Source organism: Streptomyces sp. NPDC039609 (genome assembly GCF_055596705.1).
Map to the genome: position 1 here is coordinate 115,344 of NZ_JBVIUJ010000003.1, position 53,346 is coordinate 168,689.

General features: G+C 72.0%; 60 protein-coding genes (2 of these 60 running past the window's edge). 27 read left to right on the forward strand and 33 right to left on the reverse strand.

All coding sequences use genetic code 11. From position 1 onward, the window contains the following. The 3 genes from ACZ561_RS09630 to ACZ561_RS09640 all read left to right on the forward strand — a co-directional run. Positions 1-79, forward strand: partial view of a cellulase family glycosylhydrolase gene (locus ACZ561_RS09630; protein WP_470991615.1) — the 3' portion only. Its footprint begins 1,451 nt before the window's first position; 79 of the gene's 1,530 nt are visible here — the last part of the coding sequence; the start codon falls outside the window, past its left edge; it ends in the stop codon at positions 77-79. A 12-nt stretch (positions 80-91) separates the two neighbouring features. Further along, a complete protein-coding gene (locus ACZ561_RS09635) occupies positions 92-1,819 on the forward strand; it encodes a glycoside hydrolase family 6 protein (RefSeq protein ID WP_470991617.1) in 1,728 nt (575 codons plus the stop codon). Between the two features lie 138 nt (positions 1,820-1,957). Then, complete coding sequence (locus tag ACZ561_RS09640; protein WP_470991620.1) at positions 1,958-3,787, forward strand: hypothetical protein; 1,830 nt, start codon at positions 1,958-1,960, stop codon at positions 3,785-3,787. On the opposite strand, the gene ACZ561_RS09645 is transcribed toward ACZ561_RS09640, so the two are convergent. Next, entirely contained in the window at positions 3,784-4,050 is a 267-nt protein-coding gene (locus ACZ561_RS09645; RefSeq protein WP_329112541.1) for a hypothetical protein, read from the reverse strand. The two genes, ACZ561_RS09640 and ACZ561_RS09645, sit on opposite strands and share 4 nt — an antisense overlap. A gap of 52 nt (positions 4,051-4,102) precedes the next feature. Further along, positions 4,103-5,509 (reverse strand): FAD-binding oxidoreductase, encoded by a 1,407-nt coding sequence (locus ACZ561_RS09650; RefSeq protein ID WP_470991623.1) that lies wholly within the window; start codon positions 5,507-5,509, stop codon positions 4,103-4,105. A gap of 169 nt (positions 5,510-5,678) precedes the next feature. On the opposite strand from ACZ561_RS09650, the gene ACZ561_RS09655 reads away from it, so the two are divergent. Beyond that, entirely contained in the window at positions 5,679-5,813 is a 135-nt protein-coding gene (locus ACZ561_RS09655; protein WP_470991625.1) for a hypothetical protein, read from the forward strand. Positions 5,814-5,952: 139 nt separating this feature from the next. Here the strand turns inward: ACZ561_RS09655 and ACZ561_RS09660 are convergent, their stop codons facing one another. The 3 genes from ACZ561_RS09660 to ACZ561_RS09670 form a co-directional block, all read right to left on the reverse strand. Beyond that, entirely contained in the window at positions 5,953-6,462 is a 510-nt protein-coding gene (locus tag ACZ561_RS09660) for a DinB family protein (RefSeq protein WP_470991628.1), read from the reverse strand. Between the two features lie 89 nt (positions 6,463-6,551). Then, positions 6,552-6,821, reverse strand: coding sequence for a hypothetical protein (locus ACZ561_RS09665; protein ID WP_470991631.1), 270 nt, complete (start codon positions 6,819-6,821; stop codon positions 6,552-6,554). 75 nt (positions 6,822-6,896) lie between these two features. Beyond that, on the reverse strand, positions 6,897-7,661 hold the full coding sequence (locus ACZ561_RS09670; RefSeq protein ID WP_470991634.1) for an alpha/beta fold hydrolase: 765 nt from the start codon (positions 7,659-7,661) through the stop codon (positions 6,897-6,899). 208 nt (positions 7,662-7,869) lie between these two features. On the opposite strand from ACZ561_RS09670, the gene ACZ561_RS09675 reads away from it, so the two are divergent. Further along, positions 7,870-10,374 (forward strand): SpoIIE family protein phosphatase, encoded by a 2,505-nt coding sequence (locus ACZ561_RS09675; RefSeq protein WP_470991637.1) that lies wholly within the window; start codon positions 7,870-7,872, stop codon positions 10,372-10,374. Between the two features lie 7 nt (positions 10,375-10,381). On the opposite strand, the gene ACZ561_RS09680 is transcribed toward ACZ561_RS09675, so the two are convergent. Next, complete coding sequence (locus tag ACZ561_RS09680) at positions 10,382-10,600, reverse strand: hypothetical protein (protein WP_470991640.1); 219 nt, start codon at positions 10,598-10,600, stop codon at positions 10,382-10,384. A gap of 195 nt (positions 10,601-10,795) precedes the next feature. Between ACZ561_RS09680 and ACZ561_RS09685 the strand changes: the two genes are divergently transcribed. Both ACZ561_RS09685 and ACZ561_RS09690 read left to right on the forward strand, forming a co-directional pair. Next, a complete protein-coding gene (locus tag ACZ561_RS09685; protein ID WP_470991643.1) occupies positions 10,796-11,053 on the forward strand; it encodes a type B 50S ribosomal protein L31 in 258 nt (85 codons plus the stop codon). Between the two features lie 70 nt (positions 11,054-11,123). After that, the gene (locus ACZ561_RS09690) at positions 11,124-11,891 is read left to right on the forward strand and encodes an alpha/beta fold hydrolase (RefSeq protein ID WP_470991646.1); all 768 of its coding nucleotides are present in this window, start codon (positions 11,124-11,126) and stop codon (positions 11,889-11,891) included. 19 nt (positions 11,892-11,910) lie between these two features. Here ACZ561_RS09690 and ACZ561_RS09695 read toward each other — a convergent pair whose 3' ends face one another. The 3 genes from ACZ561_RS09695 to ACZ561_RS09705 form a co-directional block, all read right to left on the reverse strand. Further along, positions 11,911-13,056 (reverse strand): epoxide hydrolase family protein, encoded by a 1,146-nt coding sequence (locus ACZ561_RS09695; protein WP_470991649.1) that lies wholly within the window; start codon positions 13,054-13,056, stop codon positions 11,911-11,913. 253 nt (positions 13,057-13,309) lie between these two features. After that, a complete protein-coding gene (locus ACZ561_RS09700; RefSeq protein WP_329112553.1) occupies positions 13,310-13,807 on the reverse strand; it encodes a peptidylprolyl isomerase in 498 nt (165 codons plus the stop codon). A gap of 57 nt (positions 13,808-13,864) precedes the next feature. Then, positions 13,865-14,083, reverse strand: coding sequence for a hypothetical protein (locus ACZ561_RS09705; protein ID WP_470991652.1), 219 nt, complete (start codon positions 14,081-14,083; stop codon positions 13,865-13,867). A gap of 173 nt (positions 14,084-14,256) precedes the next feature. Here ACZ561_RS09705 and ACZ561_RS09710 point away from each other — a divergent pair, with 173 nt between their 5' ends. Then, on the forward strand, positions 14,257-14,778 hold the full coding sequence (locus tag ACZ561_RS09710; protein ID WP_470991655.1) for an AMIN-like domain-containing (lipo)protein: 522 nt from the start codon (positions 14,257-14,259) through the stop codon (positions 14,776-14,778). 48 nt (positions 14,779-14,826) lie between these two features. Here the strand turns inward: ACZ561_RS09710 and ACZ561_RS09715 are convergent, their stop codons facing one another. From ACZ561_RS09715 to ACZ561_RS09725, 3 genes are all read right to left on the reverse strand, one after another. Beyond that, the gene (locus ACZ561_RS09715; protein ID WP_470991657.1) at positions 14,827-15,327 is read right to left on the reverse strand and encodes an NUDIX domain-containing protein; all 501 of its coding nucleotides are present in this window, start codon (positions 15,325-15,327) and stop codon (positions 14,827-14,829) included. A 99-nt stretch (positions 15,328-15,426) separates the two neighbouring features. Beyond that, positions 15,427-16,098, reverse strand: a complete 672-nt coding sequence (locus tag ACZ561_RS09720; protein WP_470991660.1) for a response regulator — start codon at positions 16,096-16,098, stop codon at positions 15,427-15,429. Continuing rightward, entirely contained in the window at positions 16,095-17,291 is a 1,197-nt protein-coding gene (locus ACZ561_RS09725) for a sensor histidine kinase (RefSeq protein WP_470991663.1), read from the reverse strand. Before ACZ561_RS09725 ends, ACZ561_RS09720 begins: the two co-directional genes overlap by 4 nt. A gap of 134 nt (positions 17,292-17,425) precedes the next feature. On the opposite strand from ACZ561_RS09725, the gene ACZ561_RS09730 reads away from it, so the two are divergent. Further along, entirely contained in the window at positions 17,426-18,337 is a 912-nt protein-coding gene (locus ACZ561_RS09730; protein WP_470991666.1) for an ABC transporter ATP-binding protein, read from the forward strand. Beyond that, positions 18,334-19,185, forward strand: a complete 852-nt coding sequence (locus ACZ561_RS09735) for an ABC transporter permease (protein WP_470991669.1) — start codon at positions 18,334-18,336, stop codon at positions 19,183-19,185. Before ACZ561_RS09730 ends, ACZ561_RS09735 begins: the two co-directional genes overlap by 4 nt. 11 nt (positions 19,186-19,196) lie before the next feature. Here the strand turns inward: ACZ561_RS09735 and ACZ561_RS09740 are convergent, their stop codons facing one another. Both ACZ561_RS09740 and ACZ561_RS09745 read right to left on the reverse strand, forming a co-directional pair. Further along, positions 19,197-20,075: a YhjD/YihY/BrkB family envelope integrity protein gene (locus ACZ561_RS09740; RefSeq protein WP_470991672.1), complete on the reverse strand. Its 879-nt coding sequence runs from the start codon at positions 20,073-20,075 to the stop codon at positions 19,197-19,199. Positions 20,076-20,154: 79 nt separating this feature from the next. Then, a complete protein-coding gene (locus tag ACZ561_RS09745) occupies positions 20,155-20,628 on the reverse strand; it encodes a winged helix-turn-helix transcriptional regulator (RefSeq protein ID WP_470991674.1) in 474 nt (157 codons plus the stop codon). Positions 20,629-20,735: 107 nt separating this feature from the next. On the opposite strand from ACZ561_RS09745, the gene ACZ561_RS09750 reads away from it, so the two are divergent. Next, positions 20,736-21,224, forward strand: a complete 489-nt coding sequence (locus ACZ561_RS09750; RefSeq protein ID WP_470991677.1) for a PaaI family thioesterase — start codon at positions 20,736-20,738, stop codon at positions 21,222-21,224. Positions 21,225-21,253: 29 nt separating this feature from the next. Here the strand turns inward: ACZ561_RS09750 and ACZ561_RS09755 are convergent, their stop codons facing one another. The 3 genes from ACZ561_RS09755 to ACZ561_RS09765 all read right to left on the reverse strand — a co-directional run bounded on the left by ACZ561_RS09755 (position 21,254) and on the right by ACZ561_RS09765 (position 24,006). Then, positions 21,254-21,628, reverse strand: coding sequence for a luciferase domain-containing protein (locus ACZ561_RS09755; RefSeq protein ID WP_329112565.1), 375 nt, complete (start codon positions 21,626-21,628; stop codon positions 21,254-21,256). 376 nt (positions 21,629-22,004) lie between these two features. Next, a complete protein-coding gene (locus ACZ561_RS09760; protein WP_376433987.1) occupies positions 22,005-22,613 on the reverse strand; it encodes a hypothetical protein in 609 nt (202 codons plus the stop codon). Positions 22,614-22,809: 196 nt separating this feature from the next. Next, positions 22,810-24,006, reverse strand: coding sequence for a PP2C family protein-serine/threonine phosphatase (locus ACZ561_RS09765; protein ID WP_470991682.1), 1,197 nt, complete (start codon positions 24,004-24,006; stop codon positions 22,810-22,812). A gap of 373 nt (positions 24,007-24,379) precedes the next feature. Here ACZ561_RS09765 and ACZ561_RS09770 point away from each other — a divergent pair, with 373 nt between their 5' ends. Genes ACZ561_RS09770 through ACZ561_RS09780 form a run of 3 tightly spaced genes read left to right on the forward strand, consistent with a single transcriptional unit; the run spans position 24,380 to position 26,853 of the window. Next, entirely contained in the window at positions 24,380-25,249 is an 870-nt protein-coding gene (locus tag ACZ561_RS09770; RefSeq protein WP_470991685.1) for an AAA family ATPase, read from the forward strand. Beyond that, positions 25,246-26,619, forward strand: a complete 1,374-nt coding sequence (locus ACZ561_RS09775; RefSeq protein WP_470991688.1) for a vWA domain-containing protein — start codon at positions 25,246-25,248, stop codon at positions 26,617-26,619. Before ACZ561_RS09770 ends, ACZ561_RS09775 begins: the two co-directional genes overlap by 4 nt. Before the next feature lie 24 nt (positions 26,620-26,643). Beyond that, complete coding sequence (locus ACZ561_RS09780; protein ID WP_470991690.1) at positions 26,644-26,853, forward strand: helix-hairpin-helix domain-containing protein; 210 nt, start codon at positions 26,644-26,646, stop codon at positions 26,851-26,853. 3 nt (positions 26,854-26,856) lie between these two features. On the opposite strand, the gene dnaK is transcribed toward ACZ561_RS09780, so the two are convergent. Further along, a complete protein-coding gene (gene dnaK / locus ACZ561_RS09785) occupies positions 26,857-28,731 on the reverse strand; it encodes a molecular chaperone DnaK (protein WP_470991693.1) in 1,875 nt (624 codons plus the stop codon). Positions 28,732-28,825: 94 nt separating this feature from the next. Here dnaK and ACZ561_RS09790 point away from each other — a divergent pair, with 94 nt between their 5' ends. Continuing rightward, entirely contained in the window at positions 28,826-29,194 is a 369-nt protein-coding gene (locus ACZ561_RS09790; RefSeq protein WP_470991696.1) for a hypothetical protein, read from the forward strand. Between the two features lie 200 nt (positions 29,195-29,394). Further along, entirely contained in the window at positions 29,395-30,543 is a 1,149-nt protein-coding gene (locus tag ACZ561_RS09795; RefSeq protein ID WP_470991699.1) for a baeRF2 domain-containing protein, read from the forward strand. Positions 30,544-30,648: 105 nt separating this feature from the next. Here the strand turns inward: ACZ561_RS09795 and ACZ561_RS09800 are convergent, their stop codons facing one another. After that, entirely contained in the window at positions 30,649-30,852 is a 204-nt protein-coding gene (locus tag ACZ561_RS09800) for a cold-shock protein (RefSeq protein ID WP_329112575.1), read from the reverse strand. A gap of 78 nt (positions 30,853-30,930) precedes the next feature. On the opposite strand from ACZ561_RS09800, the gene ACZ561_RS09805 reads away from it, so the two are divergent. Continuing rightward, positions 30,931-31,515: a nucleosidase gene (locus ACZ561_RS09805; protein ID WP_470991702.1), complete on the forward strand. Its 585-nt coding sequence runs from the start codon at positions 30,931-30,933 to the stop codon at positions 31,513-31,515. Positions 31,516-31,524: 9 nt separating this feature from the next. On the opposite strand, the gene ACZ561_RS09810 is transcribed toward ACZ561_RS09805, so the two are convergent. Continuing rightward, positions 31,525-32,505 carry a helix-turn-helix domain-containing protein gene (locus tag ACZ561_RS09810; RefSeq protein WP_470991705.1) on the reverse strand — a complete coding sequence of 327 codons (981 nt, stop codon included), beginning with the start codon at positions 32,503-32,505 and terminating at the stop codon, positions 31,525-31,527. A gap of 52 nt (positions 32,506-32,557) precedes the next feature. On the opposite strand from ACZ561_RS09810, the gene ACZ561_RS09815 reads away from it, so the two are divergent. Further along, positions 32,558-32,971, forward strand: a complete 414-nt coding sequence (locus tag ACZ561_RS09815; RefSeq protein ID WP_470991708.1) for a cupin domain-containing protein — start codon at positions 32,558-32,560, stop codon at positions 32,969-32,971. A gap of 31 nt (positions 32,972-33,002) precedes the next feature. Here the strand turns inward: ACZ561_RS09815 and ACZ561_RS09820 are convergent, their stop codons facing one another. Continuing rightward, entirely contained in the window at positions 33,003-33,593 is a 591-nt protein-coding gene (locus ACZ561_RS09820; protein WP_470991710.1) for an HD domain-containing protein, read from the reverse strand. A gap of 315 nt (positions 33,594-33,908) precedes the next feature. Between ACZ561_RS09820 and ACZ561_RS09825 the strand changes: the two genes are divergently transcribed. The 3 genes from ACZ561_RS09825 (at position 33,909) to ACZ561_RS09835 (ending at position 37,767) form a co-directional block, all read left to right on the forward strand. After that, positions 33,909-35,012, forward strand: a complete 1,104-nt coding sequence (locus tag ACZ561_RS09825; RefSeq protein ID WP_470991712.1) for an LLM class flavin-dependent oxidoreductase — start codon at positions 33,909-33,911, stop codon at positions 35,010-35,012. Continuing rightward, positions 35,009-36,394 (forward strand): NtaA/DmoA family FMN-dependent monooxygenase, encoded by a 1,386-nt coding sequence (locus ACZ561_RS09830; protein ID WP_470991715.1) that lies wholly within the window; start codon positions 35,009-35,011, stop codon positions 36,392-36,394. Before ACZ561_RS09825 ends, ACZ561_RS09830 begins: the two co-directional genes overlap by 4 nt. Before the next feature lie 563 nt (positions 36,395-36,957). Continuing rightward, entirely contained in the window at positions 36,958-37,767 is an 810-nt protein-coding gene (locus tag ACZ561_RS09835; protein WP_470991718.1) for a hypothetical protein, read from the forward strand. Positions 37,768-37,811: 44 nt separating this feature from the next. Here ACZ561_RS09835 and ACZ561_RS09840 read toward each other — a convergent pair whose 3' ends face one another. The 3 genes from ACZ561_RS09840 to ACZ561_RS09850 all read right to left on the reverse strand — a co-directional run bounded on the left by ACZ561_RS09840 (position 37,812) and on the right by ACZ561_RS09850 (position 41,061). Then, positions 37,812-38,915, reverse strand: coding sequence for a PP2C family protein-serine/threonine phosphatase (locus ACZ561_RS09840; RefSeq protein ID WP_470991721.1), 1,104 nt, complete (start codon positions 38,913-38,915; stop codon positions 37,812-37,814). 116 nt (positions 38,916-39,031) lie between these two features. Beyond that, positions 39,032-40,456 carry an MFS transporter gene (locus ACZ561_RS09845; RefSeq protein WP_470991724.1) on the reverse strand — a complete coding sequence of 475 codons (1,425 nt, stop codon included), beginning with the start codon at positions 40,454-40,456 and terminating at the stop codon, positions 39,032-39,034. Further along, positions 40,453-41,061, reverse strand: a complete 609-nt coding sequence (locus ACZ561_RS09850) for a TetR/AcrR family transcriptional regulator (RefSeq protein ID WP_470991727.1) — start codon at positions 41,059-41,061, stop codon at positions 40,453-40,455. The genes ACZ561_RS09845 and ACZ561_RS09850 overlap by 4 nt, the downstream gene beginning before the upstream one ends. Positions 41,062-41,391: 330 nt before the next feature. Between ACZ561_RS09850 and ACZ561_RS09855 the strand changes: the two genes are divergently transcribed. Further along, on the forward strand, positions 41,392-41,976 hold the full coding sequence (locus ACZ561_RS09855) for a TMEM165/GDT1 family protein (RefSeq protein WP_470991730.1): 585 nt from the start codon (positions 41,392-41,394) through the stop codon (positions 41,974-41,976). Positions 41,977-42,057: 81 nt separating this feature from the next. Here the strand turns inward: ACZ561_RS09855 and ACZ561_RS09860 are convergent, their stop codons facing one another. The 5 genes from ACZ561_RS09860 to ACZ561_RS09880 form a co-directional block, all read right to left on the reverse strand. Further along, positions 42,058-43,242 carry a DUF6924 domain-containing protein gene (locus tag ACZ561_RS09860; RefSeq protein WP_470991733.1) on the reverse strand — a complete coding sequence of 395 codons (1,185 nt, stop codon included), beginning with the start codon at positions 43,240-43,242 and terminating at the stop codon, positions 42,058-42,060. A gap of 175 nt (positions 43,243-43,417) precedes the next feature. After that, positions 43,418-43,759, reverse strand: coding sequence for a DUF5713 family protein (locus tag ACZ561_RS09865; protein ID WP_470991736.1), 342 nt, complete (start codon positions 43,757-43,759; stop codon positions 43,418-43,420). Between the two features lie 68 nt (positions 43,760-43,827). Continuing rightward, the gene (locus ACZ561_RS09870) at positions 43,828-44,478 is read right to left on the reverse strand and encodes a M15 family metallopeptidase (RefSeq protein ID WP_470991739.1); all 651 of its coding nucleotides are present in this window, start codon (positions 44,476-44,478) and stop codon (positions 43,828-43,830) included. A 44-nt stretch (positions 44,479-44,522) separates the two neighbouring features. Next, positions 44,523-45,398 (reverse strand): DMT family transporter, encoded by an 876-nt coding sequence (locus ACZ561_RS09875; protein ID WP_470991742.1) that lies wholly within the window; start codon positions 45,396-45,398, stop codon positions 44,523-44,525. Between the two features lie 64 nt (positions 45,399-45,462). After that, positions 45,463-46,347, reverse strand: coding sequence for a LysR family transcriptional regulator (locus ACZ561_RS09880; RefSeq protein WP_470991745.1), 885 nt, complete (start codon positions 46,345-46,347; stop codon positions 45,463-45,465). A gap of 89 nt (positions 46,348-46,436) precedes the next feature. Here ACZ561_RS09880 and ACZ561_RS09885 point away from each other — a divergent pair, with 89 nt between their 5' ends. Both ACZ561_RS09885 and ACZ561_RS09890 read left to right on the forward strand, forming a co-directional pair. Continuing rightward, the gene (locus ACZ561_RS09885) at positions 46,437-47,732 is read left to right on the forward strand and encodes an MFS transporter (protein WP_470991748.1); all 1,296 of its coding nucleotides are present in this window, start codon (positions 46,437-46,439) and stop codon (positions 47,730-47,732) included. Further along, on the forward strand, positions 47,725-48,042 hold the full coding sequence (locus ACZ561_RS09890; RefSeq protein ID WP_376434037.1) for a cupin domain-containing protein: 318 nt from the start codon (positions 47,725-47,727) through the stop codon (positions 48,040-48,042). The genes ACZ561_RS09885 and ACZ561_RS09890 overlap by 8 nt, the downstream gene beginning before the upstream one ends. Here the strand turns inward: ACZ561_RS09890 and ACZ561_RS09895 are convergent, their stop codons facing one another. Both ACZ561_RS09895 and ACZ561_RS09900 read right to left on the reverse strand, forming a co-directional pair. Next, positions 48,043-48,282: a hypothetical protein gene (locus tag ACZ561_RS09895; RefSeq protein ID WP_470991751.1), complete on the reverse strand. Its 240-nt coding sequence runs from the start codon at positions 48,280-48,282 to the stop codon at positions 48,043-48,045. Further along, positions 48,279-48,872: an MFS transporter gene (locus ACZ561_RS09900; protein WP_470992951.1), complete on the reverse strand. Its 594-nt coding sequence runs from the start codon at positions 48,870-48,872 to the stop codon at positions 48,279-48,281. The genes ACZ561_RS09895 and ACZ561_RS09900 overlap by 4 nt, the downstream gene beginning before the upstream one ends. Here ACZ561_RS09900 and ACZ561_RS09905 point away from each other — a divergent pair. Next, positions 48,849-49,229 (forward strand): hypothetical protein, encoded by a 381-nt coding sequence (locus tag ACZ561_RS09905; RefSeq protein WP_470991754.1) that lies wholly within the window; start codon positions 48,849-48,851, stop codon positions 49,227-49,229. The two genes, ACZ561_RS09900 and ACZ561_RS09905, sit on opposite strands and share 24 nt — an antisense overlap. A 33-nt stretch (positions 49,230-49,262) precedes the next feature. Here the strand turns inward: ACZ561_RS09905 and ACZ561_RS09910 are convergent, their stop codons facing one another. After that, complete coding sequence (locus ACZ561_RS09910; RefSeq protein ID WP_470991757.1) at positions 49,263-49,784, reverse strand: nuclear transport factor 2 family protein; 522 nt, start codon at positions 49,782-49,784, stop codon at positions 49,263-49,265. Between the two features lie 67 nt (positions 49,785-49,851). Then, positions 49,852-50,358 carry a tetratricopeptide repeat protein gene (locus tag ACZ561_RS09915; RefSeq protein WP_470991760.1) on the reverse strand — a complete coding sequence of 169 codons (507 nt, stop codon included), beginning with the start codon at positions 50,356-50,358 and terminating at the stop codon, positions 49,852-49,854. A gap of 169 nt (positions 50,359-50,527) precedes the next feature. Here ACZ561_RS09915 and ACZ561_RS09920 point away from each other — a divergent pair, with 169 nt between their 5' ends. Together ACZ561_RS09920 and ACZ561_RS09925 are read left to right on the forward strand one after the other, a co-directional pair. Beyond that, complete coding sequence (locus tag ACZ561_RS09920; RefSeq protein ID WP_470991763.1) at positions 50,528-52,144, forward strand: extracellular catalytic domain type 2 short-chain-length polyhydroxyalkanoate depolymerase; 1,617 nt, start codon at positions 50,528-50,530, stop codon at positions 52,142-52,144. A 216-nt stretch (positions 52,145-52,360) separates the two neighbouring features. Continuing rightward, on the forward strand, positions 52,361-53,346 hold the beginning of the coding sequence (locus ACZ561_RS09925; RefSeq protein ID WP_470991766.1) for an ATP-dependent Clp protease ATP-binding subunit. 1,519 nt of this gene lie beyond the right edge of the window; the window shows 986 of its 2,505 coding nt (coding positions 1-986); it begins with the start codon at positions 52,361-52,363; the stop codon falls past the right edge of the window.

Here is a 53,346-nt window from a genome sequence, read left to right on the forward strand (position 1 = left end):
GGCCCTCATCACCTCGTACGACGGCACACCCACCGCATTCGGCATCGGGCTGCGCGACCATCTGCGCGCCCTGAACTGAAAGGACCGCGCAATGAGCCGCACAACGAGCCGCACCGCCCTCCTGGCGGCCATCGGCCTGATCACGGCGACCGGCGCCACCGCCACCGTCATGACCAGCACGGCCGGAGCAGCAGCGGCCGGCTGCAAGGTCGACTACCAGGTCACCAACCAGTGGAACACAGGCTTCGGGGCCAACGTCACCGTCACCAACACCGGTGTCCCGCTGAGCTCCTGGACCCTGGAATGGTCCTACGCGAACGGTCAGCGGGTCACCCAGGGCTGGAACGCCACGCTCACCCAGTCCGGCGCCGCCGTGACCGCCAAGAACGTCTCGTACAACGGCAGCCTGGCGACGGGCGGTTCGACCTCCTTCGGCTTCAACGGCTCCCACACGGGTACCAACGCCGTCCCCGCGACGTTCACACTCAACGGAGTCGTCTGCAACGACACCACCCAGCCGCCGACGACCCCGCCCACCACTCCCCCGACGACGCCACCGCCTGCGGGCACCAAGGCCGACAACCCGTACGCCGGCGCCCGGGTGTATGTGAACCCCGAGTGGTCGGCGAAGGCGGCGGCCGAGCCCGGTGGCACCAAGATCTCGAACCAGCCCACCGGCGTCTGGCTGGACCGTACGGCCGCCATCGCCGGCGTGAACGGTGGCATGGGTCTGCGCGACCACCTCGACGAGGCCCTGGTCCAGAAGGGCAGCGGCGAGCTCGTCGTGCAGCTGGTCATCTACAACCTGCCGGGCCGGGACTGTGCCGCACTCGCCTCCAACGGCGAGCTCGGCCCGACGGAGATCGACCGGTACAAGACCGAGTACATCGACCCGATCTCCGCGATCCTCGCCGACCCGAAGTACGCGGGCCTGCGGATCGTCACCACCGTCGAGATCGACTCGCTGCCCAACCTCGTCACCAACGTGTCCGGGCGCCCGACGGCGACCGCGAACTGCGATGTGATGAAGACCAACGGCAACTACATCAAAGGCGTCGGCTACGCCCTGAACAAGCTCGGCGCGATCGGCAACGTCTACAACTACGTGGACGCGAGCCACCACGGCTGGCTCGGCTGGGACGACAACTTCGGCGCGTCCGCCGAACTCTTCAGGACGGCCGCCCAGGCCGAGGGTTCGACCCTCGCCAACGTCCACGGCTTCATCGTCAACACGGCCAACTACAGCGCGCTGAAGGAGAACCACTTCACCATCAACGACAGCGTGAACGGCGTCTCCGTACGCCAGTCGAAGTGGGTGGACTGGAACCGGTACGTCGACGAGCTGTCGTACGCCCAGGCGATGCGCGACAAGCTGGTCTCGCTCGGCTTCGACTCCAAGCTCGGCATGCTGATCGACACCTCCCGCAACGGCTGGGGCGGGACCGCCCGGCCCACCGCCCCGGGCGCGACGACCAGCGTCGACACCTACGTCAACGGCGGCCGCTACGACCGGCGCATCCACCTCGGCAACTGGTGCAACCAGTCGGGCGCGGGGCTCGGCGAACGGCCGCAGGCCGCTCCGGCCGCGGGCATCGACGCGTACGTGTGGATGAAGCCGCCGGGCGAGTCCGACGGCGCCAGCAAGGAGATCCCGAACAACGAGGGCAAGGGCTTCGACCGGATGTGCGACCCGACGTACACGGGCAACGCCCGTAACGGCAACAGCATGTCGGGGGCGCTGGGGGACGCGCCGCTCTCCGGGCAGTGGTTCTCGGCCCAGTTCCAGGAACTGATGAAGAACGCCTACCCGGCGCTGTGACGGGACGCCGGCCGGAACCGCGGTTCCGGCCGGCGCACGGCAGCCCTGCGCGGGCGCCCGTCTATTCGCTCGCGCAGGGTCGGCAGGGTCTGGCAGGATCCCCCGCATGACCTACGGAATCGAGTCCCACTCCGCCCTGTGAGCGCCCCGGACGAGCGCGATGCGCTCACCCCTCGGCCCTCCTTGTACGACTACGCCCTGCGCCTGTACCGCGCGGAGCCCGACGGCCGCCTCCCCGAAGGCGGTTACCCCTCCCCCGACCGGCCGTCCCGGCCGCGCTTCCCGCTCGACCGGCGGAATGCGCGTCAGACCGCCATGGCCGCCATCGTCCCCTTCCTGACCGACCCGGACACCGTGCGCGCCGCCGACGAGGTGCAGCGCCGCCTCGACGAGCTGGGCGTACGAGACCATCACATCCGCTGGGCCCTCGCCGATCTGCCCCTGGAGGACGAGCCGACCGCACGGGCGCTCGGCCGACGACTGACCCGCACGGGCACCAGCGGCGTGGCCGTGTGCCTCGGCATCGGGCTCCTGGCCCGACTCGGCGAGCCGGAGGACATCCCCTACCTCCGGACGCTCGGCCTTGTCCGGGACTTCATGGGCTATGCCGTGGAGGCACTCGCTCCCCTCGACCGTGCTGCGGCCGCCCTCGTGTGGCTCGCCGTGCGTGTCGAGGACAGCGAGCTGCGCCGACTGGTCGACGCCCTCGCGGCCCGCGACGAAAAGGCAGCCCGCGCTCGGCTGACGGCGATCCCCCGGAACCCGCGCGCCGTCGGGCCGGAGACGGCCCGCAGGATCGCGGAGGCCGTACGCCTCGCCGACGTCCTGCGCGAGGACCGTCTCGACGTCGGTGTCCTGTCCGAGGCGGCACGGCTGCTGTCGCGGATGACGAGCCAGCGCGACTACCGCCCCGAGATCCTCTCCTACGAGGACGCCGTCACCGCCTATGAGGCCGTCGTCTCACGGGCCGCCCTCCTGTCCCCGACCCTGGACCACTGCGCGACCCTGCTCTCGCTCGCCCTCGACCTGCACAGCGGTCCCAGCCATCTCCTCCGCTGGCCGCCCGGCCGGCGGGAGGCGCTCCTGGCCGACCTGGAGGCCCTGCTGCACTCCCCCTCGTGGGCGGCCGTCGCCGACCACGAGCCCGATGACCCCGCCGAGCGCCGCCGCGCCCGCTGGATCCGGCGCACGGCACGGCAGCCCTTCGGCCACTCCACGACCGCCGCGCCCCGGCTCCGCGTGGAGGTCGCCGTACGCGACCCCGCCGACCCGGACGTCGCAGAGACCCGCTTCCTGATCGACGGGCGCCCCGTCGTACCGGAGGCGTTCGGCCTCGGCCCCGGGAACGCCCCGGAGGCCCTGCTCGACAGCGGACGTATGCGGGCGACGGCCGAGCCACGGGAGGTCCAACTCGCCGAGGCGTACTGCACCGAGGGCTGCTGCGGGGCGCTGTACGTCACCGTGCAGCGGGACGGGGACCACGTCGTGTGGCGGGACTGGCGCCGACCGCAGGGCGGTCGGCGTGGACAACCTGAACTGCCCGCTTACCGATTCGACGCCGCCGCCTACGACGCCGAGATCACGCGCGCCGAGAACGACCACTCCTGGGCATGGCCGGCCCGGATCACGGCACGCCTCCTCGCCGCCGGTCTGCGCGACAGGCCGGAGCTCCTGACGCGCTGGGACGGCCGACTCGGGTGGGTGGGAACCGATTACCACGATCCGGACACGACGGTCCTGTCCTTCACGTACCGGCCGGGCTTCGCCGAGGGGAAGCAGGACAGGGACGGGCCGTGGCTGCAGTTCATCTGGAGCCTGCCGGACGACGACACACCACCCGAGGCCAGGGCCGCGGCCGCCCTGACCCGCCTGGAAACGACCGATCCGAAGACCTTCGCCCAGGTCAGAGGCGGCAGTCGGGAGGACGCGGAAGCGCTCGGCTTCCCCTGGCCCGAAACTCCGAGCTAGCGGGTGTCACCCTCCCAGTCCCAGTGCACGGCGTCGCCCTCGCGTGGCCCGTAGCGGGCGTGGCCGCCCGGGCCGTAGGAGCCGATCTCCGTGGCCAGGGCGGCCCCCTCCTCGAGCTGTCGCGCGGTCCATCCGGTGACGTCGAGCAGGAGGCCGTCCAGGGGGCCCGCAACCAGCTCGCGGTAGACGTGCCCGGGTCGAGGGCCGGGGTCGGGATCGTCGTGGTCGGCGCCGTAGACACGGCCTCTCATCAGCTCGTCCATACCCGGCAGCATCGCACCCGGCACTGACACTCGCCCGGTCACTCGGGTGCGGTCAAGCCGCGGGGGCGATGTTCTGGTTGGAGCGGAAGACGTTGCCGGGGTCGTACTCCGTCTTGAGGAGGCGCAGCCGGCGGAGCTTGTCGGCCCCGTACGCCTGCTCGACGCGCGCCTCCCCTTCCTCCATGAGGAAGTTGACGTAGACACCGGCGTGGTACGGCTCCAGAGCGGACCACCACGAGCGCGCCCAGGCGCGTTCCCCGTCGAAGCCCTCGGCGTCGACGCAGTTGCCGTTGACGTTGAAGGTGTGGCCCACGCCCCGCCCGCTGCACGCGGTCTCGTCCTCACCCACGCGGGCGACCGCACCACCCAGGTGGAAGATGTTGCACGACGAAAGCGGGGACGTGATCTGCAGGGCGTGGGCCGCGCTGATGCCGATGACCTCGTCGTCGAGCCGCTCGATGTCGCAGGAGCGGACGTAGTACCACCAGCCGGGGCGGAACGAGGGGTCGAACATGGACTGGTGCTGCAGGAAGGGCTTGGGTGCGCACAGGTCGAGCAGCGGCGTCCCGAACTTCCGCAGCGGACGAAGAACCTTCTCGCCCGTCTCGATGGCCCCGGCGTAGCAGCTGATCACCGCGATGACGGGTCTGCCGTGCAGTTCGGGCGGAATCGAGGGGAGGGGCGGGGCCTTGCGGTGGACGACGATGGTGGTCAGCTCGTCGGGGATGTCGGTGATCCAGTCGCGGTAGAAGGCGAGCACGTGCGGTGCCTCTTCCAGCGGCCACAGGATCGGTCCGGCGAGGACCGTGGGGCCCACGGGGTTGAGCCGGAACTCGAACTCGGTGACGACTCCGAAGTTGGTGCCCGCGCCGCGCAGCCCCCAGAAGAGTTCGGGCTCGTGGCTCTCGCTCGCCGTGACGAAGCTGCCGTCGGCGGTGACCATGTCGGCGGAGAGCAGCTGGTCGACGGTGAGCCCGTACTTGCGCATCAGCCAGCCGATCCCGCCACCGAGGGTGAGCCCGGCGAGGCCGGTGTGCGTCACGATGCCGGCGGGGACGGCCATCCCGAAGTGCTGTGTCTCGCGGTCCAGCGCCCCGAGCAGGACTCCGGCCTGGGCCCTGACCGTCCGGTTCACCGGATCGACGCGGATGCCGTTCATGGCCGACAGATCGATGACGATTCCGCCGTCGCACAGCGACTGACCGGGGAAGCTGTGGCCCCCGCTCCGTACCGCGACCGGCAGACCGCTGCGCGTCGCGCTCTCCAGCGCGGCGGCGACGTCGGCGACACCCGTGCAGTACGCGATGAGGGCGGGGAACTTGCTGATGGACCCGTTCCAAATGCGCCGGGCCTCGTCGTATGCGGGCTCGTCGGAGCGGACGAGCCTGCCGGAGAAGGATCGCTCCAGCTCCTGGAAGGCTGCCTCGTCCACGCGCGCCGCTGCGGGGGCTGCGCCCATCGTCACTCCTCGGCCGATCGGGCCCCTCTTGTCAGGCTCCCACCGGCTGGGACCCGGTGCCAGCCCGGGCCAGGACGCTCCCGCAGGAGCAGGACGCCCGTCAGCGCGACCAGGGCGGCGGTGAGCGCTTCCCCACCATGACGCGCCGCCGTCGGCACCTGGGTTCACCATGGCGGTCCGCCCGGTCGCCCGCACCCTCGCCGAGCTCGCACGGCTGCTGGGCCGGGACGCCGAGGCGGACGCGCACGAAGCCCGTGCGGCGGCGATCGCCGCGCGCCGGGGGACTGCCTTGATGCCCCCGTAGCGTCGCTCGGGCTCCGGACGTTCCGCCGACGGCGCCGTAGAGGTCCGGACGTTCCGTCGACGGCGCCGTAGAACTCCGGACGTTCCGCCGACGGCGCCGTGGAGCTCCGGACGTTCCGTCGACGGCGCCGTAGAGACGTTCAGGCGCCGACGGTTCCGTCGACGCCCTCGCGCAGGAAGTCCGCGTGCCCGTTGTGGCGGCCGTACTCGAGCAGGACGTGCACCATCACCATCCGCAGGGACACGTCCTCGCCCCAGCGCGGCTGGTGTCCGGTGAGGTCCAAGGACGCGGCCTCGAGCTCGATCCGGCGGGAGTTCTCGACCTCGGCCTCCCAGGCGGCGAAGGCATCGGCGCGGGTCGACCGGCTCGCGTCGTAGGCAGCCTGGAAGTCGATCGTGTCCGACCAGACCATCGGCGCCTCGCCGTCCTCGAAGACCCGGCGGAACCAGGCGCGTTCCACCTCGGCCATGTGCCGGACGAGGCCGAGCAGCGACAGAGTGGACGGCTGCATCGACTTCTCCCGCAGCTGCTCGTCCTCGAGCCCCTCGCACTTCATGGCGAGCGTCGCGCGCTGGTAGTCGAGGAAGGCGCGGAGGGTTTCGCGTTCGCTGCCGACGTGCGGCGGTCCGATGCGGTGGTCGGTGGTCACTGTCGTTGCTCCTCGTCACGATCCGGTGCGGGTACCGAACCTAGTGACCCCTGGCCCGGGCCTCCACCGACTTACGCCCGGGCCGGCGCTCACTCCTCGGGTGGGCGCCGCTCCGCCGTCAGGGAGGCGACGAGAACCCCGGCCAGGACCGCCCACACCGCGACCTCGGCGCCCCCGACTGTCGCCCAGCCCACGGCGCCGAGCGCCAGCGCCGCCCCCAGCCCGGCGCCCAGCGCCCGCCGGTCGGTGGCGAAGGCAAAGGCGCGACGGCCCGCGCCGGGCATACGCATCTCCAGCACCGCGGCGCGGCAGACCAGCGCCGCGGCGGCGACCACCGCGGTCAGCACGGACGGCTCCATGGCACCTGCCTCTCGCCGTCCATGCTCGCGCAACCCGGTCGGGCGCGCACCGGGCGCGACGTCGAGTCGTGCGGATCAGCCGGCGAGGAAGTCCTCGATCGCGGCGGCCAGCGCCTGCGGGGTCTCCTCCGGGGCGTAGTGCCCCGCCTCCGCGAGGACCTCCAGGCGGGCGTTCGGGTACCACCGGAGCCAGCCGGCCGCCATCGCCTCGGCGCCCAGCGCCGGATCGTGGGCGCCGACGACCAACAGGACCGGGGCCGGGTTGTCCTTGACGCGGTGGTGGAAGTCGGTGCGGGACCAGGAGTCGAGATAGGCGCGGAACGCTCTGGCCGAGGAACGTTCCACCGACCGCTTCACGAGCGGGTCCAGCCATGCGGCGTCGTACCGGCCACCCGTGGTGGTGTCGATGATGACCCGTCGGTGGGTGGTGTCCTCCGCGGCCCCGGCGAACAGGTCCCAGCTCTCGCCGTCGAGCGGGAAGCCGGCGGCGGACACCGGCGAGATACCGATGAGGGAGCGGACCCGCGTGGGCGCGTCGAGCAGCATCAGCTGGGCCGCCTTGCCGCCCATCGAGTGGCCGATCACGTTGAAGGAGTCCCAGCCCAGGTCGTCGGCGACGGCCAGCGCGTCCGCGGCGACCTCGTCCATGGTGAACGCGCCCTCGATGTCGATCGCCTCGCCGTAGCCGCGGCAGTCGAGGAACGCGTACGTTCCGGTGTCGCCGTTCAGGTGGCCGCGCAGCGCGTCGAAGCTCGTGCGGTCGCCGAACCAGTTGTGCAGCACGAGGGCCCGCCGGGGCCCGCTTCCCTCGATGTCGTACGGAAGAACCTGGCCCGTCATCACGCCCCCTGGTCATGAGGTGGTGCCGTCGCGTCGTCGCGATCGCGTCGGTGCCGACGATCGAGTGTCGCGACCCGCGGCGGCCGGGTCAACGGTCCCGACCGGGGCGCACCGCGGCACACCGGGGGTGACCGGGCGTGTCCGGGCCGGTGCGTGGCGCAACCGCTCCGAGATGCGATCCGCCACGGCCCGGGAGCATGCTGACTGTGTGACGTCGCACGGCGTGGCCGGCCCTGCCCCGTCGGCCGGGACCGGGTACGTTCCCCGGAGCGCGGACGACGGGCAGCTGCTCGACGCCCTGCCTCTGGTCCTGGCCGAGGGCGCGCTCCGGACGATCGAGGCGGTCGGCGGTTACGCGGGCGGGGTCTATCTGCGGTCCGGAACGCCGGACCTGCTCCGCATGGCGGTCCTCGCCGGGCTCCCCGGCCCGCTGTTCCGGCCCTGGTGGCGGATGCATGTGAACCGCCCGTTCCCGGTGGCGGAGGCCCACCGCTCCGGCCAGCCGGTCCACCTCGCCGACGTCGAGGAGGCCATGCGGCAGTTTCCCCAGCTCGTGGCGAGCCTTCCGTTCCCCTTCGGATCCTTGTACGCGCCGGTCGTCAGCGGCCGGGAACGCTTCGGCGTGCTCGTGGTGCTGCGTGCGCCGAGCCCCGGCGTCCCGGTGAACTCCCGGGACCGGATGCGGCTGGCGCGGGAGGCGCGCCGGCTCGGGGACGCCCTCGCGGATCTCTCCGACACCGGCGTCCTCGTCGAATGGCCCGGTGAGCCGGTGTGCGTCCAGCTTCCCTCGGGCGGCACGAAGCCGGTCCGGATCGGCTATTTCGACTGGGACCTGACCACCGGAACCGTCACCGCCGACGCCGGGCTGCGGGCCATCATCGGCGAGGCCGAAAGCGACGCGTTCCCCGGGACCATGGAGGCGCTGACCGCGCGCCTCGCACCGGAGGACAGCGCCGCGCTGTGGACCATGGCCCGCCGCGCGGCCGAGTCGGGTGCCCAGGTGGCGCGCCGGATACGGCTCAAGGGCCCCGACGGCGGGCTCCATCTCCTGGAGATCTCCGCCCGCGCGGCGGGCGACCGCCCGGGGCGGCTCAAGGGCTCCCTGGTCGACCTCGGCACCGGCCTGGTCGGCTCCGACGCCACCGACCGGCTGCCACGGGCCATCCTCGCGATCGACCGCCTCGGCCGGATCACGTACGTGAACCATCTCACCGAGGCTCTCCTCGGCATCCCGCGTGCCTCACTCGCCGGGCTGACCTTGTGGGAGGCGCTGCCCTGGTTCGGCAATCCCGCGTACGAGGAGCATCTGCGCGCCGCGCTGCTCTCCGAGGAGCCGGTGCACTTCCTGGCCCATACCCCCGAAGGGGAGTGGCTGTCGGTCTCGCTGTACCCCGGCCACGACGGCGTCACGATGGTGCTGCTCCCCGAGAGCGACCCCGCCTACACGCCCGGCTCCGTCGCCCACCCGGACACCGGTCTCGGCTCGCCGGCGGACCGGGCGTCGGCTCTGTACCGACCGGTGGCACTCGCCATCGCCCTGACCGAGGCGGTGACGGCGCGCCAGGTGTCCGCCGTCGTCACCGACGAGCTGCTGCCGGCGTTCGGCGGCCGACAGCTGGCGATCTACCTGCTGAGCGACCGTCATCTCTATCTGGCGTGGGAGACCGGTTTCCCGCCGGGGTTCTTGGAGCCGTTCGACGGTGTCGGGCTCGACGCCCATCTGCCGGGTGTCGAGGCGCTCACGACCGGCCGGCCGCTGTTCTTCGAGTCGATCGAGCAGATGAGCCGGGCCTATCCGGATCTCCCGCTGGACGCGCTCTCAGGTGCCCGGGCCTTTCTGCCGTTGATCGCGTCGGGCCGGCCCGTCGGCTCGTGCATCCTCGGCTTCGACCGGCCGCGCGGCTTCAGCCCGGAGGAGCGCACGGTGCTCACCGCCCTCGCCGGGCTGATCGCGCAGGCGTTGGAGCGGGCCCGGCGGTACGACAGCGAATCCGCCCTCGCCCGCGGGTTGCAGGACGCGCTGCTTCCCGCCCGGCTGCCGGTTCGCGAGCAGGTCGACACGGTGGCGCGGTATCTGCCCGGTACGCAGGGCATGGAGGTGGGCGGCGACTGGTACGACGTGCTCGAGACGGGGGAGGGGCTGCTGGCGCTGGTGGTCGGCGACGTCCAGGGCCACGGCGTCGCCGCCGCGGCCACGATGGGGCAACTGCGCAGCGCGGTCCGGGCCTTCGCGCTCGGCGGTCATCCGCCGCAGAAGGTGATGCAGGGCACCAACCGGCTGCTGATCGACCTCGACCCGGGGCAGTTCGCGAGCTGTTGCTATGTCGTCCTCGATCCGGCGACCGGCGCCACGCAGGCCGTCCGGGCCGGGCATCCGCAGCCGCTGCTGCGGCGGCCCGACGGCACGACGGAGGTGCTGGAGCTGCCGGGCGGGCTGGTCCTGGGAATCGACGGCGACGCCACGTACCCGGTCACCGAGCTGCAGCTGGATCGCGGGGCGGTCCTCGCGCTGTACACGGACGGTCTGGTGGAGCGTCCGGGCACCGATATCGACGAAGGGGTCGAGTGGCTGCGCCGCACGTTCTCCGTGACCGGGTCGATTCCGCTCACGGAGACCGCGGACCGGCTGATCCGCGACGCCCGTCAGGCCACCGACCGGCCCGACGACATCGCCCTGCTCCTCGCCGCCCGCTGGGCCCATCCCCACCCCTAGGAAGGGCCTAGCGGCGACGGTAGCTGTCGGTCTGGGTCGGCGGCGCGTTGTGCGCCGAGAACGACGAGAACGACGTGCGGTCGTCGCGTGCCTGGTGGCGCCGCGCCTGCTCGATGAGAAGGCCGTCGGCGTTCTCGGTGTGGCCGCTGCCCCGGCGCATCAGCTTCACGATGAGCAGCAGGGCGATCGCGCCCAGCACACCGAAGAAAACAAGAACCGTGGTCATGACGGGCTCCCCCCCACGTCGTCGAGCCGTCGTCCACCCGGGCGCCGGCGTCCCCCACACAGTAGCCCGGAAACGATCACGGCGGAACGGCTGGGAAGCGGACCCGTGCCCTCACCCGGTCGGCCCCGCGGCGCTGGTCGGCCGGGCCCGTCCCGGCGAGGCTGGGCCCATCAGCAGGCAGCCCGAGGAGGAACAGTGCAGCAGGACAAGCAGCCGGAGTACGGCCCGGTGGTCTTCCGCGACCGCTCCGCCGGGTTCGCCTTCCTGACCCGGTCCACGGCGACCAGTGAGGAGACCATCGAGTGGGACGACGGCCACAGCTATCCGGTGGTCGACGTCGAGATCTCCTCCGAGAGCCACCCGTTCTACACGGGCAAGGCGCGCACGGTGGATTCGGAGGGCCGTATCGCGAAGTTCGAGCGCCGCTTCGGCGAGGGCGGCGAGGAGTCCTGATCCGGCGGTGTCCGTGCCGCCCCGTAGGGTGACGGGGTCGGTTCGAGACAGGACGGTACGGGGGTCGGCCATGCGGGAGTTGTTCCTGACGGACGTGCGGGCGCACATCAGGTGGATCGAGTTGCCCGGGGAGGGGCCGCTGCGGGTCTTCCTACACGGCCTCGGGTGCACGGGCGCGTCCGACTTCGCCCACATCGCGACGCATCCGGCGCTGCGCGGCGGCCCCGCGCTCCTCGTCGACCTGCTCGGCTTCGGACTGAGCGACCGTCCCCGGGACTTCGGATACGGCATGGCGGATCAGGCCGCCGCCGTGGCGCGGATCCTGGAGCACCGCGCTGCGGCGGGCGTGGAGTTGATCGGGCACTCGATGGGCGGGGCGGTCGCCGTCCGGCTGGCGGCCGCCCGGCCCGATCTGATCGCCCGGCTCGTGGTGGCGGAGCCGAACCTGTACCCCGGCGGGGGCGCGTTCAGCACACCGGTCGCCGCCCAGGACGAGGAGTCCTTCGTGCGGGACGGCTTCGCGCGGATGCTGGCCTCCGTCGACCGGCCCGACTACGCGGCGCGGCTGCGGCTCGCCGATCCCCTCGCGGTGCACCGCAGCGCCGTCGCGCTGGTGGAGGGGGCCTCACCCTCGGAGGGCGAGCTGTTGGCCGGGCTCGACCGGCCGCGCGCGTTCCTGGTGGGCGAGTACAGCCTCCCGGACGCCGACACCGAGCGGATGCGCGCGGTCGGTGTCCCGGTGTTCGAGGTCCCGAAGGCCGGGCACAACCTGATGCTCGACAACGCGGACGGGTTCGCGGAGGCGCTGGCGCGGGCCCTGGTGGTCGAGCGCCGCTGATCCTCCGCGAACCCGGCTCTCACCTCAAAGGACCGAAGAAGGCGCGCAGTTCGGCGGCGACCTGCTCGGGTTCCTCATGGGCCATGAAGTGGCCGCCGCGGCGCGGGGTGCTCCAGTGCCGCAGATCGTGGAACGTGCGCTCGGCGAGGCTCCGGGGGAAGTCCGCGTAGGCCGGTTCATGGCTGAGGGTGACCGCGGCGGGAACCTCGACCGGCGGGACCGGCCGGTTGTGGTGGTAGTCGTAGTACTGCCGGAACGACGAACCGATGGTGCCGGTGGCCCAGTAGAGGGTGGCCACCGTCAGCAGGGTGTCCCTGTCCCAGCGGGACTCGAGGTCGCCCGCGCAGTCGCTCCAGTCGCGGTACTTGTCGGCGATCCAGGCGAGCAGTCCGGCCGGTGAGTCCCGTAGGGCGGCGGCGATGGTGTCGGGCCGGGTGCACATGATCTCGCTGTAGCCCTGGTCTCCTTCGTCGTAGGCGGCGAGGGCGTCGAGGTAGGTGCGTTCCTCGGAGGTGGGCGGTTGCGCCTCGAAGTCGCCGGTGACGACGGCCGAGGTGATGTGGACTCCGGTGACCTCGGCGGGGTACAGGGCGCCGAGCCACTGCGTCACGCCTCCGCCGATGTCCCCGCCGAAGGCGCCGAAGCGCGCGTACCCGAGGTTCCGGGTCATCAGCGTGTGCCAGGTCTCGGCGACCCCGCGGCGGGTGAACGGACCGGCCGGCAGGGCCGACCAGAGGAAGCCGGGCAGCGAGGGGACGACGACGTCGAAGGCGTCGGCGGGGTCGCCACCGTGGGCGGCCGGGTCGGCGAGCAGGTCGGCCACACGCAGCATCTCCACGAAGCTGCTCGGCCAGCCGTGGGTGAGGATCAGCGGCAGCGGCTCCGGGCCGCCCTCGGTGCGACGGGCGCGCAGATGGACGTAGTGCACCGGCTGCCCCGCCACCTGGGCGAGATGGTGCGGATAGGTGTTGAGAACCGCCTCCGCCTTCGCCCAGTCGAAGCCGTCCGCCCAGTAGGAGACGAGTTCGCGCAGATGTCGGGGATCGGCGCCGGCCGCCCAGTACGTGGAGTCGGACGGTTCGGTGAAGAGGGTGCGGTTCAGACGGTGTCGCAGGTCGTGCAGGACGTCGTCGGACACGGAGATCCGGAAAGGTGTGACGCTCATGGTTCCTTCGCTCAGGAGTGCTCGGCCGGCGGGCGCTCCCGGTGCGGGTCAGACAGACGCGTCGTGGAGGGCCCGTTCACAGTGGGTGTCGTACATGCGGGCTCACCTCCTGGTTCGGCGTGTGCTCCGACCGTACCGGCGGCGCCGGAGCGGCGCATCCCGATAAACGACGTCCGGCCGTCCCGCGAGCTGGTGCGCGGTGACGGCCGGACGAAAGATCCCCTCACGGGGGTGGTACGTGAACCGGTACTGGTCAGGCCTCGACGACGCCGGACGCGGCGACGGCGATCTTGGCGCTGGTCGCGCCGGAGCGGGAGCCGAGGGACTCGATCTTCCGGACCAGGTCCTGACCCTCGACGACCTCGCCGAAGACGACGTGCTTGCCGTCGAGCCAGTCGGTCACGATGGTGGTGATGAAGAACTGGGAGCCGTTGGTGTTGCGGCCCGCGTTCGCCATCGACAGCAGGAACGGCCGGTCGTGCTTCAGGTTGAAGTTCTCGTCCGCGAACTTCTCGCCGTAGATGCTCTTGCCACCGGTGCCGTTGCCGTTGGTGAAGTCGCCGCCCTGGAGCATGAAGTCCGGGATGACGCGGTGGAACGGCGAGCCGGCGTAGCCGAAGCCGTGCTCGCCGGTGGCGAGCTCACGGAAGTTCTTGGCCGTCTTCGGGACGACGTCGTCGAACAGCTTGAAGACGATCCGGCCCGCGGGCTCGTCGTTGATCGTGATGTCGAAGTAAACGTTGTTGCTCATGGGGACATCCTGTCATTCCCGCTCACGCTACGCGCGCACGGGCTGCCCATCGGAGGGTCACAGCTGTCCCCCGGCGCCGGAGGGCAGCTGGATGCCGTCGTCCACGAGCGGGGTGGCCTCCTCCAGGAGGGGGACGACCGGACTGTCGGTCTGCAGGAGACCGGTGACGTCAGTCGCGCCGCGGTCGGCCGCGGAGGCGTGCGGCGGCGGGGTGACCAGGGCCGTGACGACACCGGCGGCGAGGGAGGCGATGGCGAGCATGCTGCGCTTCTTCATGCCCGGGTCAACTGTCGAGCGGCCCAGGGGTTACGGCCTGCGTCCCAGGCGGAACAGAACGCGAGGTTCAATTCACCGCGATTCCCCATAAAACATGTGCAACCGTATGGTTGTGGTGGATGTCTTTCCCAGTGACACCACTGTCCCCGTCGCAGCAGGAATTGGGGGACGTCATGTTTCACCGTCAGAGCCTCGCGGCCGTCGCCGCCGGCATTCTTCTGGCCGCCGGGATCGGTGCCACGATCCCTGCCGGCGCCTCCACGGATAGCTCCCGGGCGACGACACCGCCCTCGACCTCCCTGGTGGTCAACGCCCGCTGGGGCGGGCACCCCTCCTTCGACCGGCTCGTCGTCGACGTCCGGGGCGCAATGCCCCCGGTCACCGTGACCCCGGTCGGCGCATTGCACTACGACGGCTCGGGCGAGCGGGTTCCACTCAAGGGGAAGTACTTCCTGGAGATCCGGTTCTCCCCCGCCGCCGCGCACGACGAGTCCGGCCGGTCCGTCTACCAGGGCCCCCGGATCCTGAAGATCTCCTTGCCCATGCTCAAAGGCGTCGCCCTGACCGGCGACTTCGAGGGTGTGGTGACCATCGGGGCGGCCTTCGACACCAAGCCCACCTACAAGACCTTCACGCTCCACTCCCCCGAGCGCTTCGTGCTCGACATCAACCACCCGGTCGGCTGCCGGGCCTGAAGGAAGGCGCGTGGCGGGGCCGTCATGCGACGTGCCCCGCCGCGCCGCTCAGAGGTCGGCGCACGTCTCCACGTACACGGTCCTGCCGGAACGGCGGGCGCGATCGATCTCGACGAGCCGGGCGAAGCTCGCCGACGTCATCTCCCGCCGCCACTCGGCCAGGGTGCGCAGGCGGAACTCGCTGTGCTCGTCGGGGTCGAGGACGACACCGGCCAGCTGCTCGTCCGTCAGGACGCCTCCGTCGAAGATGAATCCGATGTGGTTGGCCGGCCACTCCTCGCCGCGGTCCGACACGAAGTGGGTGCCGAGGAGCCGCGGCTCGCCCTCGAAGACGATCCCGGTCTCCTCGTGGCACTCGCGTACCGCGGTATCCCACGGGGTCTCGCCCGGGTCCATGTTGCCGCCCGGCCACTGCCACAGCTCGGTGCGGTAGGTGGCGCGCAACTGGAACGGCCGGCCGCCGGTGTCGGTGAAGTACAGGCAGGCGTACGCCGTCGCCCTCGGCAGCGTCGCGACGTACTCGGCGGGCGGCAGCCAGGTGTTCGCCATGGGGCAGCTCTCTTTCGACGGGCGGATGGATCATGTCCATCCAACCGGCCGCGAGCGCCCGGTTCCGGTGAGCCGCGGGTGCGTCACCGGATGGTGTGATCACGGAGTCACGAGACCTGTCTCGTACGCGATGATGACGAGCTGGACCCGGTCGCGGGCGTCGAGTTTGGCGAGCAGCCGGGTCACGTAGGTCTTGGCGGTGGCGATGCTGATGACGAGCTGTTCGGCGATCTCGGTGTTGGACAGTCCGCCGCCGATGAGGGTCAGGACCTCTCGTTCCCGCTCGGTGATGGAGTCCAGTGCGCGCCGTCGCGGCGGCCCGGACGCGGGGCGGCCCGCGAACTCCTCGATGAGACGGCGGGTCACGCTCGGCGCGATGAGGGCATCCCCGGCGGCGACGACGCGGATCGCGGCGAGGATGTCGTCCAGGCCCATGTCCTTCACGAGGAAGCCGCTCGCCCCGGCGCGCAGCGCGCCGTGGACGTAGTCGTCGTCGTCGAACGTGGTGAGGACGAGGACGCGGGTGGATGCCTGGTCCGCCATGATCCTGCGGGTGGCCTCGACGCCGTCCATCCCGGGCATGCGAAGGTCCATCACGATCACATCGGGGCGCAGGGTCTCGGCGAGCTCGACCGCCTCCGCTCCGGTGCCGGCCTCCCCCACGACGTCGAGGTCGGGCGCCTCGGCGATGACCATCCGCAGAGCGGTGCGGACGAGGGGCTGGTCGTCGGTGAGGACGACACGAACGACGCCTTCGGCGGGGGCGGTCATCGGACTCCTGTCGGTACGGGGAGACGGGCGGTGACCCGGAAGCCGCCTTCCGGGCGTGGTGCGGCGGAGAACTCGCCGTGGAGCAGGGCGACGCGCTCACGCATGCCGACGAGACCGAATCCCGGGGCTGCGCCGGGGTCCTCGCCCCGTCCGTCGTCGACGACCTCGATGAGCAGCTCGTCCTCCCGGGAGTCGACGGTCACCCGGCAGCAGTCGGCGGCCGCGTGGCGCACCACGTTGGTGACGGACTCCTGGATGATGCGGAACGCCGAGAGGTCGATGTCCGGGGGCAGCGGGCGCCGTTCGCCGCGCCACCGCACATCCACCCGGACGCCGGCGGCCGTGGTGGTGGCGGCGAGCGCCTCGACGTCGGCGAGTCCGGCGGTGGGCTTCAGCCCGGAACCATCGGGCTGTTCGTGCTCGCGCAGGGCCCCGAGCATCCGCCGGAGGCCGGACAGTGTCTCCCGTCCGGCGTTCTCCACGGCGATCATGGCCTCCCGTGCCGCGGCCGGCTGGGTGTCCACGACCCGCGCCGCGGCACCGGCCTGGAGGGCGATGACGCCGATGGAGTGGGCGACCATGTCGTGCATCTCGCGGGCGATCCGCAGCCGCTCGTCGGTGACCGCCTTGACGGCGGCCTGTGCGGCCGCGTCGGCGCGCGCGGCGCGGGCCTGGTACGCCGAGCGCCCGAGAAGCCAGGCGACGAAAGCCGTGAGGGCCACCGCGATCTCCGCCGACGTGCCGACGCTCCAGCCCTTCGCCAGGCGGAAGCCGAGGAACGCGGCGAGCACGCCGAGCGCGAGGACGAGCGCGATGATCCCGGTACGGCGTGGCCGGCCGGCGGCGATGACGTACAACGCCACCTCGACGGCGAGGAACTGGGCGAGGGGGATCTCTCCGACGCTCAGCGGGATCGTCGCCGTCACCGAGGCGAGGAGCAGCAGCCCGAGCGCGGCCAGCGGCCGGCCTCGCAGCAGTCGGGCACCGGTGAGCACCAGGGCGGTGGCGACGGCCAGGAACAGGAGGCCGTCCCAGCGGAGATACAGGACGCCGGCTCGTACGGCGGGTTCGTTCTCCCCGGGCAGTTCCCAGCGGATGAGGAAGGTGAAGACCGCGCCCGCGCACCAGGCGACGACCGTCCAGACGGCGGGTGGTACGCGTTTGACCAGGGGCAGGGACGCGGTGGCGGGCATGATCACGATCCTAGGCGCGGGGCGCGCAGAGGGCATCGGACCTGGGGTGTACATCCCAGGTCGACAGGTGTCGGCGCGGACTGTCGGCTCCGGTCCGACGACGCGCGAGGGCCGTCACCGGCACCGTGGGCACCGTGATCGAAGTCAACGAACTCACCAAGCGCTACGGCGCCACGACCGCCGTGAACGGGCTGACGTTCACCGTCCGCCCCGGTCGCGTCACCGGCTTCCTGGGCCCCAACGGCGCGGGCAAGAGCACCACGTTGCGGATGGTCCTGGGCCTGCACGCGCCGACGAGCGGCTCCGTCACCGTCGACGGACGGCCGTTCAGCGACCTGCCGCGCGGACTGCGGCACGTCGGTGCGCTGCTCGACGCCGGTGATGTGCACGGCGGCCGGACCGCGCGGGCCCATCTGTCCCTGCTCGCCCGGAGCAACCGCATCCCGCTCTCCCGGGTCGGCGAGGTCCTGGAGGAGGTGGGCCTCACCGGCGCGGCGGGGCGCCGGATCGGCGGGTTCTCCCTCGGAATGCGCCAACGGCTCGGGATCGCGTCCGCGCTGCTCGGCGATCCGCCGGTGCTCCTGTTCGACGAGCCGCTGAACGGGCTCGATCCGGAGGGCGTGAAGTGGGTGCGTGGGCTGTTCCGGCGGCTGGCCGGCGAGGGCCGCACGGTCTTCGTCTCCAGCCATCTGATGTCGGAGATGGAGAACACGGCCGACGATCTGGTGGTCGTGGGCCGGGGTGAGCTGATCGCGGCGGAGAGCCTCGCCGCGTTCTCGACCCGCGGTGCGCGTCTGACCGTGACGGTCGTGAGCCCGGACTCCGCCGCGCTGAGGGAGGTACTGCTCGCCGAGGGCGTACAGGTCGAGGCGCAGGGCGGCGACCTGCTGACCGTGACCGGGCTGCCGGCGGCTCGGATCGGGGAACTGGCCCTCCGGCACCGCCTCCTGCTGCACGAGCTGACCACCCGTACCGCCTCGCTGGAGGAGGCGTTCATGGAACTCACCGCCGACAGCGTCGAATACCTCGCGGGAGACTCCCGATGACCGCGCTCGCCTCCGTCCGCACGTCCGCCGGGCGCGCGGTCGTGGCACCGCCGGCTCGCTTCCGGGATCTGCTCGCCGCCGAGTGGATCAAGCTGTGGTCACTGCGGTCGACGCCGTGGTCCCTGCTCGGCGCCGAGCTGGTCGTCATCGCCTTCAACGTGGGCTACGCGTGGGACCACTACCGCTACTGGCCGACGTTCGACCGGGAGCACCAGGCGCAGTTCGTCGCGCAGAAGATGGCGCTGTGGGACGCCTTCAACACGAACGCCGGCATGGTCCTGATGCTCTGCTTCAGCGCCATCGGTGCCCTCACGGTCGTCGGCGAGTACAGCACCGGAATGATCCGTACGACGTTCGCGGCCGTCCCGGCCCGCAGGTCGGTGATGGCGGCCAAGGTGCTCGTCGTCGCGGGAGTGACGACGGTCTGCGGCGCGATCGTCTCGGGTGCCTCCTTCGCGCTGACCCAGGCGATCCTGGGCGCGCGGGGGGCCGGTGTCTCGATCGGTGAGCCAGGCGCGGTGCGGCTCGTGGTGGCGTCCGCGCTGCTCGCGCCGTTGTCGGCGCTCGTGGGCATGGCGATCGGCACGCTGCTGCGGCACAGTGCGTCGACGATCGTGGCGAGCGTGGTGGTGCTGCTGGTGCTGCCCATGGTCGTCAGTGACCAGCGGCACTGGACGGCCGTCCTCGCCCACACGTTGCCGTTCAAGGCGTGGATGCGCCTGGTACAGGCCGGTCAGTACGAGACCCTCTACCCCTGGTCGATCGGTGGGGCGTGGTTCGTCTACGGGACGTGGGCGCTGGTCGCCGCCGTGATCACGGTGACGGCGGTGCACCGACGGGACCAGTGAGGTCCCCGGCCTCACCGAGGCTCGTCCTCCGGCAGCTCGCCCGGCAAGTGGTCGAGCCGGCGCAGGACCAGGTGCTCGTGGATCAGGCGCCCGACGAGGGCGGCGCCGTAGACGACGAAGCCGACGCCGACCAGCCAGGACTGCAGCACGAGGACCGTACCGAACTGACCGTAGGTCACCGCGTTGGAGGCGATCAGCGGGGAGAAGACGAACTGGGAGAAGATCCGCAGCCCGAACAGCCCCAGAGCCGTGCAGACGGCTCCTGGGGCGAGCGCGCGCCAGCGGATGCGGCCGCACAGCAGGAAGCGCTGGGACCACCAGAAGAAGAGGAAGGCGCCGATGATGTCGCCGACGGCGACGAAGACGGTGACGGTCCTGGAGTTCTGCTCGGGGGCCTCGACGAAGAGCAGGAGGGCGGCGATGAGGACGGCCAGCCAGACGACGTGGCGCCACATGGTGTGCCAGCGGGCGGTGGGCAGGTCCCAGACCCGTTCGTAGCCGGTCTGCACCGCGGATCCGAAGGTCACACCGAACGCGGCGAGCGCGGCGAGACCGAAGGCCGTGGTGCGCTGCAGTGCCGCTCCCGGCTTGCCGAACAGCTGCTCGACCTCCTCCTGCGACACCTCGGAGACACCGAGGCCCTGGACGAGCCAGCGGGCGAAGCCCTGGCCGCTGGCGAGGTCGGCGGCGGCGACGACGATGAGCAGGGGGACGAGGGTGAGGAGGCTGAGCGCCGCGAAGCCCATCGCGCGGTGCATGAGCTCCACGTCGCGCCCGCGGTTCCAGGCGAGCCCGACGACCGAGGTCAGGACCGACCTGTGGAGCCGGTGGAACCAGTGACCGTGCTCGGTGGGGGCACCGTCGTGGGGCGCACCGGGAGAGGGGGGCATGTCACGGGGAGTACCCGCCGGGCGCCGTGACCCCTCCGTGATGCCGCCGAACGGGGGGGTACACGAGGGGTGGGCGGGTTCAGCGGGTGAGCGGTCGGGCGCCCGGGCCGGGGCGGACGGAGACGTCGCGCGGGCCGAGGGTGGCGTGCTCCTCGCCCTGGCACTCGATGACGACGCGGACGGGCGCGCCGCAGCCGGCGTGCCGGATGTCGAGGGAGGGTCCTTCCGGGTCGGCGGCGTGGGTGTCGCCCCACTGCTTGAGTGCGAGCAGGACGGGCCACAGATCGCGCCCCTTGGGTGTGAGCCGGTACTCGGAGCGGGTGCGGGTCCCCGGCTCCCGGTAGGGCTCGGCGCGCAGGATGCCGGCGGCAGTCAGCTTGCGCAGCCGGTCGGCGAGGACGGCCTCGGACAGGCCTATGTGGCGGCGAAACTCCTCGTATCGGCGTACGCCGTTGAAGGCGTCCCGGACGATGAGCAGGGACCACTTCTCGCCGACGACATCGAGCGTCCGGCCGACCGAGCAGTTCGCGGTGTCCGTCTCCAGCCACTTCATCGCCACACTCTAACCAGCTGGCTTCGTCGTTGACAGTCAGCCGACGGCACGTCTAGCTTCGATCTTCGCAGCCAGGTGGCGCGGTCGGACGACGGAACGGAACGGGCATGAAGCGGTCACGCACGGTCGAGTGGGAGGACGCCGCGGCCACCGCGAGCGCGGCGGGGACGATGGCGGGCCTGGACTTCCTGCGGGAGATCGCGGCCGGCCGGCTCCCGGGCGCTCCCCTCGGGGCTCTGTTGGGCTTCTCCCTGGAGGAGGTGGAGCACGGCCGAGCGGTGTTCGGCTTCGAGCCGGCCGAGGAGCACTACAACCCGATCGGCGGTGTGCACGGGGGCGTGTACGCGACGCTGCTGGACTCGGCCGCGGGGTGCGCCGTGCACTCGACGCTCCCTCAGGGCATGGCGTACACCTCGCTGGACCTGTCGACCAGGTTCCTGCGCCCGATCACCATGGACACGGGGAAGATCCGCGCGATCGGCACGGTGATGAGCCAGGGTCGCCGCACGGCGCTCGCGGAGGCGGGTCTCTACGACTCCGCCGACCGGCTCCTCGGCCATGCCACGAGCACGTGCATGCTGTTCCCGACGGGGTGACGCGGGCGACCCTCCCGGAGGCGGTGCGGTCAGCGCGGCCCTGAGGTGAGGCAGGTACGGGTGCGGGTGCAGCCGTCGGGTGCGGTGTCCGGGACCCGGGTGGAGGCCTGCAGCGCGGCGCTCACCAGCGTCGCCAGCAGATCGATGTCGGAGCCCATGTCCAGACGGACCGTCACCCAGCCCGATCCGGCGCGCAGTCGGACGGCGCTGGAGCCCAGCAGGGCGGGGCGGAGTTTCGCGATCATGGCTCGGGTGAGGTGGACGTCGGCCTCGTGCTCGCCGTGGAAGTGCACGATGTCCTGTGTCGGGGTGCGCAGACCGAGTTCGGCGCCGCACTGGGCGCGACCGGGGACCAGCGAGGGCCAGCTCATCAGACGTTCACCGGCGTGCCGGGCTGTGTTCATACCCAGGAGCGTGCCGGGGTGAAGGGCCCTGCACAAGCGTCCGGCGGAAAGAATCCCGCTGAGGCGTGAAACCGATACATCCCTGGTGACGCAGGGCGCGCAGGGGCTCACAAAGCGCCTCGTACCGAGGGCTGTTCGGGAGCACCGGCGCGGTCCGCGACGGAGATCGGGGGGTGGACGTCGTGGCGCGATTCGGACGCCGGCCGTGACGCGGGCCGGGTGGCCGGTGACGGGGGTCGGACGGCGGCCGTGTCGGGTCCGGAGGGTGGACGTGACGCGGTCCGGGCAGCGGCCCGAGGGGCCCGCGGCGACCCAAGGGGGCGGCTGCGGCCGCGAGGCGCGATTCCGGGAGCGCCCCGAGCGGCCGCATCCGCGATCAGGACGGCGGGGTGACGCCGGCGAAGACCACCTCGAACTCCTCGATGCTCCGCGTGATCACGCGCGCCTGCGCACCGGCCTCGCCCCGGAGCGCCGCGACGCCGGCGCGGGAGGCCGCCAGCGCGTCGCGGTCGCTCCAGACGACGCCCACGCTCGCCCGGCCCTTGGCACGGTCGACGAGCAGGGATCCACCGACGAAGCCGGGCAGGGCGTCGAGTCGGGGCAGTGCCACCTCCCGGAAGAAGTTCGCCAGGAGGTCCGTGTCGGCGGGGTCGAACTCCAGCCGTGCCAGCCGGAACCACGCTCCGGGTCCGACGGACCGCGGGGGCTTGGCGACCACCGCCTCCCAGTTGTCGACGGCCGCGGTCTGGGCGAACGGCGCGAGCTCCGTCGCCCGTCGCTCGCGCAGCTGCTCGTCGCTGTCCTGCCGGGACTTCTCGTCGTCCCACCAGGTGGCCGTCAGAAGCTTTCCGAGCTCTCGGTCGACGAAGAGCCCCATCCCCCGGAATCCCGGTAGCTCCGACACCAGGGCGCGGCCTTCGGAGGCGGTCGCGTCGACCGCGGCGTCGAGCTTGGCCGGATCTCCTGTCGCATACAGCGTGCGCACGTACACAGCGGTCCCTTCGTCCTGCCCGGCGCGGCGCCCGCGAGGGCGCGCCGGCCATGGGCGAGCCCGGGTGGACCCGCCTCCCTGCTCCATGCGACGACGTGGACCGCCGGGGCGCATCCGGGCCGGGGCGTCCGGGTGATCGGCGCCGCAGCGACCTGCCGGCGTCGCGGCCCCGGCGGTGCCCGCCCGACCCCTACGACGCGTGGCGTTCGCGGAGGCGGGCCGCGAGGACGGCGACGTCGTCCTCGGCGTGGTGGGCGTCGAGCCGCTGGAGGACCTCCTCCACGAGCTCCTCGGGCCCGGAACCGGGGCGCAGCCGGAGGGAGGACAGCCGGGCGAGCGATACGTCGATGTCCTCGCCGCGCCGCTCGACCAGGCCGTCGGTGAAAAGGACGAGCGTGTCGGAGGGGGCGAGGGCGCGGGTGACGGGTTCGTAGCCGCCGACGCCTGTGCCCAGCGGCGGTCCGACGGGGAGCTCGACGAGGTCGGCGGAGCCGTCGGCGGCGAAGATCACGGGTGGCAGGTGCCCGGCGCTGGCGAAGGTGGCCGCGCCGCGCGCCGGGTCGACCTGGACCATCAGGCAGGTCGCGGGCCGCAGCCCGCCGTCGTCCGCGACGACGGAGTCGAGCTGGCGCAGCACCCGGTGGGGCGGCAGGTCCGTGGAGGCCACGTCCCGCAGAGCCGAGCGGTACGCGTTCATGTCGACGGCCGCGTCGAGACCGTGCCCCATCACGTCGCCGACGACGAGGAGGCTGCGGCCGAAGTGGAGCCGTACGGTCTCGAACCAGTCGCCGCCCACCAGCGTCCTGGCGCCTACCGGCAGATAGCGCCCGGCGACCTCCAGGTTGGGGTGGGGCCGGCCCGGCTCCGCGACAAGCGCCAGCTGGAGGTGGAAGGCGGTCCGCTCGGTGGCACCGAGCCGCCGGGCGTGGCCGAGATGGACGGCGGCGAGCCGTGCCGCGTCGTGGACGGTGGCCGTCTCGTGCTCGGTCGGAGCGGCGGCCCGCGCGCTGACGGCGCTCACGGACCCGATGACCCTGCCCTGCCACTCCAGGGGCGCCGACACGATCTGTACGGTGACGCCGCCGGGAGCCACGTCCGCGAACGTACGAGGCGTCCTCTCGTCGTGCCGCGGCTCCACGCGGTCGACCAGCTTCGGGTCCCCGGCCACGGCGGCGCGCGCCCAGCCGGGCCCTTCCTCGGGCCGGACGTCCACGGCCGCCGCCTCGTACCCGTGCCGGCAGAGGAACGCGGCCAGTTCCTCACAGACACCCTGCTCGTCGGGGCGCGAGCCGATCTCTCCGATCGCGTCCGTCGCGGCCCTCAGCCGGGCCAGGACCGCCGCGTGTTCCTCGACCAGGGAGGCCTGTTCCCCCGCTCGTTCCGACAAGACACCTCCACCGTCGGCACGGCCCCGAGCAGCGCACACATCCATTGGACCAGGGGGGCGTGGTGCCCGCGCGCCGCACCGGCCGGACCAGGAGTCCATCACATTCCGTGACCCCACAACCAGAGCTTTCCGCGGCCACGGTACGCCGTGCCGGCGATCTCGTCCGACCATCACCACATTCCCCCCGCCTCTCACCTCCGACGCCGCGCGCAACGCCCTGCCTGGAACACCCGTAACTCCCGCGTCACTCGTAACGTCGGTGACCTTGGCCGCACTTGCGGTCCGTACGGTTGTGGAGTGCGGCGGAAACTGATCGAGTGGGTCCCGGCTACCGGCCAGTAAGAGACGTCCGCGGCTCCGGGGAGAACCATCGATGACGACCGGGTACTTCACCTCCGTCGACGATGTCGCCGAGCGGCTCGCCGCCACCGGCTACCTGGCCTCGCCCGCCGTCGCCACCACCGTCTTCCTCGCCGACCGGCTCGGCAAGCCGCTCCTCGTCGAGGGCCCGGCCGGGGTCGGCAAGACCGAGCTGGCCAAGGCGGTCGCCCGGATCGCGGACGCCCGTCTCGTCCGGCTCCAGTGCTACGAAGGCGTCGACGAGTCCCGCGCCCTCTACGAGTGGAACCACGCGAAGCAGCTGCTGCGCATCACGGCCGGCCGCGACGAGTCCTGGGACGAGACGCGTACGGACATCTTCAGCGAGGAGTTCCTGCTCCCCCGCCCCCTCCTCACCGCCATCCGCTCCGCCGATCCGACAGTGCTCCTCATTGACGAGACCGACAAGGCCGACATCGAGGTCGAGGGGCTGCTCCTCGAGGTGCTCAGCGACTTCCAGATCACCGTCCCCGAACTCGGCACGATCACCGCCACCCGGCGCCCCTTCGTCGTCCTCACCTCCAACGCGGGCCGCGAGCTCTCCGAGGCGCTGCGCCGCCGCTGTCTCTTCCTCCACATCGGCTTCCCCGAGGAGGAGCTCGAACGCCGGATCGTCACGACGAAGGTGCCGGGGCTCGACCAGGCGCTCGCCACCTCCGTGGTGCGGGTCGTCGGCGCGCTGCGCGCGATGGACCTGCGGAAGGCGCCGTCGGTCGCCGAGACGATCGACTGGGCACGCACCCTGCTCGCCCTGGGCGCCGACACGCTCGACGAGACGGTGGTCCGCGACAGCCTGGGCGTGATCCTCAAGCATCAGGACGACATCCAGAAGGCGGCGGCCAAGCTCGACCTGGACGCGGTGTGAGCACCCCGCCGACGGCCGTGCCGGACCGGCTCACCGGACTGGTGCACGCTCTGCGGGCCCACGGCCTCTCCATCGGTACGGGCGAGAGTGTGGACGCGGGCCGTGCCCTGGAGGTGATCGGCTTCACCGACCGGGACCGGATGCGGGAGGCGCTCGCCGCCACCCTGCTCCACAAGGAGACGCACCGCACTCTCTTCGACCGCGTCTTCGACCTGTACTTCCCCCTGACCGCCGGCCCGGACGAGAAGGCCACCACCGAGGCGTTCGACACGGCCGCGCTACGGGAGCGCCTGGCAGCCGCACTGGCCGCCGACGACCGACCGGCGCTGACGCGGCTCGCGGGCGAGGCGGTGGGCGGCCTCGGAGGGTTCGGTTCCGCACCGGACTCCGACGGCTGGTCCTCGTACCAGACCCTCGCCCGACTCCGTCCCGAGACGCTGCTCGCGCGCGTGCGGGCCATGCTCCGGGAAGCCGCGGCGGACGGCCCCGACTTCACCGACCGGCTGACGGACGACGAGATCCGGCGGCGCATCGAAGCCTTCCGTGAACGGGTGCGGACCGAGGCCCGGCGGCGGGTCGCCGAGCGCCAGGGCCGGGACCGGGTCGCGCGGCGGGCCGTCGCCGGCGCGGCGGACAGTGTCGACTTCCTGCTCGCGGGCCGCGCCCAGCTGGACGAACTGCGCACGACGGTACGGCCCCTGGCACGGAAGCTGGCCACCCGTCTCGCGGCCCGGCGACGACGCGCCGCGCGAGGCCGGATCGATCTGCGGCGTACGCTGCGCGGCTCGCTGTCGACGGGGGGCGTTCCGATGCGGCCGGTGCTGCGGCGCCGCCGTCCCGGGCGGCCGGAGCTCGTCCTGCTCTGCGATGTGTCGGGATCCGTCGCAGGGTTCGCGAACTTCACGATGCTGCTGGTCCAGGCCCTGCACGACCAGTTCAGCAGGGTCCGGGTCTTCGCCTTCGTCAACCGGGTCGACGAGGTGACCGATCTGATCGCGCGGGGCGCGGCGGATCCGGCGGGTCTCGGCGCGCGCATTCTGGAAGAGGCCGAACTGACGGGCTGGCACGGTCAGAGCGACTACGGCACGGCGCTGGGCGAGTTCGCCGAGCGGTACGCCGACGCCATCGGCCCACGCACCGCCGTGTTCGTCCTCGGAGACGCCCGGACGAACATGAGCGACCCGAACCTGCCGGCGCTGAAGCTGATCGCGGACCGGGCCCGGCGGATCCACTGGCTCAACCCCGAGCAGCCCTCGCTCTGGTCGACGGGCGACTCGGTCGCGCTCACCTACGCCGAGCTGGTGGAGATGCACCCGTGCCGCAACGCGCGGCAGCTGGGCGAACTGATCGGGCGGCTGCTGCCGATCTGACGGCCGTCGTGGCACCATCGCGGCATGACGAAGCCGAACGAGTCACCGGGCACGGCTCTTCCGCGCGGCATCGGAGCACCCGCCACACGAGCGTTCACCGCTGCCGGTTACACCACGCTCGAACACTTCGCCGGAGTGCCCAGGGCCGAACTCCTGGCACTGCACGGCGTGGGTCCCAAGGCGCTTCGTGTGATCCAGGAGAGCCTGGAGGAGCGCGGACTGTCGCTCGGCTGATCCTCAACCGCCACGCTTCCGCTCCTCCTCGTCGTCGACGATCTCGGCGTCCACCACCTCGTCCTCGGCCTTGGCCCCGCCCTGCGGGGCGTCGCCGCCGGCGGCCTGGGCGGCCTGCGCGTCGGCGTACATGGCCTGGCCCAGCTTCTGCGAGACCGCCGCGACCTTCTCCGTGGCGGTACGGATCTCCTCCGTGCTGTCGCCCTCTCCGGACGCGCCCTTGAGCTTCTCCTTCAGCTCGGCGACGGCGGCCTCGACCTCGGTCCTGACCTCACCGGGGACCTTGTCCTCGTTGTCCTTGAGGAACCTCTCCGTCTGGTAGACGAGCTGCTCACCCTGGTTGCGGGACTCGGCGGCCTCACGACGACGGTGGTCCTCGTCCGCGTACTTCTCTGCCTCCTGGCGCATCCGGTCGACCTCGTCCTTCGGCAGCGAGGAGCCACCGGTGACGGTCATCTTCTGCTCCTTGCCCGTGCCCAGGTCCTTCGCGGTCACGTGCATGATGCCGTTGGCGTCGATGTCGAACGCGACCTCGATCTGCGGGACACCACGCGGGGCCGGCGGCAGACCGGTCAGCTCGAACATGCCGAGCTTCTTGTTGTACGCCGCGATCTCGCGCTCACCCTGGAACACCTGGATCTGCACCGACGGCTGGTTGTCCTCCGCCGTCGTGAAGATCTCGGACCGCTTGGTCGGGATCGTGGTGTTGCGCTCGATGAGCTTGGTCATGATGCCGCCCTTGGTCTCGATACCAAGCGACAGCGGGGTCACGTCGAGGAGCAGAACGTCCTTGACCTCACCCTTGAGCACACCGGCCTGCAGGGCGGCGCCGATGGCGACGACCTCGTCCGGGTTCACACCCTTGTGCGGGTCCTTGCCTGTCAACTCCCGCACCAGCTCGGTCACCGCGGGCATCCGGGTCGAACCGCCCACGAGGATCACATGGTCGACGTGGGACACCTCGACCCTGGCGTCCTCGACCGCCTGATGGAACGGGGTCTTGCACCGCTCGAGCAGATCGGCGGTCAGCTGCTCGAACTCGGCCCGGGTGAGCTTCTCCTCCAGGTGCAGCGGACCGTCGGCCGAAGCGCTCACGTACGGCAGGTTGATCGACGTCTCCGTCGCCGCCGACAGCTCGATCTTCGCCTTCTCGGCAGCCTCCCGGAGACGCTGCAGCGCCATCTTGTCCTTGGCCAGGTCCACCCCGTACGCGTTCTTGAACCGCTTCACCAGATGGTCGACGACCCGCTGGTCCCAGTCGTCGCCGCCCAGGTGCGTGTCACCGTTGGTCGCCTTCACCTCGACCAGGCCCTCGCCGATCTCCAGGAGCGACACGTCGAAGGTGCCGCCACCGAGGTCGAAGACGAGAATCGTCTGGTCGTTCTCCTTGTCCAGGCCGTAGGCCAGCGCCGCGGACGTCGGCTCGTTGATGATCCGCAGGACGTTGAGGCCCGCGATCTCACCGGCCTCCTTCGTCGCGGTGCGCTGGCTGTCGTTGAAGTACGCCGGCACGGTGACGACGGCGTCCGTCACGTCCTCGCCCAGATACGCCTCGGCGTCGCGCTTCAGCTTCTGCAGCACGCGCGCCGAGATCTCCTGCGCCGTGTAGCGCCTGCCGTCGATCTCACCGCTCTCCGGGAAGCGCCACTTCGCTTCTCCGACGTGCCGTTTGATCGACCGGGCGGTGCGTTCCACGTTGGTCACGGCCTGCCGTTTGGCGACCTCACCGACCAGCACCTCGCCGTTCTTCGCGAAGGCGACCACGGACGGCGTGGTCCGCGCGCCCTCGGTGTTCGTGACGACCGTGGGCTCGCCGCCCTCCAGAACGGACACGACGGAGTTCGTCGTTCCGAGGTCGATACCGACTGCGCGTGACATGGCCCTCTCCTCCGCCCGGCCCCGTCTGGCGACTACCCACAAGCGGCCCGATCATGGAAGGAAGATGTGTGGTGACGGGCGGCGGTGAGGCGTGATGGCTCGGGTGACGGTCGAAGGCACCGACATCGTCGTCCGGCTGTCCCTGCGCGAGACCCTGGCCGCGCGCCGCAGGCAGGTCCGGGTCCCGCTGACCGCCCTGCGTGAGATGCGCGTCGAACCGGACTGGTGGCGGGCCCTGCGCGGGCTGCGCGGCCCAGGGCTGTGGATCCCCGACCGTCTGTGCGTGGGGACCCGCGTCCTGCCCGACGGCAAGGACTTCGCAGCGGTCGTACCGGGCAGGCCGGTGCTCTGCATCGAACTGCGCCGCGGTGCCGCGTACGGTCGCCTGGCCGTCTCCGACCCCGATCCGGCGCGAGCCGTACGAGAGCTGCGGCCGTACGTCCCCACGGACCGGCTGGGCTGAACGACGGACCGGCCGCCTGACGACGGAGCCGCCCGGAGCCGGGCGCCGGCCACGCGGTTTGCCGTCGGGGCCGAGGGGCATGCGTGAGGTGCGGGGCGGCGGCAAGGGAAGAGTTCGCCTCGCCATCACGCTCCGCATCCGGACGGACACGTCGGGCCCGTGGCCGCGCGCCCGTCGCATCCTCGCGTCTGGGGGACGTCATGGAACTCGCCTTCCTCAAACCGCTCTTCACCCGCCCGGGCCCCTGGGCCTCGGTCTACATCGAGACCACGCGCGCCACGGAGGACGCGGCGAAGATCCAGCAGCTGCGTGAGCGCGCCATCGCGGGACAGCTCATCGACGCGGGCGCCGACGGCTACACGACGAGGGCGGTGATGGAGCGGCTGGCGCACGAGCCCGTCGCCGGGACACCACCCGGCCGGGCGCTGTTCGCCTGCGGCGCCGAGGTCGTCCTCGATGTGCCGCTCGCCCTCCCCCCACCCGCCGGCGAGGCGACCTGGTCCCTGCTGCCCCATGTGTCACCGCTGGCCGCCCTGCGCGGCGACGCGCCGGCCTGCCTGGTGGCGTACATCGACCGCATGGGCGCCGATCTGGAGCTGCGTGAAGGCCACGACCGTACGCCCGTGGGCGAGGCCCGGGGGACGGAGTGGCAGGGTCGTGGACACCGCGGCGTCCCCGCCGATCGGTACGAATGGCACTACCGCAACAAGGTCGAGAACAGCTGGAACGAGACCGCCGACATCATCGTGGCCGAGATCGCCCGGCAATGGCCTGTGAGCGGAGCCGAGCTGTTGGTTCTGGCCGGTGACGCCCGGGAGCGCAGGGCCGTGCACAACCGGCTGCCGGAGCGGGTGCGGGACGCCACCGTCGAGGCGGAGAGCGGCGGCCGGTCCCCCGGCTCCGCCATGACGGCGCTCGACCGTGAGATCGAGCGGGCCTGCGAGACGTATGCCGGGGACCGGCTCCACCGGACGCTCGAACGCTTCCACCGGGGCCGGGGCAAGCCTGGCGAGCATCGCGAAGCCTCGGTGGACACCGGCCCCGGGGAGGCGGCGGAGGGGATCCCGGCGGTCGTGGACGCCGCCCGCAACCATCAGGTGGCCACCCTGCTGCTCACCCCGGAGGCCGCCGACGCGGGCCGCCAGGTCTGGATCGGCCCGGGCGTCGACGAGGTGGCCGTGCAGCGCGGCGAGGCCCGTGCGATGGGGGTTCCCCGTCCCGAGCAGGCGCGGGCGGACGACGCGGTGCTGCGAGCGGCCGCGGCCGCCGACTGCGACGTGCTCGTGGTCCCCGAGGGGATGCGTGGCCCGGCGGGCGGGCTGGGGGCGGTACTCCGCTGGAGTATGTGACCCCACGTCGTCGGGCCGGAGCGCGACGCTTCGGCGCGGCGTGGGTGCTTCAGTACCGCTGCATCAGTGCCGGTACATCACCGCCACTGCTTCACTGCCGGGGCTTCAACCCGCGGTGACGTTCTCCGCCTGGGGTCCCTTCGGGCCCTGGACGACGTCGAACTCGACCTTCTGTCCCTCCTGGAGTTCGCGGTATCCGGTGCTGGCGATGGCCGAGTAGTGGACGAAGACGTCCGGGCCACCACCGTCCTGGGCTATGAAGCCGAAGCCCTTCTCCGCGTTGAACCACTTCACTGTTCCGGTTGCCATGGTGATCTCCTTGGCGAATGCGGACACCTCCATCGTCCCTCGGAGCGGCCGGGAAGTCCCGGCGGGTAGCGTGGGCGCATGGAACTCATCGGAGAGATCACGGCCGACCGGCCCCTGCTCGTCCTGGCCGTCAAGGAGGAGGCGCAGTTCCTCGACACGGATCTGCCGATCCTCCTGACCGGTATGGGCAAGGTGAACGCGGCGACCTCGCTGGCGACCGCGCTGGGCCGGGGCACCCGCCCGTCGGGTGTCGTCAATCTGGGGACCGCGGGGGCGCTGCGTCCGGGGTGGACCGGCACGCACGTCGTCGGCACCGTGATCCAGCACGATCTCGACGGCGAGCTGCTCGCGACGCTGACCGGGGAGACCTTCGGGGAGCCGCTGGCCCTCCCGGACGGCGGTGATGTGGTCCTGGCGACCGGCGACGCCTTCATCTCCGACGAGGCCGCCCGTGCCCGGCTGGCCGAGCGGGCACCGCTGGTCGACATGGAGGGCTACGCCCTGGCGGTCGCGGCGGGCCTGGCCGGGGTACCGATCCGGATCGTCAAGCACGTGAGCGACGAGGCGGGCGACGGCGCGGCCAGGACCTGGCGGGAGTCGGTCGCGTACTGCGCACGGGCGCTCGCGGAGTGGGCCGAGACGCACGCCCCGTACCGCTCCTGAGGTTCCCGGTCAGCCGACCGCCGGTCCGAAGCGTCGGCGGTACGCGGACGGGGAGAGCCCTGTCTCGCGGTTCATCAGGGCCCGGAGATTGGCTGCCGTACCCAGGCCGCTGGCGCGGGCGACGACGTCGAAGCGGGACTCGCCGCGCTCGATCAGGCGGCAGGCCAGCCCCACCCGCTCGCCGGTGAGCCAGGCCAGCGGGGTCGTACCGAGCTGGGCCCGGAACCGGCGGTGCAGCGTCGCGGGGCTGACGGCCGCGCGGGTGGCGAGACCGGCGACGGTCAACGGGGAGCCGAGGTGTTCCTGGGCCCACGCGAGCAGCGGGGCGAGGGACTCGTCGGGCAGGTCGGGGACCGGTCGCTCCACGAACTGCCGCTGTCCGCCGTCACGGTGGGCAGCGAAGACGAGGCGGCGACTGACCGAGTTGGCGACCTCCGCGCCATGGTCGCGGCGGACCACGTGGAGCCCGAGATCGAGGGCGGCGGCGCTGCCGGCGGCGGTGAGGATGTCGCCGTCGTCGACGAACAGGACGTCCGGTTCGAGGTGTACGGAGGGGAATCGGGCGCGGAAGGAGTCCGCCCACTGCCAGTGGGCGGTGGCGCGTCGGCCGTCGAGGACTCCGGCCTCGGCGAGGGTGAAGGCACCGCTGCAGAAGCCGACGAGGCGTGCGCCGCGCGCGTGGGCGCGCCGGATCGCGTCGAGCACGGCCGGCCGGCGGGGCACCTCGACGTCAGGGCGGTTGGGGACGATCAGGGTGTCGGCGGTGTCGGCCGCCTCGAGCCCGGCGACGCCCGTGAGGGTGAAGAAGCCGTCCCTCATGAGGGTGCGGGGCTCGGGCGAGCAGAGCCGGAAGTCGTAGAGCTCGCGGCCGAGTTCGGGGCGGCGCAGGCCGAAGACCTCGGTGGCGCAGCCCAGCTCGAAGGGGTTGGAGTTGGCGTCGACGATCACGACGACGCGATGCGGCGACTCGTGCGAGGATCCTTGCGGCATATGCTCTTTCTAGCACTCACGCCGGGCGGCGGTCAGGGCGCAGGATGGCCGTATGAGCCAGAAGACCTCTGTGAACAGTGACCCCATCGCCCTCTCGGCGGCGCTCGCCTCGTTCGACGATCTGTGGAGTCCGCGCATCGTGACGCAGGTGAACGACTACGACGTGCGCGTCGCCAAGGTGGCGGGCGAGCATGTGTGGCACGCGCACGACGACACCGACGAGTTCTTCCTCGTGATCGAGGGCGAGCTGCACATCTCGCTGCGCGAGGAGGGGGTGGAGCGCACGGTGACGCTGCCGCGCGGCTCGGTCTTCACCGTCCCCCAGGGCGTCGAGCACCGCCCGTACGCCCCGTCCGGCGCGTCGATCCTGCTCTTCGAACCGACGGGCACGCTGTCGGTCGGTGACCGCCACGACGAGATCCCGGACCATGTCGACGCGACGACGGGCCACGCGCTCGGCGGCTGAGCCACGCATCGAGAGCACCCGGCTCGGCGGGTCACACCGGGAACGTCGCCTGGAAGGCGAGCCGCTGATCCGCGCCGTCGCCGATCCGCCCCAGCAGATCGTCGAGCGCGAGGTACTCCTCCCAGGCCTGCCCGCCGGTCGCCTCGGTCAGCCGGGCGACGACGAGGTCCTCCAGCTCCGGGACGCGCTTGTTCTTCCACACCTTGTCGGCCGTGCTCACCAGCAGGTCCTCGAGTGCGACCGCGGGATCCGTCCAGGAGGCGTGGGTGGCGGCGAAGCGGGCGAGGGCCGGCGGGAAGCCGTGAGCCTCCAGCAGCGCACGGCCCGCCTCCTCGTGGGAGGAGCCGGGCCCGGACAGCTCGTCGGTGTGCACCGTCTTGCCGATGTCGTGGGTGGCGGCGCCGAAGAGGACCGCGTCGCGGTCGACGGCGAGGTCCGGGCAGCGCCGCTCCACCCAGTCGACGAGTTCGGCGGCCACGTCGTGGACGGCACGCAGGTGGGCGGCGAGGCGGGGCGGGGCTTCGAGCGCCTCGAGGAGAGCGGCGACGGACGGTGGAAGCGGGCGGAGCGGCGGGTCGGCGGGGGTGTGCAGGGCTCGCAGCAGGGTGTCGGAGGAGGGCACCCGGTCAGCCTAGCGAGCCGCTCCGCAACGCATTTCGCACCCCACCGCACCGGACGACAAACGTTCTTGACAGCCCGGAAGGTCGCCTGCCTAAGCTGAAGCGTTCCCTTCCGGATCTGTGGAGGCAGCTGTGCGGACACCGACTGCGACGCCCCGTGGTGGCGCGCGGGGTGCGCGGCTGTGCTGCCGTCGGCATGTCGACTTCTGCCGTACGTCCTCCGCCATCTGTCCTTCCGCGCACGCCTGATCACCCCCTCTCCCCGGTCGCGCCCTCGACGCGTCCGCGGTTTCACGTGTGCCCTCGGAAGGACTCCCATGCCCCAGCCAGCCCTGCATCTCGCCGTGGAGATCGACGGCGACGGTGCCCATCCGGCCGCTTGGCGCCGGGCCGCCCACGCCCCCGGCGAGTTGCTGACACCGCGCCGGCTCGCGCGGGTCGCGGCCGTCGCCGAGAACGCCGGCTTCACCTTCGTCACCCTGGACGACAGCCTTCTCCCGCCCGGCTCGGGCTCCGGTGCCGTGGGACGCGTCGGCGCGGTGGAGCGCGCCGCGTTCATCGCCGCCTCGACCGGTGCGCTCGGCATCGCCCCGGCCGTCGCCACCACCTATGCCGAGCCGTTCCACGTCTCCTCGCAGCTCGCCTCCCTCGATCACGTCTCCACCGGACGCGCCGCGTGGCTGGTGACCACCGAGGGGAGCGCCGAGGCCGCCCGCGCCTGGGGGCGGCCTCGGGTGGAGGGCGCCGAAGCCCTCGCGCGGGAGGCCCGTGACGCGGTCCGCGTGGTGCGCGACCTGTGGGACAGCTGGGAGGACGACGCGGTCGTCCGCTCCGTCGCCACGAGCCGCTACCTCGACCGGGACCGGCTGCACTCCATCGACTTCACGGGCGAGACGTACACGGTCAAGGGCCCCGCGATCGTGCCGCGACCGCCCCAGGGCCGGCCCGTGGTGATCGCCCGTACCGGACTCGTACCACCCGAGCTGACCGACATCGCCCTGGTCGACGGCGCCACCCCGGCCGAAGCGGGCGAGGCCGCGGCCGGTGCCGGCGCGCCGCTCGCGTTCGCCGACGTCGAGGTCGCCCTGGACACCCCGCGGGAGTCGGCCCGCGAGCGGATCGCGGATCTGGAGCGCCACGCGCCGTGGGAGCCACCCTCACCACGCGACCGGGACCGGCTGCGCTTCACCGGATCCGCGTCCGGACTCGTCGTGCTCCTCGAGGAGTTGGGCCGTCACGTCGACGGCGTACGGCTGCATCCGCTCGTCCTCGACGAAGATCTGGCCGTGCTGTCCCGCCTGGTCCTGCCGGAACTCTTCGCCCGGCGGATCGGCGCCCGCCCGCTGCCGGGCGCCACGCTCCGCACCGCGCTGGGCCTCCCCCGCCCCGCGAGCCGTTTCGCCGAGGAGGCCGCACGATGACCCGCACCGACCTCGCCGATGTGCCCCGTCCGGACGCCCGGTTGCACTTCGGCGTGTTCTTCCAGGGGGTCAACCACTGGACGATCTGGTCCGATCCGGCGAGCGGCTCGCAGATCGCCCCGGCCTCCTTCCGGCGGGTCGCGCAGACAGCCGAACGCGGCCTCTTCGACGCCTTCTTCCTCGGCGACGGCCTACGCCTGCGCGAGGTGGACGGCCGCATCCACGAACTCGACGTCGCCGGACGCCCCGATTCGATCACCCAGTTGTCCGCGCTCGCAGCGGTGACGGACCGGATCGGTCTGGTCAGCACCTCGAACACCACGTTCAACGAGCCGGGCGACCTCGCGCGGCGCCTCTCGGGGCTCGATCTCCTCTCGCGGGGCCGGGCCGGCTGGAACGTCGTCACCACCGACAACGCCTGGACCGGCGCCAACTTCCGGCGCGGCGGCTTCCTCGACCACGCCGACCGCTACCGGCGCGCAGAGGAATTCCTGACCACCGCCCGGGCGATCTGGGACGGCTGGGCGGACGACGCCGTCGCCGACACGGCCGAAGCCCGGTCCTGGTCGGTGCCCGGCGCGGTGAGCCGTGTGCGGCACAGCGGGGCGCAGTTCGATCTCGACCTCGTCCCCACGCTGCCGCGCAGCGCGCAGGGCCATCCGGTGATCTTCCAGGCGGGCGACTCCGCGGACGGCCGCGACTTCGCCGCCCGGCACGCGGACGTCATCTTCTCCGCCCACGGTACGGAGTTCGACGACGCGCTCACCTTCGCCGAGGACATCCGACGTCGCCTGCGGGCGGCGGGGCGGCCGGCGGACGATCTGCGGATCCTGCCCGGTACGGAGATCATCATCGGAGCCACCGAGAAGGAGGCGGAGGAGAAGGCGCGCTGGGTGCGGCTCGAACAGGTCACGCCCGCCACCGCGTTGGGCATCGCCGGGCTGCTGTGGGGCATCGATCTGTCGGAGCGTGACGCCGACGGACCACTCCCCGCCGAGGATCCCGTGGTCGTGGAGAACACGGGCGCGTTCGGCTCGCGCCGGATCGCCGATCCGCGGGCCGTGGTGGCCGAGTGGCGTGCGAAGGCGGAGGCGAACGGCTGGTCCCTGCGCGAGACGGTCATCGAGCTGGGGCCGCAGCGCGGGCATGTGGGCACGCCCGCCGGTCTCGCCGAGAAGTTCATTCGGTTCGCGCGGCACGGTGCGATCGACGGCTTCAACATCTCGCCGTATCTGATTCCCGACGGGCTCGACGACATCGTGGATCTGCTCGTGCCGGAGCTCCAGGAACGAGGGGCGTACCGGAGCGCCTACACCGGTACGACGCTGAGGGAGCATCTCGGCCTGCGCGAGGCCGGACGGGCGCAGGCACGGGAGAGCTAGCGGGTGCGGGGCGGGGTCCGCGGACCCCGCCCCTCCGCGCGCCACGACAGCGGCAGGTCGAGGAAGGACGGGGCGCCCTCGGGTGAGTCGATCACGGTCTGTGTCCAGGCGACGGAGGCGGCCGGCCGGCACCACGACGAGTGGGGGGAGCCGGGAGCGAGCCGGACCGCCGGACCGTTCGCCGATCGTCCGCTCAGCGGACGGCGGGCGCGGCCGAACGTATGACGGACAGAGGCGCCGGAGAGCGCATGAACAGCGCGCGAGGCACGGAAGCCGGGCATGAGCGACCCCGATTGCCCGGAACTCCGCGTTTGGGACGGATGCGGCCCGGAGCGCCCGCGCGTGCCGGATCGGTTCCCTCGTGCGGTCGGCCGAAGGCGAGACCATCCTGGAGGGGTGGGCCCCGCCCGGGAGCCGCCCCACGGTACGGGTGGAGTTCTTGTGCGCCCCCGATGCGGACGTGAGCGCCGGGCCGCGTTCGAGCAGGATGCCCACCGGATGCGGTGCCTGTGGCGCGAGGCGCGTACGGGGCGGGTGCCGCCGGTTCGAGGGAGGCGGGACGGATGAGCGGATCCGGGTCTGGTGCGGGCGGCAAGGCGCGGTTCGACGACATCTACGACCAGCCCGACCCACGGGCGTACTTCCGGCGCCTCGCACCGCTGGAGTACGAGATACCGCAACAGGCCCAGGGCGCGTTCCGGCGCGCGGCGGCCCAGCGGGGCGGCGGAACGGTGCTTGACCTGTGCTGCTCGTACGGGATCAACGCCGCGCTCCTGAACCACGACGTCACCCTGGCCGAGCTGTACGCGCGCTACACCGATCCGGCGGTCGGCGGGCTGACATCCGCCGAACTCGCCGTACAGGACAAGGAGTTCTACGCCGCTCGACGCCGCTCGGACGCCGCGCCGGTCATCGGGCTCGACGTCGCGGGACACGCGCTGCGATACGCCCGCGAGGTCGGGCTCCTCGACGACTCCTTCGCGGAGAACCTGGAGGAGGGCGCGCCACCGAGCCCCCGGCTGCGGGCCGCGATGGCCGACGTCGGTCTGATCACGCTGACGGGCGGCGGCAGCTATCTCACCCGGCGTACGTTCGCCGCCCTGCTCGAATGGGCCGGACGACCGGTGCGGGTGAGCGCGTTCGTCCTGCGTACGGTCTCGTACCGACCGATCGCCGAGTGTCTGGCGGCCTACGGTCTGCGGACCGTCGCCGATCCGTCGCGAACGTATCCGCAGCGCCTGTTCACCGACGCCGGTGAGCAGCACTTCGCCGTGGAGGCGGTCCGTGCGCTGGGGGCGGACCCGGCGGGGCGCGAGTCGGAGGGCCGGTTCCACACGGTGCTGTACGAGTCGGTGCCGGCGGACACGGTCTAGGGGGCGGGGCCGGAGGCCGGGGCCGTAGCGGCCGGGCCCGCCCTCTAGGGGCGCCGTTCGACGAGGACCGCGGCCACGTCGTCGTCGAGGGCGCCCGAGCCGTAGTCGGCCAGGTCTTCGTGGAGCAGGGAGGGGAGGCGATCGCCTGGCTCCGCCACCCACTTGGACATCCGCTCCTCCAGGGGGTAGAAGGTGCCGGCGCGGTCGCGGGTCTCGCTGACTCCGTCGGTGAACAGCAGCAGCCGGTCCCCCGGCACGAAGGGAACCTCCTCCACCCGGTGGTGGGCGGGGAGCAGTACGGCCAGGTTGACCGGCAGGGACGGGTCGGCGAACTCGACGGGCCGTACGCGGTTGCCGTGCTGGAGCAGGGGGGCGGGGTGGCCGCAGCTGAGGAGGCGCGCGACGTCGCCGTCGTCGGGGATCTCGAGGAGGACGACGGTGGCGAAGCGTTCGGCCGCGTCGGAGTCGGGGTCCCATGCGCCGTAGCGGTCGAGGCCCTCCTCCAGCCGGGCGGCGAGGGCGGACAGGTCCGGGGCGTCGTAGACCGCCGCGCGGAAGGAGCCGAGCAGCACGGACGCGGTCTCGACCGCGCCGAGCCCCTTGCCCTGGACGTCGCCGAGCATCAGCCGTACGGCGCCGGGCACCTGGACGGCTTCGTAGAAGTCGCCGCCGATCCGGGCCTTGGCGGCGGCGGCGACGTACAGCAGATGGAGGTCGACAGGGCCGAGTCTGGGTGGAAGCGGGCGGAGCACCACCCGTTGGACGACGTCGGCGATGGCGGTGACCTCGCGCAGGTTCCGCTCGTAGCGCACCCTGGCCCGGCTCACCCAGACGGCGACGGCGGTCACTGCTGCCAGAGCCAGTTCGTTGGCCAGGATGACGGGGTAGAACGGCTCACCGCTATCCGCCGCGAGCACCCCTCCGACCACCATGGCGAGCAGACCGATGAGGGCGGTACCCCGGACACTCCAGGTGACGGCGGCGAGGGCGGGCGCGGCGGCGAGGAGCCGGTCGTAGCGTTCCGCGTCGGCGGTGAGGGAGTCGGCAAGCACCGTCAGGATCATGACCAGGACGGGGAGCGCCCGTCCGATGTTGATCTGCGTACGCGACCGGGAGAGGGAGCGGCCGCGGTGATCACCTGAGGGCATTGTGCGATCGTACGCAGTGAGGGCGGCGGGGGCCGGGCTCCGGGACCGGGCGTGTCCGCGCCGGGGGCCGGGCGCAGGCACGAGGCGTGTCCGCGCCGGGCAGGGGGCGTGGCCGGTCAGGACGAGGACACGGGTCCGGCCGCCTCCGGCGCCTTCGCGGGTGCGGCGCGACCGGGCAGCCCGAGTGCGGCCGCCGCGCCGAGCGTCGCGACGGCGGCCAGGGCCAGGAACGTGGTCTGTATAGCGGGCACGAAGCCGGCGCTCGCGTCGAGCGTCATCAGCAGGGTCGCGGTGGCGACACCGAGCGCCGGACCGATGTTCATGGCGGTCTGCTGGAGTCCGCCGGCGACTCCGGCCTCGGCCACCGGCGCCCGGTGTACGACGACGGCGGTGGCGGTGGCCATGACCGTGCCGAACCCGGCGCCCAGCAGGGCGAAGCACGTACCGGTCGGCAACGCCGTCGCCGATGCGTCGAGCCGGGCGAGGAGCAGCACGCCGAGGGCGAGCAGCGCTCCCCCGCCGACCGTCGTACGGCGTGCGCCGAACCGGCGTTGCAGCACGGCCGCCGTCGGTGCGCCGACCACCATCATGACGGCGAGGGGCAGCACCCACAGCGCGCTCGACAACGGGTCGAGTCCGCGGACGTCCTGAAGGAAGTACGTCGCCACGAAGAGCGAGCCGAAGAGGGCCGCCGACACGGCCAGGAGAGTGACGAGCCCCGCCACGACGGGCCGGGACCGCAGGAGGGGCGACGGCACGAGCGGATGGGCGGTGCGTCGTTCGTGTCGGGCGAAGGCCGCTCCGGCCGCGGCGGTGGCGCCGAGGGTGAGCGTGGTCATCGTGGTCCAGCCGGACTCCGGCGCCGCCACGAGCACCTGCACCAGACAGCCCAGGGTGACGGCCAGCAGCACGGCGCCGGGCAGGTCGAGCGAGGCGAGGGAGGCGCCGCTCGGACGCGGCAAGGGTCGAACCGACGCGGGGACCGCGGCCGGGGCGGGGACCGCGAGGGCCAGGACTCCGATCACGACGGCCGGGATCGCGGTGAGTACGAAGACGGACCGCCAGCCGTAACCGGTGACCAGCGCACCGCCGATGAGCGGCCCCGCAGCCGCGGCGAGACCGATCGCGCTGGTGCGCAGGGCGATCGGCATGGCCAGCCGGTCGGGAGGGAAGGCGGCGCGCAGCATTCCCAGCGTGGCCGGCTGCAGGAGTGCCCCGCACACTCCCTGGAGCACGCGAAGGCCGATCACCCAGTCGATCCCGGGGGCGAGCGCGATGCCCGCCGACGCGGCGGCGAAGCCGAGCGTCCCGAGGGCGAAGAGCCGTCGGTGGCCGTAGCGGTCGCCGAGCCGACCTGCGAAGACGAGCAGGCTCGCGACGGCGACGAGATAGCCGGTGCTGGTCCACTGGACCTGGGCGAAGCTCGCGCCGAGGTCGTGCTGGAGGGCCGGCTGCGCGAGGGTGAGCACGGTGCCGTCGAGGGCGACGACGGCGGCGCCGACGACGCTGCAGGCGAGGGTCAGCTGCCGTTGTCGTATCACCGCGTACCTCGCTCGGGGCCGAGGTGGGCGTCGAGGGCGGCCCGGAGCAGCGGCTCCACGTCGTCCGAACGGGAGGCCAGCTGGAGGCTGCCCCAGCCCCAGAGCTGGGCGATGCCGTGCAGGTTCGCCCAGAGCGCGGCGGCCACCACGGCCGGTTCGAGGGCCGGGCCGGTCTCCGGGCGGGCGCGGGCGACGAGCCGGGCGAGGAGGTCGAAGAGCGGCAGGCTGGTCTCGCGCAGCCCGAGCCGCCCGCTTTCCAGCAGGTCGTGGCGGAACATCAACTCGTACATGCCGCGCCGGCCCAGCGCGAAGTCGAGGTAGGCGCGGGCGATGGCGTCCAGTTCGGCACGGGGGCCCTCGGGCGCATCGGGTCCTGCCTCGAGCGCGGCGGTGACGCGGTCCGTGAGCTCGACGAAGCCCTCATGGGCGATGGCCGACAGCAGGTCGAGGTGGGTCGGGAAGTACCGGCGGGGCGCGCCGTGGGAGACCCCGGCGCGCCGGGCGATCTCCCGGAGGGACAGCGCCTGCGCCCCTTCCGCGTGCACCAGCTCGACGCCGGCGTCGATCAGTCGGCCGCGCAGCCCGGCCTCGGTCTCATCAGTCATAGACACTGTCTACCAGGCTGCGTAGACAGTGTCTACCAAGATCGACGGCGATGCGGCGGCCGACCGTCGATCAAGCGCGGGGGGCCTCCGCTACACTGTTCGACAGCGAAGGGGAGTAGCCCTGCGAACCGGTCGTCGACACACTGGAACCCTCGGGTTCCCGGTGGCCGGGTCCATGCGGAAGCGCGGACGGGCGAGACCTTCGGCCAGGCATTCGCCATGTCCGCATCCTGTGGGCGTGGTCCGTCATGCCGGGCCGAGTGGTTCTTCCCGTCGCCCACCGTGGTGCCGTGCGAATCCCGGGCCCGGATCGAGCAGAGAGCCCCCGGTATGCACCTCGACCCCTTGGCGATCCTCACCGCCTTCGGGCTGATCTTCCTCGCCGAGCTTCCCGACAAGACGATGTTCGCGTCCCTGGCCATGGGCACGCGGATGCGTCCGTTGTACGTCTGGTTCGGCACCTCGACCGCGTTCATCGTGCACGTCGCCATCGCCGTGGGCGCCGGCAGCCTCATCGGACTGCTGCCCGACTGGATCGTCAAACTCATCTCGGCCCTGCTGTTCGGCTTCGGCGCGTTCATGCTGCTGCGCGGCGGGGGCGACGACGGCGAGGACGACGCGGGCGGCAGGACGGTGACCGGCTTCTGGCCCGTCTACTCCACCGCGTTCATGGCCGTCTTCATCAGCGAGTGGGGCGATCTGACGCAGATCACCACGGCCAACCTCGCCGCCACGAACGGCACCTGGTCGACGGCGATCGGCTCCGCCGCCGCCCTGATGAGCGTCTCGGCCCTCGCCCTGATCGCGGGCCGCTTCATCGCGAAGCGCGTGCCGTTGAAGACGGTTCAGCGCATCGGCGGTCTGTGCATGGCGGGCCTGGCGATCTGGTCGCTGACCGAGATCTTCGTCGGCTGACCCGGTGACGAGCCGTCCCTCTCACCCGCTCACCCGCTGACGCGCGCCCCGGCCGGTCGACCGCCGACCGGGGCGTGTACCTCACTCGAAGTTCCGGAAGACCCTCTCCGGATCGTGGTGCGCCTCTGCGGCGAAGTCCTCGAAGCCCATGTTGCCGATGGACAGGTTGGCGTGGATGGAGTGGACTCCCGCCGGAACCGTACGGAATCGACTGCCGAACTCGGTCAGCCAGGCGTACTCCTCGTCGTCCTCGCACTCCTCCCGGGTGACCATGGTCACCGCGAGCAGGCCGTGGTGGGCGGACGTCATCGTCGTCGCGTCGGCGAGGAAGACCACGCTCAGGTCCTGGTCGCCGGCCACTGCCGCCACGACCTCGTCCGCGTCCGCCCCGGCCCACGCCGGATCGTCGACCACGAGTGCGGTGAGTTCGACGTCGTCGGCCAGGGCGGCCCGCACCTCCTGCCACGCGCTCTCGTCCGCGTAGTCGGTACGGACGACGAGGGCGTCGAACTCCCCACGGCCGGTCACGGCGGGGCGGGCCCGTGGTGCCAGGACGCGGGGGCGGGCGAAGTCCGTGTTGTCGATGAGGACGTCCATCCTCGGCAGCGGGTCGACCTCGGCGAGGTAGAGGCGCTCCGCCACCAGATAGCGGTCCCGGTGAATCGCCTCCGCGTCCGAACCCGCCCAGTTCTGGTCCCGCACCGCGCCGCGCCGTACCGAGAGTTCGGGGTCCACGTCTAGCCAGACGCGGTAGTCCCAGTAGTCGTCGATCTCGGGCCGGAAGGCGAAGACCCCGTCCACGACGAGCACGGCGTCCGGGGCGAGCGGGGTGCGGTGCGCGGAGTGGTCGACCTGGGTGAGCGGGTCGATGCCGCACAGGGCGCAGGAGTCCGACTCGGGCGACCGGGCAGGGTCCAGGAGCAGACTCCTGACCCGCTCGTAGTCGTACGCGTTGCGGTAGTAGCCCTCGCCGGACTCCCGGTCGTAGAGGTGCCGGTCCTTCCAAGGCTTCTTGAAGTCGTCGAGCGTCGCCCGGAGCACCGGCCGCCCCGCGCCCGCGATCCGTTCGGCCAGCTCGTGCCCGAAGCTCGTCTTGCCGGCTGCGGTGAGTCCGTCGATCCCGACGAGCACCCGACCGTGCCCACGCGTCAGGATCGCCGTCGCTATCTCCTCGACCAGCGCGGCCCGTTCGGCAGAGGCCGGTGCGGGGACCGGCTGCTGCCAGGTCGAGGGTGAGTGGTGGACGTCGGCTCGCTGCGCAGTCATGGGCCGAACCTATCGACAGGGTCCGCACGGGGGGACATCCGGGTGGCGCCGTCGTCGTAACTCCCGGGTGAAGCACCGAACCACAGTGACGCCTACCGCACGACGGCATGCGCGGGCCAGGGCATCGCCCCGGTCCACGACCGGCACCGCATGCGGACGGACCCGCACCACCCCGTCACCACTCCCGGGCGGCCACCAGCTCCTCCGTGTCGGCATCGGCGAATCCATAGGCCGTGGCGACGAACCAGAAGTTCTCGGCGATCTCCTCACGGGCGACTGTCTCGATCTCGCTCCCGGCCTCCAGGAAGTCCTCCTCGAGGGCGTTGAACTCCTCGGTGGCCACCTCGGTGAGCGCGTACAGCGCCGTCAGATCGGCCGGCTGCTCGGCCTCGATCCGCTCGCAGAGCCGCTGCAGGATCGCCTTCCCCTTGTCGACGACGCTGTCCGGGTAGTACCCGTCCTCGTACAGCGCGCGCAGAAACGCGTACTCCGCCACCTGCTGGTTCGTGATGGACATGCGATCCCCTTCAGCTCTCGATCACCGACGAGTCCATCGTTGCCCACACCACTGACAACGGCCTCCGCTCAGAGTTCCTTCGGTCCGTACAGGGCGGCGGACGCGCCTGTCGCGAGGGCCCAGTAGCGGTCACCGTACGACCAGTGCCACCACTCGGTGGGGTAGTTGACGAGCCCGGCACCGGCGAGCGCGGTGCCGAGGATCTCCCGGTTCCGCCGGGCCTCGGCGGTGATCCCGGGGGCGTCCGTGTAGCAGGCCCCGGCGCTCTCCTCCGGGCTCGCGTTCATCCGGGTGCCCAGGTCCAGTTCCCGCCCGTCGTGATCGGCGAGGGTCAGATCGACGGCCGATCCCGCGCTGTGCGGCGCGAGCTCGGGCGGGGAGACATAGCGGCCGGCCGCGGTGTGGACCTCCTGCGCGGGCCAGTCGGGGTGGACGGCGCGCAGTTCGTCGCCGTACTCCGTGAAGTACCGCCGCTGCAGGGACAGCGGGCGATAGCCCTCCACGTACAGCAGTCGCAGTCCGTCGGGCAGCCGTGTCTGGGCCCGGAGCAGCCGGTCGAGGACACCCGCCCGCAGATGGGCGAAGGCGCCCGCGTCGTCCCGCTTGCGCGGCTCGACGAGCAGGGAGCCCTCCTCGCGTACGTCCACGAGCCGTTCGCCGCACTCCTCGACGGGGACGGCGGCGACCTTGGGATCCGACATCAGGATGATCTCACTCATGGACCCGATCATGCCCCCACCCTCCGGGGTCCGATGACGACGGGTCAGTCCGGCCGCTTGCGCAGGGCACCCAGGTAGACCCCGATCAGGATGAGCGGAGTGCCGATGAGCAGCGAGGCTGTGAGGGGTTCGTCGTCAAGCCATGCCGACACCAGGATCGTGACGACGGGGATGACGACGAAGACGTACGCCGCCCGTGACGCGTCCCAACGGTGGACCACGAACAGGAAGAGGACGAAGGTCAGCACGGAGCCCGCCACGACCAGATAGGCCAGCGCCCACCAGGTCGCGGCGCGGTCGGGGAGTCGCCAGGTGTCGCCGGCGGCGAGCGAGGCGGCGAACAGCAGGACGGAAGCAGCGGTCATGCCCACCGCGTTCATCGTGACCGCGTGGACCTTCGGCAGCCGCCGTACGAGCACGGTGGCCTGTGCGAACGCCAGCATGCTGCCCAGGATCGCGAGGAGGGACAGCACGGGCACGCCGCCCTCCAGGGATCCGTGCGAGATGACCGCGACTCCGGCGGTGGCGAAGACGGTGCCGACGGCCGCCATGAGGCGGAAGCGTTCGAGGCGCTGTGCCACCGCGAGCAGCAGGGTCGCGAGCGGGACCAGGGACAGGATGGTCTGGCCGAGTCCGGCGTGGATGCGGACCAGCGCGTAGTACGCGAGCGCGAAGGTCACACCGAAGTTGAGGACGCCGAAGAGGATCGCCCCGGCGAGCGCCCGGCCGCGCGGGACCTCCAGTCGGCGTACGGCCATCACGGCCAGGAGGAGCAGCGAGGCGGCACCGAACCGCACGGCCGCGCCCCAGAGCGGATCGAGTTCACGGTTGCTGAATCGGACGCCCACCGCGTTTCCGCCCGCGAGGACCGCCACGGCCAGGAACGCGGCGAGCGTCACGCGGTCTGAGGCACGCTGCACCAGCCCACCGTAGCCGCGGCGCTTCCCCCGCCCCGAGCGGGACACACCGCCCCGCAGGCCTCCCTCAATGCTGTGCCGCGACCGTCTCGGCGAATGCCCTGAGCAGTGCGTTCTCGGCGGCCGTCGACCAGACGAGGCCGTACTCGACGGGCGGCGCGTCGCGCAGGGGTACGTAGGACACGCCCGGGCGGGGGTGGTAGAGGGCGCCCCGGGCCGAGCCCGGGGAGACTCCGCGGCCGGCGCTCACATGGGAGAGGACCTCCTGCCAGGAGGCGGCCACCGGGCCGCGGGGGACGACCGCGCCGGAGGGGGTACGGGACGGGTAGTGGGCATCCAGCCAGGAGCGGGAGTTGGCACCCGCCGTGGTGACCAGCGGCACGCCGGCGAGGTCGTCGAGTGAGAGGGATTCCCGGCGGGCGAGAGGATGGGCGGCCGGGACGAGGAGGACCCGGGGCTCGGTGGCGAGGACGGGGCCGGTCGTGAGCCCGGGTTCACCGACGGGGAAGGCGGTGAGCAGGATGTCGAGTTCGGCGTCCTGGAGCGGTCGGACCCCGCCGTCGAGCGGCACCTCCCTGATGTGGATCTCGCAGCCGGGGTGGTTCTCGAGGAAGGCATCGGCGGCCCTGGCGAGCAGTTCGCCGCTCCAGGGAGCGCCGAAGCCGGCCCGGAGCGTGCCGTGGACACCGCGGCCGGCGGCCGTGGCACGTTCCAGTGCGGCGAGGATCTGCCGATGGGCGGGGCGCAGGTCGTCGTCGAGGCGGCCGCCGACCGGGGTGAGACGGACGCTGCGGCTGGTGCGCTCGAACAGCGGCGTGCCCACCCGGCGCTCCAGTTTCTTGACGGTCTGGCTGATCCTGCCGGTGGAGACGCCCAGGCGTTCGGCCGTGCGGCCGAAGTGCAGCTCTTCGGCGAGCGTCAGGAACGCCTCCAGTTCGTGCCGTTCAAGCATCGCCCCGGCCCCCATCGTTGAGTTTCGCTAAACGCCGCTTGCATTGTCGCACCTTGATCGGCCCGGTCGGCGGACCGCAGCCTGGGGGCATGAATCCGCTGACCGACGCGGCGCATCGGGCCGCCGCAGCCCGCCCCGGCGCCCGGCCCGTCACCCGGCCGAACGTCCTGGTGATGGCGGTGGCGGGAGCGGTCACCGTCGCCAACATCTACTTCCCCCAACCGCTGCTCGACGCCGTCGCCCGGGGTCTGGGCGTCTCCCAGCACACCGCGGGCCTCGTCTCCTCGGCCGCCCAGCTCGGGTACGCGCTCGGCCTGCTGCTCATCGTCCCTCTCGCCGACACCGCCCGGCTCCGCCGCCTCGCCACCGTGCTGCTCGCGCTGACCAGCGGCGGGCTCCTCGTGGCCGCGGCGGCGCCGAACGCGCTGACCCTCACGGTCGCGACCCTCGCCGTCTCCACCACCACCGTCCTGCCACAGGTCCTCACCCCGGTCGCCGCCGCCCTCGCCGAACCCGGCGACCGTGGGCGGGTCGTGGGGCTCATCGGCCTGGGGCTCACGCTGGGATCGACCGTCTCCCGTACCGTCTCGGGCGCGGCCTCGGACGCCGGCGGGAGCTGGCGTACCGCTTATCTGCTGGCCGCTGCGGCGACGGCGGCCCTGCTCTTCGTCGTGCCCCGAGCCCTCCCCGAACGCGCCGGGCCCGCGAGGGACCGACTGCCGTACCCGCGACTTCTTGCGAGCCTGCCCCGGCTCTTCGTCGAGCACCGGGCGGTGCGGTCCTCAGCACTGACCGGCGCCGCGGTCTTCGCCGCGTTCAGCGTCTTCTGGGCGACCCTCACCTTCCATCTGGCGGCCCCGCCGCTGGGCCTCGGCCCGGGGGTGGCGGGGCTCTTCGGGCTCCTGAGCCTGCCCGGGGCGCTTCTCTCGGCGTACGCGGGACGGCTCACCGACCGCCGCGGAACGGGGGTGGTGAACGCATGGTCGCTGCTCTGTGTGGCGGCCTCCTTCCTCGTCGTCGGGTTCGGCGCGCTCTCCCTCGCGGCACTGGTGATCGGGGCGAATCTGCTGATCCTGGGAACCAGCGCCTGTCAGGTGGCCAATCAGGCGCGGATCTTCGGCCTCGGCACCGAGGTCGCGGCCCGCGTGAACACCGTCTTCATGCTGTCCACGTTCACCGGCGGCGCGATCGGCTCGCTCACCGCGGTGTGGCTGTACGGGGCGTACGGGTGGACGGTGACGATCGTGGCCGCGGCCGGGTTCACGGCCCTGGCCGCCCTCGCGGTCGCCGCGACACGCCATGCTGCCCCGAGTTGCGCACCGGGCGACACGCGCGAGGCTGGGAAGCACGACCCGCGCACCCTCGCAGGGAGAGACGATGCATGATCTCGCGGCCCTCGCCGACGAACACCTGGCCAACGCGCGCACCGCCGCGCACGGCCGGAGCGCCCATGTGGTGGTGCACGACGGGGTGCTCCGGCAGAGCGTGATCGCGCTGGTGTCGGGCACGGCGCTCGACGAGCACAACGCACCACCGGCGGCGAGTCTGCAGGTGCTGCGGGGGCGGGTGCGGCTGACGGCGGCCGGATGGTCCGAGGAGCTGTCGGCGGGCGCGCTCCAGATGATCCCGAAGGAGCGTCACGGGCTCACGGCCCTGGAGGACGCCGTGGTCCTGCTGACCGCCGTCAACGACTAGTCAGGACACAGGCATCTGCTGGACGTCGGCGCCGGCTTCCGGAGCCCCGCCGGGGGCGTCCTGGCCGCCCCACTGCTGGGCGTCCGGCTTGCGCCGGGGGATGAGGAAGGTCGCGAGCATTCCGAGCACCTGCAGCGCGGCGCAGGTGTAGCCGTTGATCCGGACCCCGTAGGACATGGCGTCCCGGGCGGCGTCGGCGGCCGAGGCCGTCTCGGGGTTCCGGCTCAGCCCGGAGATCATCGCGCCCGCGCTGTCGGAGACCGCCGAGGACAGCTCGTCCGCGTCGGGCGTTCCCTGCCGGGCGAGCCGCTCGGACAGGTCGGAGTCCTCGACGTCAGGATCGCGATGCCGAGTGCGGAGCCGAGCTGACGCGCGGCGCTCTGGATTCCGGAGCCCTGGCCGGCCTGCTGCGGCGGAACGTCCGCCGGGACGACGTTGGTGACCTGCGCGGTGGCGAAGCCGGCCCCCATGCCGTCCAGGAACAAGGCGATGGCGATGACCCACCACGGGGAGTCGCTGCTCGCCAGCAGGCCGAACATCAGCAGACCGAGCGCTTCGAGCACCAGGCCGATGCGGACCAGGCCGACGGGGCCGGTCTTCTCGGCCATGCCGAAGCCGGCACCGCTCGCGAAGAAGCTGCCGACCGCGACGACGAAGATCATCAGGCCGGTCTGGAGTACGGAGTACCCCAGGGTGTACTGAAGCCACAGGGGCAGTACGGCGAGGATGCCGAACTCCGCCAGCGCGATGATCAGCGTCGCGACGTTGCCCGTACTGAAGGACTTGATGACCTCCCCGAGAGGGACATGACCCGCTTCGTCCAGAGCCAGCCCGACCGCGGAGACACCCCGGACACCTGGCCCTGCTGGGGCACCGTCCTGATGGAGTGCCCCGCGGCGCTGGTGGCCAAGTGGGCCCCGGGCGCGGCGAGTTTCGAGGCGATCGACGAGCGGATCACCCGGCTACGGATGGGGGCCTGGTCGTGGTCGGCGCTCATCGGCTTCCTGGTCACCTTCGACTGCCGGTTCACCGTCGAGAGCCCGCCCGAACTCGCCGAGGCGGCCCACCGTGTGATGGGCCGCATCGACGTCGACATCCCCCGGGCCGACGCGCGTGCGGCGGCCCCCGCCGACGCGTCCGCCCCGGGGGCGAACCGGCCCTGTGATCGCGCTCGCGCGAGGCAGTAGAGGTCGGAAGCTGACTCGGGTGTCCTCCTCGGCTCAGCCGGCCACCCGGGCGCCGGTCGATTCCGCGACGCGGGCGGCGGTGACCTCCGGCAGGACGGGCGGTTCACCCGTGGTCCATACGGCCCGCACGGACATCCGACTGACGCGCCAGCCCTTGTCGGTGCGTCGGACCTCCCCCTCGTAGACGCCGCCGACCGTGAAGAGGGGATCGACGCCCTCGCCTCGTGCCTGAAGGGTGGAGTCCAGATGGACATGGGTCATATGGGCGTTCCAGCGGACATGGGCCGACCGTCCGCCCGGTTCGGCCCTGACGACGACGTCGGAGGAGACGTGCAGGGTGGCGGCGAACCGGCCGATGGCCTCCTCGACGTGGTGTACCGCGTCGGCTCCCTCGGCCACGCCGAGCGGCGTCGTCGTCCGCAGATCGTCGGTGAAGTAGGCGTCGGCCCAGCCCTTCTCGAACCGCCGCTCGTCCATGTCGCGGAAGAATCCGCTGATGAGAGTGGTGATCTCGAAGTGGTCCTGAAGAATCGTCGTGCTGCTCAGATCGCTCATGCTTCGATCATTCGACCTCGACCACGCTTGAGGTCAAGGGAATCCCGCACCCTTCCACCTCGGACGCTCACACGGTCTCGTTCAGGTCCCGCGCGTAGTGCTCGATGGCCCGGCGGTATCTGTGGACGCCCGGATCGCCGCTGGTGGTCGCCAGCAGATTCAGCAGCAGCTGTGCGGACTCGTGGTGTTCGCCGGTGTTGAACAGCGCCATTGCGAGGAAGGTGCGCAGCGCGCCGTCGTCCGGGAACTCCTCCACCGCGCCGCGCAGGGTGGCGACGGCCTCCTCGTACCGGCCGAGAATGCGGAAGGTGCTTCCGAGACCGAGGAGCGCGCCCCTTCGGTCCCCCTGCGAGAGCCCGGCGCCGGGCGACTTCAGCGAGCGCTGGTAGAAGGGGACGGCCTCGGCCTCCAGACCGAGCACGTCGTGGGCCCAGGCGGTCTGGTACGCGACCTCGGCGTCGTCGGGGTACCGCGCGGCGAGCTCCACGAGGCGGTCCCTGGCCTCTTCCTGCCGGCCCTGCTCGCGCAGTCCTACCGCCTCGGCCAGCCGTCCGTTCCGCTCGTCATCGCTCATGGCGCCATCGTCGCAGGTCGTCCGGGACTGCCGTGCGGCGGCTGCCAGATGACGGATCGCCATACTCCACCCCGGTGGTTGTGGCGGCCGGGCCCATAGAAGGTCCGCGCGGCCCGCACCTAACCTCCCGGCCATCGACCCGACTTGAACGAGCCGCCCGGGAGACCCCATGCGTCCATTCCGTCCGCTCCGCCCACGCGGGCCGCGCCGGCTGACAGCGCTGCTGCTGTTCGCCGCCGCGACTCTCTTCCCCGTCACGACACCTGCGGCCGCCGCCCCCGCCGCGGCCCCCGTCCCCGTGCCGGGCACCCTTCAGCCGTACACGATCGACGCCGTCCACAGCTCCGGGGTGTCGTCGGGCGGCTACATGGCCACCCAGCTCCATGTGGCGTACTCCGGTACGTTCAGCGGCTCGGCGGCCTTCGCCTCGGGGCCGTACAACTGCGCTCAGAACACGCTGAACCTCGCGCTCTACGCCTGCATGGACACGATGCAGAACCTTCAGCTCGCGACGTTGGAGCAGACCACCCGGGACTGGTCGGCCCAGGGACTCGTCGACCCGGTGGCGAACCTGGCGGGCGACCCGGTCTACGTCTTCGGCGGCTCGAACGACACGACGGTCAAGCGGCCGGTGGCGGACGCGCTGGCCGACTACTACGGACGGTTCGGAGCCCGCGTCCAGTACAACCGGAGCACTGCGGCCGGGCACGCCTGGATCAGCCCGCTCGGCCCCAACTCCTGTACGGTCACGCAGACTCCGTGGATCAACAACTGCGGCATCGACGCCGAGCGGGACCTGCTCGGCCATCTGCTGGGCTCCGTGGCCGCGCCCAGCCCGACCCCCGGCGGAAGCCTGATCCAGTTCGACCAGAACGCCTACGCACCCGGTGGCGCGGCGGCGCCTCTCTCGCTGGACGACAAGGGCTTCGTCTATGTGCCGACGTCCTGCGCCGGGGGCGCGACGTGCTCCTTGATGGTGGCACTGCACGGCTGCAAGCAGGGGTACGGATACCAGGGCTTCGGAACCCGGTTCATCGACAACGCGTACCTCAACGAGTACGCCGACACCAACGACATGATCGTGCTGTACCCGCAGGCCGTCCCGACGGCGACACTGGAGAACCCCAACGGCTGCTGGAACTGGTGGGGTTACCTCGGTGACTCCTCGTACGCGCGGCACGGCGGCAAGCAGATCGAGGCGATCATGGGGATGGTGCGTGCGCTGCGCGGCTCCACTCCCCCGCCCGTGACCGACCGGGTGACGTTGTCCAGCGTGGACGCGCAGGACGGCTATGTGAAGGCCGCGGCCGACGGATCGGGTCCGGTGGTGGGCACCCTGGAGGACTCCTCCGGTCTGGCGCTCGGCCGTGGCACCGACGGCAAGCTGAACCGCACGCTGCTCTCCTTCGACACCTCGAAGATCCCCGCGGGCAAGGAGATCACCCGGGCCTATCTGACGGTGAACCGCAGCAGCGGCTCGGGCGATCCCTGGGCCTCCCCGGCGGGCAACAAGCTGCTCGTGGACGTCACGACGGGCTGCTTCGGCGCGTGCTCGGTCGAGCCCGCGGACTGGTCGGCCGCGGCCACGGCGCCGGGCGGGGCGCAGATCGCCTCGTTCTCCTCGGGCTCCGCCTCCTCCACGGATCTGTCGGCGGCGGCGCTGGCGGCCATCGACCGCTCCGGCACGACCCAGGTCCGGCTCCGCTTCGAATCCGCCCAGGCGGCGACGGCGTACCTCTTCGTCAACCAGTCCGCTCCGGTGACGCTGACGGTCGAGTACCGCTGACCCGACCCGCCGGACGGGCGCCCCGCGGGGCATCACCCGTCCGGCGGACAGCTCGGGGGCCACTTCGCGCTCCCCGACAGCCCCGAGCGCCGCATGACCGCGCGGGCGGCGTCCTTCGCGGGCACGGTCCGTCACCGACACCGGCGGGTGGGAAGCGCCGGCTGCTGTTCCAGTGAAGGGAGTAGCCCGGACGTCGACGCACCTGGACGGCACCCGATGACGATGTCTCCCCTCGGTTCCTTCGGTGGACCGGACCCGTTCAACGAGCTCCTCAACCGCTTCTTCGGGATGTCGCCGGCGGCCTCTCCCCCGGCCGTCCAGCGGGTGCCCATCGGCAGGCTGCTGACGGATTCCGCACGCCAACTGCTGGACCGGGCCACCACCCGCGCCGCCGACGACGGCAGCGCCGACCTCGACACCGAGCACCTGCTCTGGGCCTGTACCCAGATCGACCCCGCCCGCGGCCTGCTCGCCCAGGCGGGCGCCGATCCGGACGAGTTGGGCAAGGCGATCGCGGAGGTCCTGCCGGGCGAGAGCAGCGTTCCGTCCGCGGAGCCGGGGCTCACCCCCGCCGCCAAGCGGGTCCTGCTGCGGGCCTACGAGCGCTCGCAGGCGTCGGGGATCTCGTACATCGGCCCCGAGCACATCCTCGGCGCGCTGCTCGACGACCCGAACGGGGCGGCTGCGAAGGTGCTGAGCGGATACGGCACGGATGTCGACGGTCTGCGGTCCACGGCCGACCGGACGATGCGGCCGGAGGGCGCCCCGGCGGCCAGGCCGGAGAGCAGGACGCCCACGCTCGACGAGTACGGCCGGGATCTGACCGAGGAGGCGCGGGCGGGGAAGCTCGACCCGGTGGTGGGGCGGGCGGAGGAGATCGAGCAGACCGTCGAGATCCTCTCCCGCCGCTCGAAGAACAACCCGGTCCTCATCGGCGAGCCGGGCGTCGGCAAGACGGCGATCGTGGAGGGGCTCGCCCAGCGGATCGTGGCGGGCGAGGTGCCGAAGACCCTGGAGGGCAAGCGGGTCATCGCCCTGGACCTGTCCGGGCTCGTCGCCGGGGCGCAGTACCGCGGCCAGTTCGAGGAGCGGCTGAAGAACGTCATCGACGAGGTGAAGGCGGACGCGGACTCGACGGTGCTGTTCATCGACGAGCTGCACACGGTGGTGGGTGCGGGCGCGACCGGTGAGGGCTCGATGGA

Excerpts from the sequence above, each read along its gene's own strand:
- ACZ561_RS09700 (WP_329112553.1), bottom strand. The coding sequence starts at position 13,807 with ATGAGCAACAACGTTTACTTCGACATCACGATCAACGACGAGCCCGCG.
- ACZ561_RS09680 (WP_470991640.1), bottom strand. The coding sequence starts at position 10,600 with ATGACCACGGTTCTTGTTTTCTTCGGTGTGCTGGGCGCGATCGCCCTG.
- ACZ561_RS09905 (WP_470991754.1), top strand. The coding sequence starts at position 48,849 with ATGACCCGCTTCGTCCAGAGCCAGCCCGACCGCGGAGACACCCCGGAC.
- ACZ561_RS09865 (WP_470991736.1), bottom strand. The coding sequence starts at position 43,759 with ATGTCCATCACGAACCAGCAGGTGGCGGAGTACGCGTTTCTGCGCGCG.
- ACZ561_RS09855 (WP_470991730.1), top strand. The coding sequence starts at position 41,392 with ATGCACCTCGACCCCTTGGCGATCCTCACCGCCTTCGGGCTGATCTTC.
- ACZ561_RS09635 (WP_470991617.1), top strand. The coding sequence starts at position 92 with ATGAGCCGCACAACGAGCCGCACCGCCCTCCTGGCGGCCATCGGCCTG.
- ACZ561_RS09655 (WP_470991625.1), top strand. The coding sequence starts at position 5,679 with ATGGCGGTCCGCCCGGTCGCCCGCACCCTCGCCGAGCTCGCACGGCTG.
- ACZ561_RS09835 (WP_470991718.1), top strand. The coding sequence starts at position 36,958 with ATGAGCGGATCCGGGTCTGGTGCGGGCGGCAAGGCGCGGTTCGACGAC.
- ACZ561_RS09780 (WP_470991690.1), top strand. The coding sequence starts at position 26,644 with ATGACGAAGCCGAACGAGTCACCGGGCACGGCTCTTCCGCGCGGCATC.
- ACZ561_RS09810 (WP_470991705.1), bottom strand. The coding sequence starts at position 32,505 with ATGCCGCAAGGATCCTCGCACGAGTCGCCGCATCGCGTCGTCGTGATC.
- ACZ561_RS09910 (WP_470991757.1), bottom strand. The coding sequence starts at position 49,784 with ATGAGCGATCTGAGCAGCACGACGATTCTTCAGGACCACTTCGAGATC.
- ACZ561_RS09840 (WP_470991721.1), bottom strand. The coding sequence starts at position 38,915 with ATGCCCTCAGGTGATCACCGCGGCCGCTCCCTCTCCCGGTCGCGTACG.
- ACZ561_RS09880 (WP_470991745.1), bottom strand. The coding sequence starts at position 46,347 with ATGCTTGAACGGCACGAACTGGAGGCGTTCCTGACGCTCGCCGAAGAG.
- ACZ561_RS09690 (WP_470991646.1), top strand. The coding sequence starts at position 11,124 with ATGCGGGAGTTGTTCCTGACGGACGTGCGGGCGCACATCAGGTGGATC.
- ACZ561_RS09770 (WP_470991685.1), top strand. The coding sequence starts at position 24,380 with ATGACGACCGGGTACTTCACCTCCGTCGACGATGTCGCCGAGCGGCTC.
- ACZ561_RS09645 (WP_329112541.1), bottom strand. The coding sequence starts at position 4,050 with ATGGACGAGCTGATGAGAGGCCGTGTCTACGGCGCCGACCACGACGAT.
- ACZ561_RS09720 (WP_470991660.1), bottom strand. The coding sequence starts at position 16,098 with ATGACCGCCCCCGCCGAAGGCGTCGTTCGTGTCGTCCTCACCGACGAC.
- ACZ561_RS09755 (WP_329112565.1), bottom strand. The coding sequence starts at position 21,628 with ATGAACACAGCCCGGCACGCCGGTGAACGTCTGATGAGCTGGCCCTCG.
- ACZ561_RS09670 (WP_470991634.1), bottom strand. The coding sequence starts at position 7,661 with ATGACGGGCCAGGTTCTTCCGTACGACATCGAGGGAAGCGGGCCCCGG.
- ACZ561_RS09735 (WP_470991669.1), top strand. The coding sequence starts at position 18,334 with ATGACCGCGCTCGCCTCCGTCCGCACGTCCGCCGGGCGCGCGGTCGTG.
- ACZ561_RS09790 (WP_470991696.1), top strand. The coding sequence starts at position 28,826 with ATGGCTCGGGTGACGGTCGAAGGCACCGACATCGTCGTCCGGCTGTCC.
- ACZ561_RS09920 (WP_470991763.1), top strand. The coding sequence starts at position 50,528 with ATGCGTCCATTCCGTCCGCTCCGCCCACGCGGGCCGCGCCGGCTGACA.
- ACZ561_RS09750 (WP_470991677.1), top strand. The coding sequence starts at position 20,736 with ATGAAGCGGTCACGCACGGTCGAGTGGGAGGACGCCGCGGCCACCGCG.
- ACZ561_RS09885 (WP_470991748.1), top strand. The coding sequence starts at position 46,437 with ATGAATCCGCTGACCGACGCGGCGCATCGGGCCGCCGCAGCCCGCCCC.
- ACZ561_RS09740 (WP_470991672.1), bottom strand. The coding sequence starts at position 20,075 with ATGCCCCCCTCTCCCGGTGCGCCCCACGACGGTGCCCCCACCGAGCAC.
- ACZ561_RS09795 (WP_470991699.1), top strand. The coding sequence starts at position 29,395 with ATGGAACTCGCCTTCCTCAAACCGCTCTTCACCCGCCCGGGCCCCTGG.
- ACZ561_RS09705 (WP_470991652.1), bottom strand. The coding sequence starts at position 14,083 with ATGAAGAAGCGCAGCATGCTCGCCATCGCCTCCCTCGCCGCCGGTGTC.
- ACZ561_RS09850 (WP_470991727.1), bottom strand. The coding sequence starts at position 41,061 with ATGACTGATGAGACCGAGGCCGGGCTGCGCGGCCGACTGATCGACGCC.
- ACZ561_RS09650 (WP_470991623.1), bottom strand. The coding sequence starts at position 5,509 with ATGGGCGCAGCCCCCGCAGCGGCGCGCGTGGACGAGGCAGCCTTCCAG.
- ACZ561_RS09890 (WP_376434037.1), top strand. The coding sequence starts at position 47,725 with ATGCATGATCTCGCGGCCCTCGCCGACGAACACCTGGCCAACGCGCGC.
- ACZ561_RS09745 (WP_470991674.1), bottom strand. The coding sequence starts at position 20,628 with ATGAAGTGGCTGGAGACGGACACCGCGAACTGCTCGGTCGGCCGGACG.
- dnaK (WP_470991693.1), bottom strand. The coding sequence starts at position 28,731 with ATGTCACGCGCAGTCGGTATCGACCTCGGAACGACGAACTCCGTCGTG.
- ACZ561_RS09870 (WP_470991739.1), bottom strand. The coding sequence starts at position 44,478 with ATGAGTGAGATCATCCTGATGTCGGATCCCAAGGTCGCCGCCGTCCCC.
- ACZ561_RS09860 (WP_470991733.1), bottom strand. The coding sequence starts at position 43,242 with ATGACTGCGCAGCGAGCCGACGTCCACCACTCACCCTCGACCTGGCAG.
- ACZ561_RS09715 (WP_470991657.1), bottom strand. The coding sequence starts at position 15,327 with ATGGCGAACACCTGGCTGCCGCCCGCCGAGTACGTCGCGACGCTGCCG.
- ACZ561_RS09800 (WP_329112575.1), bottom strand. The coding sequence starts at position 30,852 with ATGGCAACCGGAACAGTGAAGTGGTTCAACGCGGAGAAGGGCTTCGGC.
- ACZ561_RS09665 (WP_470991631.1), bottom strand. The coding sequence starts at position 6,821 with ATGGAGCCGTCCGTGCTGACCGCGGTGGTCGCCGCCGCGGCGCTGGTC.
- ACZ561_RS09725 (WP_470991663.1), bottom strand. The coding sequence starts at position 17,291 with ATGCCCGCCACCGCGTCCCTGCCCCTGGTCAAACGCGTACCACCCGCC.
- ACZ561_RS09825 (WP_470991712.1), top strand. The coding sequence starts at position 33,909 with ATGCCCCAGCCAGCCCTGCATCTCGCCGTGGAGATCGACGGCGACGGT.
- ACZ561_RS09915 (WP_470991760.1), bottom strand. The coding sequence starts at position 50,358 with ATGAGCGATGACGAGCGGAACGGACGGCTGGCCGAGGCGGTAGGACTG.
- ACZ561_RS09805 (WP_470991702.1), top strand. The coding sequence starts at position 30,931 with ATGGAACTCATCGGAGAGATCACGGCCGACCGGCCCCTGCTCGTCCTG.
- ACZ561_RS09830 (WP_470991715.1), top strand. The coding sequence starts at position 35,009 with ATGACCCGCACCGACCTCGCCGATGTGCCCCGTCCGGACGCCCGGTTG.
- ACZ561_RS09895 (WP_470991751.1), bottom strand. The coding sequence starts at position 48,282 with ATGATCTCCGGGCTGAGCCGGAACCCCGAGACGGCCTCGGCCGCCGAC.
- ACZ561_RS09815 (WP_470991708.1), top strand. The coding sequence starts at position 32,558 with ATGAGCCAGAAGACCTCTGTGAACAGTGACCCCATCGCCCTCTCGGCG.
- ACZ561_RS09695 (WP_470991649.1), bottom strand. The coding sequence starts at position 13,056 with ATGAGCGTCACACCTTTCCGGATCTCCGTGTCCGACGACGTCCTGCAC.
- ACZ561_RS09710 (WP_470991655.1), top strand. The coding sequence starts at position 14,257 with ATGTTTCACCGTCAGAGCCTCGCGGCCGTCGCCGCCGGCATTCTTCTG.